The sequence below is a fragment of the uncultured Acidovorax sp. genome (assembly GCF_964021665.1).
GTDB classification, from domain to species: domain Bacteria; phylum Pseudomonadota; class Gammaproteobacteria; order Burkholderiales; family Burkholderiaceae_C; genus Acidovorax; species Acidovorax temperans.
The window spans coordinates 1-56,825 of record NZ_CAXIAK010000001.1 but is presented as its reverse complement, the minus strand read 5'-3'; the positions used below and the strand labels follow the sequence as shown (position 1 = coordinate 56,825).

At 60.9% G+C, this 56,825-nt stretch carries 52 protein-coding genes and 1 other RNA gene (1 of these 53 running past the window's edge); 27 read left to right on the top strand and 26 right to left on the bottom strand.

Translation table 11 applies throughout. The features are described from left to right. Window positions 1-23: the 3' end of a TRAP transporter large permease gene (locus AADJ04_RS00265; protein WP_341238356.1), read on the top strand. It extends 1,276 nt beyond the left edge of the window; only the last 23 of its 1,299 coding nucleotides appear in the window; its start codon lies off the left edge, out of view; its stop codon occupies window positions 21-23. Window positions 24-77: 54 nt separating this feature from the next. Here AADJ04_RS00265 and AADJ04_RS00260 read toward each other — a convergent pair whose 3' ends face one another. From AADJ04_RS00260 to AADJ04_RS00250, 3 genes are read right to left on the bottom strand one after another with little or no spacing between them, the layout of a single operon-like run. Then, window positions 78-1,436 (bottom strand): UDP-glucose/GDP-mannose dehydrogenase family protein, encoded by a 1,359-nt coding sequence (locus tag AADJ04_RS00260; protein WP_044395799.1) that lies wholly within the window; start codon window positions 1,434-1,436, stop codon window positions 78-80. Next, window positions 1,433-2,443 carry an NAD-dependent epimerase gene (locus tag AADJ04_RS00255; protein WP_341238355.1) on the bottom strand — a complete coding sequence of 337 codons (1,011 nt, stop codon included), beginning with the start codon at window positions 2,441-2,443 and terminating at the stop codon, window positions 1,433-1,435. Before AADJ04_RS00255 ends, AADJ04_RS00260 begins: the two co-directional genes overlap by 4 nt. Beyond that, complete coding sequence (locus tag AADJ04_RS00250) at window positions 2,440-3,993, bottom strand: glycosyltransferase family 39 protein (protein WP_341238354.1); 1,554 nt, start codon at window positions 3,991-3,993, stop codon at window positions 2,440-2,442. The genes AADJ04_RS00255 and AADJ04_RS00250 overlap by 4 nt, the downstream gene beginning before the upstream one ends. A 150-nt stretch (window positions 3,994-4,143) precedes the next feature. On the opposite strand from AADJ04_RS00250, the gene AADJ04_RS00245 reads away from it, so the two are divergent. The 7 genes from AADJ04_RS00245 to dld all read left to right on the top strand — a co-directional run bounded on the left by AADJ04_RS00245 (window position 4,144) and on the right by dld (window position 13,137). Next, complete coding sequence (locus AADJ04_RS00245; protein WP_341238353.1) at window positions 4,144-5,157, top strand: glycosyltransferase family 2 protein; 1,014 nt, start codon at window positions 4,144-4,146, stop codon at window positions 5,155-5,157. Continuing rightward, window positions 5,154-6,092, top strand: coding sequence for a lysylphosphatidylglycerol synthase transmembrane domain-containing protein (locus AADJ04_RS00240; protein WP_341238352.1), 939 nt, complete (start codon window positions 5,154-5,156; stop codon window positions 6,090-6,092). The genes AADJ04_RS00245 and AADJ04_RS00240 overlap by 4 nt, the downstream gene beginning before the upstream one ends. Window positions 6,093-6,251: 159 nt before the next feature. Beyond that, complete coding sequence (locus AADJ04_RS00235) at window positions 6,252-7,286, top strand: DctP family TRAP transporter solute-binding subunit (protein ID WP_341238351.1); 1,035 nt, start codon at window positions 6,252-6,254, stop codon at window positions 7,284-7,286. Between the two features lie 452 nt (window positions 7,287-7,738). Then, window positions 7,739-9,439 carry an L-lactate permease gene (gene lldP, locus AADJ04_RS00230; RefSeq protein WP_341238350.1) on the top strand — a complete coding sequence of 567 codons (1,701 nt, stop codon included), beginning with the start codon at window positions 7,739-7,741 and terminating at the stop codon, window positions 9,437-9,439. A gap of 22 nt (window positions 9,440-9,461) precedes the next feature. Continuing rightward, window positions 9,462-10,247, top strand: a complete 786-nt coding sequence (gene lldR / locus AADJ04_RS00225) for a transcriptional regulator LldR (RefSeq protein WP_341238349.1) — start codon at window positions 9,462-9,464, stop codon at window positions 10,245-10,247. Then, window positions 10,244-11,383: an FMN-dependent L-lactate dehydrogenase LldD gene (gene lldD, locus AADJ04_RS00220; RefSeq protein ID WP_341238348.1), complete on the top strand. Its 1,140-nt coding sequence runs from the start codon at window positions 10,244-10,246 to the stop codon at window positions 11,381-11,383. The genes lldR and lldD overlap by 4 nt, the downstream gene beginning before the upstream one ends. After that, window positions 11,380-13,137: a D-lactate dehydrogenase gene (gene dld / locus AADJ04_RS00215; protein ID WP_341238347.1), complete on the top strand. Its 1,758-nt coding sequence runs from the start codon at window positions 11,380-11,382 to the stop codon at window positions 13,135-13,137. The genes lldD and dld overlap by 4 nt, the downstream gene beginning before the upstream one ends. Window positions 13,138-13,152: 15 nt before the next feature. Here the strand turns inward: dld and AADJ04_RS00210 are convergent, their stop codons facing one another. The 3 genes from AADJ04_RS00210 to AADJ04_RS00200 form a co-directional block, all read right to left on the bottom strand. Continuing rightward, window positions 13,153-13,497, bottom strand: a complete 345-nt coding sequence (locus tag AADJ04_RS00210) for a nucleotide pyrophosphohydrolase (RefSeq protein WP_341238385.1) — start codon at window positions 13,495-13,497, stop codon at window positions 13,153-13,155. Between the two features lie 106 nt (window positions 13,498-13,603). Next, a complete protein-coding gene (locus AADJ04_RS00205; protein ID WP_341238346.1) occupies window positions 13,604-14,536 on the bottom strand; it encodes a 2-hydroxyacid dehydrogenase in 933 nt (310 codons plus the stop codon). A 27-nt stretch (window positions 14,537-14,563) separates the two neighbouring features. Further along, window positions 14,564-16,390 carry an ABC transporter ATP-binding protein/permease gene (locus tag AADJ04_RS00200; RefSeq protein WP_341238345.1) on the bottom strand — a complete coding sequence of 609 codons (1,827 nt, stop codon included), beginning with the start codon at window positions 16,388-16,390 and terminating at the stop codon, window positions 14,564-14,566. A gap of 40 nt (window positions 16,391-16,430) precedes the next feature. Between AADJ04_RS00200 and AADJ04_RS00195 the strand changes: the two genes are divergently transcribed. Continuing rightward, entirely contained in the window at window positions 16,431-16,859 is a 429-nt protein-coding gene (locus AADJ04_RS00195; RefSeq protein WP_044395885.1) for an acyl-CoA thioesterase, read from the top strand. A gap of 23 nt (window positions 16,860-16,882) precedes the next feature. Here the strand turns inward: AADJ04_RS00195 and AADJ04_RS00190 are convergent, their stop codons facing one another. The 17 genes from AADJ04_RS00190 to AADJ04_RS00110 form a co-directional block, all read right to left on the bottom strand. After that, entirely contained in the window at window positions 16,883-17,437 is a 555-nt protein-coding gene (locus AADJ04_RS00190) for a polymer-forming cytoskeletal protein (protein WP_288484211.1), read from the bottom strand. A gap of 148 nt (window positions 17,438-17,585) precedes the next feature. Next, complete coding sequence (locus AADJ04_RS00185; RefSeq protein ID WP_341238344.1) at window positions 17,586-18,074, bottom strand: thioesterase family protein; 489 nt, start codon at window positions 18,072-18,074, stop codon at window positions 17,586-17,588. Window positions 18,075-18,365: 291 nt separating this feature from the next. Further along, complete coding sequence (locus tag AADJ04_RS00180; protein ID WP_066697239.1) at window positions 18,366-19,142, bottom strand: enoyl-CoA hydratase; 777 nt, start codon at window positions 19,140-19,142, stop codon at window positions 18,366-18,368. 45 nt (window positions 19,143-19,187) lie between these two features. Beyond that, entirely contained in the window at window positions 19,188-20,018 is an 831-nt protein-coding gene (locus tag AADJ04_RS00175; RefSeq protein WP_198845600.1) for a thioesterase family protein, read from the bottom strand. A 183-nt stretch (window positions 20,019-20,201) separates the two neighbouring features. Further along, window positions 20,202-20,275: non-coding RNA, sX9 sRNA (locus tag AADJ04_RS00170), on the bottom strand. A 55-nt stretch (window positions 20,276-20,330) separates the two neighbouring features. Further along, a complete protein-coding gene (locus AADJ04_RS00165) occupies window positions 20,331-21,530 on the bottom strand; it encodes an acetyl-CoA C-acyltransferase (protein ID WP_288484205.1) in 1,200 nt (399 codons plus the stop codon). Window positions 21,531-21,542: 12 nt separating this feature from the next. Beyond that, window positions 21,543-22,055: a DUF4442 domain-containing protein gene (locus AADJ04_RS00160; protein WP_288484202.1), complete on the bottom strand. Its 513-nt coding sequence runs from the start codon at window positions 22,053-22,055 to the stop codon at window positions 21,543-21,545. Between the two features lie 154 nt (window positions 22,056-22,209). Continuing rightward, entirely contained in the window at window positions 22,210-24,612 is a 2,403-nt protein-coding gene (locus tag AADJ04_RS00155) for a 3-hydroxyacyl-CoA dehydrogenase NAD-binding domain-containing protein (protein ID WP_341238343.1), read from the bottom strand. A 66-nt stretch (window positions 24,613-24,678) separates the two neighbouring features. Continuing rightward, a complete protein-coding gene (locus AADJ04_RS00150) occupies window positions 24,679-25,116 on the bottom strand; it encodes a DUF2147 domain-containing protein (protein WP_066692984.1) in 438 nt (145 codons plus the stop codon). Between the two features lie 53 nt (window positions 25,117-25,169). Beyond that, window positions 25,170-26,966 carry an acyl-CoA dehydrogenase C-terminal domain-containing protein gene (locus tag AADJ04_RS00145; protein ID WP_044395765.1) on the bottom strand — a complete coding sequence of 599 codons (1,797 nt, stop codon included), beginning with the start codon at window positions 26,964-26,966 and terminating at the stop codon, window positions 25,170-25,172. A 4-nt stretch (window positions 26,967-26,970) separates the two neighbouring features. Next, complete coding sequence (locus AADJ04_RS00140; protein ID WP_198845596.1) at window positions 26,971-27,735, bottom strand: TetR/AcrR family transcriptional regulator; 765 nt, start codon at window positions 27,733-27,735, stop codon at window positions 26,971-26,973. A gap of 323 nt (window positions 27,736-28,058) precedes the next feature. Beyond that, window positions 28,059-28,718, bottom strand: coding sequence for a nucleoid occlusion factor SlmA (gene slmA / locus AADJ04_RS00135; protein WP_341238342.1), 660 nt, complete (start codon window positions 28,716-28,718; stop codon window positions 28,059-28,061). A 268-nt stretch (window positions 28,719-28,986) separates the two neighbouring features. Further along, a complete protein-coding gene (locus AADJ04_RS00130) occupies window positions 28,987-30,435 on the bottom strand; it encodes a sensor histidine kinase N-terminal domain-containing protein (protein WP_341238341.1) in 1,449 nt (482 codons plus the stop codon). Window positions 30,436-30,587: 152 nt separating this feature from the next. Next, entirely contained in the window at window positions 30,588-31,283 is a 696-nt protein-coding gene (locus AADJ04_RS00125; RefSeq protein ID WP_066690180.1) for a response regulator transcription factor, read from the bottom strand. Between the two features lie 13 nt (window positions 31,284-31,296). Further along, window positions 31,297-32,187: an acetylglutamate kinase gene (gene argB, locus AADJ04_RS00120; RefSeq protein WP_341238340.1), complete on the bottom strand. Its 891-nt coding sequence runs from the start codon at window positions 32,185-32,187 to the stop codon at window positions 31,297-31,299. Between the two features lie 164 nt (window positions 32,188-32,351). Further along, a complete protein-coding gene (locus AADJ04_RS00115) occupies window positions 32,352-32,624 on the bottom strand; it encodes a cytochrome C oxidase subunit IV family protein (RefSeq protein WP_240485268.1) in 273 nt (90 codons plus the stop codon). 22 nt (window positions 32,625-32,646) lie between these two features. After that, window positions 32,647-33,237 carry a cytochrome c oxidase subunit 3 family protein gene (locus AADJ04_RS00110; RefSeq protein ID WP_341238339.1) on the bottom strand — a complete coding sequence of 197 codons (591 nt, stop codon included), beginning with the start codon at window positions 33,235-33,237 and terminating at the stop codon, window positions 32,647-32,649. Window positions 33,238-33,469: 232 nt separating this feature from the next. Between AADJ04_RS00110 and AADJ04_RS00105 the strand changes: the two genes are divergently transcribed. The 5 genes from AADJ04_RS00105 to AADJ04_RS00085 all read left to right on the top strand — a co-directional run bounded on the left by AADJ04_RS00105 (window position 33,470) and on the right by AADJ04_RS00085 (window position 39,048). Further along, window positions 33,470-33,895, top strand: a complete 426-nt coding sequence (locus tag AADJ04_RS00105; protein ID WP_044395751.1) for a cytochrome c — start codon at window positions 33,470-33,472, stop codon at window positions 33,893-33,895. A gap of 48 nt (window positions 33,896-33,943) precedes the next feature. Then, on the top strand, window positions 33,944-35,374 hold the full coding sequence (locus tag AADJ04_RS00100; RefSeq protein ID WP_052520957.1) for a cbb3-type cytochrome c oxidase subunit I: 1,431 nt from the start codon (window positions 33,944-33,946) through the stop codon (window positions 35,372-35,374). Window positions 35,375-35,376: 2 nt separating this feature from the next. Then, window positions 35,377-36,219, top strand: a complete 843-nt coding sequence (locus AADJ04_RS00095) for a CbbQ/NirQ/NorQ/GpvN family protein (RefSeq protein ID WP_066783103.1) — start codon at window positions 35,377-35,379, stop codon at window positions 36,217-36,219. Between the two features lie 115 nt (window positions 36,220-36,334). Then, entirely contained in the window at window positions 36,335-37,216 is an 882-nt protein-coding gene (locus AADJ04_RS00090) for a 4Fe-4S binding protein (protein WP_341238338.1), read from the top strand. Continuing rightward, the gene (locus AADJ04_RS00085) at window positions 37,216-39,048 is read left to right on the top strand and encodes a VWA domain-containing protein (RefSeq protein ID WP_341238337.1); all 1,833 of its coding nucleotides are present in this window, start codon (window positions 37,216-37,218) and stop codon (window positions 39,046-39,048) included. The genes AADJ04_RS00090 and AADJ04_RS00085 overlap by 1 nt, the downstream gene beginning before the upstream one ends. A 25-nt stretch (window positions 39,049-39,073) precedes the next feature. On the opposite strand, the gene AADJ04_RS00080 is transcribed toward AADJ04_RS00085, so the two are convergent. Continuing rightward, window positions 39,074-40,177, bottom strand: a complete 1,104-nt coding sequence (locus AADJ04_RS00080) for a glycosyltransferase (protein WP_341238336.1) — start codon at window positions 40,175-40,177, stop codon at window positions 39,074-39,076. 5 nt (window positions 40,178-40,182) lie between these two features. Continuing rightward, on the bottom strand, window positions 40,183-40,827 hold the full coding sequence (locus tag AADJ04_RS00075; RefSeq protein ID WP_341238335.1) for a glycosyltransferase: 645 nt from the start codon (window positions 40,825-40,827) through the stop codon (window positions 40,183-40,185). A 646-nt stretch (window positions 40,828-41,473) separates the two neighbouring features. Here AADJ04_RS00075 and AADJ04_RS00070 point away from each other — a divergent pair. From AADJ04_RS00070 to AADJ04_RS00010, 13 genes are all read left to right on the top strand, one after another. Beyond that, on the top strand, window positions 41,474-41,980 hold the full coding sequence (locus AADJ04_RS00070) for a hypothetical protein (protein ID WP_341238334.1): 507 nt from the start codon (window positions 41,474-41,476) through the stop codon (window positions 41,978-41,980). Then, a complete protein-coding gene (locus AADJ04_RS00065) occupies window positions 41,977-43,686 on the top strand; it encodes a GspE/PulE family protein (RefSeq protein WP_341238333.1) in 1,710 nt (569 codons plus the stop codon). The genes AADJ04_RS00070 and AADJ04_RS00065 overlap by 4 nt, the downstream gene beginning before the upstream one ends. Before the next feature lie 8 nt (window positions 43,687-43,694). Continuing rightward, window positions 43,695-44,942, top strand: coding sequence for a type II secretion system F family protein (locus tag AADJ04_RS00060; RefSeq protein WP_341238332.1), 1,248 nt, complete (start codon window positions 43,695-43,697; stop codon window positions 44,940-44,942). A gap of 12 nt (window positions 44,943-44,954) precedes the next feature. Next, window positions 44,955-45,401: a type II secretion system major pseudopilin GspG gene (gspG, locus tag AADJ04_RS00055; protein WP_341238331.1), complete on the top strand. Its 447-nt coding sequence runs from the start codon at window positions 44,955-44,957 to the stop codon at window positions 45,399-45,401. A gap of 43 nt (window positions 45,402-45,444) precedes the next feature. Then, on the top strand, window positions 45,445-45,831 hold the full coding sequence (locus tag AADJ04_RS00050) for a hypothetical protein (protein WP_341238330.1): 387 nt from the start codon (window positions 45,445-45,447) through the stop codon (window positions 45,829-45,831). Then, entirely contained in the window at window positions 45,828-46,301 is a 474-nt protein-coding gene (locus AADJ04_RS00045) for a type II secretion system protein (RefSeq protein ID WP_341238329.1), read from the top strand. Before AADJ04_RS00050 ends, AADJ04_RS00045 begins: the two co-directional genes overlap by 4 nt. Next, window positions 46,298-46,939: a prepilin-type N-terminal cleavage/methylation domain-containing protein gene (locus AADJ04_RS00040; protein ID WP_341238328.1), complete on the top strand. Its 642-nt coding sequence runs from the start codon at window positions 46,298-46,300 to the stop codon at window positions 46,937-46,939. Before AADJ04_RS00045 ends, AADJ04_RS00040 begins: the two co-directional genes overlap by 4 nt. Then, window positions 46,936-47,964 (top strand): hypothetical protein, encoded by a 1,029-nt coding sequence (locus tag AADJ04_RS00035; RefSeq protein WP_341238327.1) that lies wholly within the window; start codon window positions 46,936-46,938, stop codon window positions 47,962-47,964. Before AADJ04_RS00040 ends, AADJ04_RS00035 begins: the two co-directional genes overlap by 4 nt. Beyond that, window positions 47,939-49,063 (top strand): hypothetical protein, encoded by a 1,125-nt coding sequence (locus AADJ04_RS00030; protein ID WP_341238326.1) that lies wholly within the window; start codon window positions 47,939-47,941, stop codon window positions 49,061-49,063. Before AADJ04_RS00035 ends, AADJ04_RS00030 begins: the two co-directional genes overlap by 26 nt. Window positions 49,064-49,071: 8 nt before the next feature. Next, entirely contained in the window at window positions 49,072-49,710 is a 639-nt protein-coding gene (locus AADJ04_RS00025) for a hypothetical protein (RefSeq protein ID WP_341238325.1), read from the top strand. A 3-nt stretch (window positions 49,711-49,713) separates the two neighbouring features. Next, window positions 49,714-50,283: a hypothetical protein gene (locus AADJ04_RS00020; protein ID WP_341238324.1), complete on the top strand. Its 570-nt coding sequence runs from the start codon at window positions 49,714-49,716 to the stop codon at window positions 50,281-50,283. 410 nt (window positions 50,284-50,693) lie between these two features. Next, complete coding sequence (locus tag AADJ04_RS00015; protein WP_341238323.1) at window positions 50,694-53,000, top strand: secretin N-terminal domain-containing protein; 2,307 nt, start codon at window positions 50,694-50,696, stop codon at window positions 52,998-53,000. Between the two features lie 25 nt (window positions 53,001-53,025). Further along, a complete protein-coding gene (locus AADJ04_RS00010; RefSeq protein WP_341238322.1) occupies window positions 53,026-54,165 on the top strand; it encodes an acyltransferase in 1,140 nt (379 codons plus the stop codon). 710 nt (window positions 54,166-54,875) lie between these two features. On the opposite strand, the gene AADJ04_RS00005 is transcribed toward AADJ04_RS00010, so the two are convergent. Continuing rightward, complete coding sequence (locus AADJ04_RS00005) at window positions 54,876-56,741, bottom strand: hypothetical protein (protein WP_341238321.1); 1,866 nt, start codon at window positions 56,739-56,741, stop codon at window positions 54,876-54,878. Window positions 56,742-56,825 lie beyond the last annotated feature (84 nt).

Genomic DNA, 56,825 nt, shown 5'->3' with positions numbered 1-56,825 from the left:
TGCCCGCAAGGCTGGGTTACTGACTTGAGGCAACGCTGAACAGGTCCCTCATGCGCCGCGAATCCCGGGAAATGTTTTCAGCGTCGCCCTGAGGGCAGGCCCTGCGCCGCAGGGACCGGCCGACCAATCGACACGTAGTGCAGCCCATAACGCGCAGGCAGCTCAGGCGGGTAGAGGTTGCGCCCGTCAAACACGGCACGGTCGCGCAGAAGCTCGGCCATGCGCGCAAAGTCCGGCACGCGAAAGGCTTTCCATTCGGTGACGATGGCCAGCGCATCCGCGCCCTCCAGCGCCTGCAGCGGGCTGGCGCACAGGCGCAGGTCGGGCCGCTCGCCGTACAGCCGACGGGCCTCCTCCATGGCCACCGGGTCGTGGGCCTGCACGCTGGCGCCCGCGACCCACAGCGCTTCCATCAGGGTGCGGCTGGGGGCTGCACGCATATCGTCGGTATTGGGCTTGAAGGCCAGGCCCCACAGTGCAATCACCTTGCCCTGCAGCTGCCCCTCGTAGTGGGCGCGGATGCGCTCGAACAGCACGCGCTGCTGCGCGGCGTTGCGCTGCTCGACAGCCTCCAGCACCACGGGGCGCAGGCCCACGCTGTGCGCCGTGTGGATCAGCGCCTGCACATCTTTGGGAAAGCAGCTGCCGCCGTAGCCAGCGCCCGGGTAAATGAAGTGGTAGCCGATGCGCGGGTCGCTGCCAATGCCCTGGCGCACCGCTTCAATGTCGGCGCCCAGCTGTTCGGCCAGGTTGGCCATCTCGTTCATGAAGCTGATCTTGGTCGCCAGCATGGCGTTGGCAGCGTATTTGGTGAGCTCTGCGCTGCGCACGTCCATCACCAGGAGCTTGTCGCGGTTGCGGTTGAACGGGGCGTAGAGCTCGCGCAACTGGCGCTCGGCACGGGCACTGTCGGTGCCTATCACAATCCGGTCGGGCCGCTGGCAGTCGGCCACGGCCGCGCCTTCCTTGAGGAATTCGGGGTTGGAGACGACGTTGAACTCCAGTTCCAGCCCCCGCGCCGCCAGACCTTCGCGCACGGTGGCGGCCACACGGTCGGCGGTGCCCACGGGCACGGTGGATTTGTTGACGATGCACAGCGGTTTGTCCATGTGCTGCGCCACCGTGCGCGCCACCGCCAGCACGTGGCGCAGGTCGGCGCTGCCATCCTCGCCCGGCGGCGTGCCCACAGCCAGGAACAGCACTTCGGCATGGCGCACGCCCTCGGCGGCATCGGTGGTAAAGCGCAAGCGACCCAGGGCGGCGTTGTCCGCCACAAGGGGCTGAAGCCCGGGTTCATAGATGGGAATGCGCCCGGCGCGCAAAGCCTGCACCTTGGCTTCGTCCACGTCCACGCACAGCACCTCGTGGCCCACATCGGCCAGTACAGCCCCTTGCACAAGGCCCACATAGCCTGTGCCAAATACGGTGACTTTCATGCTGCGTAAAACTCCTTGAACCACTGTACAAAGCGGGCCACCCCGTCGCTCACCGCGGTGTTGGGCGCAAACCCCACCCACTCGGCCAGCGCACGGGTGTCGGCGGCGGTGGCGGTCATGTCGCCGGGCTGCACGGGCAGCAGGCGCTTGCTGGCCTGCACGCCCAGCGCGGCCTCGATGGCGGCGATGTAGTCCATCAGCACCGTCGGCTGGTTGTTGCCGATGTTGAACACCCGGTAGGGTGCCTGGCCGCGGCCGGGGTGTGGCGCCTGCGGATTGAAGGCCGGATCGGGCGTGGCGGGCTTGTCCAGCACGCGCAGCACGCCCTCGACGATGTCGTCGATGTAGGTGAAATCGCGCACCAATTGGCCCTGGCCGTAGACGTCGATGGTCTGTCCCGCCAGGATGGCCTGGGTGAACTTGAACAGCGCCATGTCGGGCCGGCCCCAGGGGCCATACACCGTGAAGAAACGCAGCCCGGTGGTGGGCAGCTGGAACAGGTGGCTGTAGGTGTGCGCCATCAGCTCGTTGGACTTCTTGGTGGCCGCATACAGGCTGATGGGGTGGTCCACCGCGTCGGCCTCGCTGAAGGGCAGCCGGGTGTTGCCGCCATACACGCTGGAGCTGCTGGCATACACCAGGTGCTGCACCGGCCAGGCGCGGCAGGCCTCCAGCAGGTTCACAAAGCCCGCCAGGTTGGCATCCACGTAGGCGTGCGGCTGGTCGATGGAATAGCGCACCCCCGCCTGAGCCGCCAGATGCAGCACGCGGGCGGGGCGCACCCGCGCAAACAGCTCGGGCAACGCCTGGCGGTCAGCGATGTCCAGCCGCTCAAAGCGGAAGTTCGGGTGCGGCAACAGGCGCGCCAGCCGCGCTTCTTTCAGCGCCGGGTCGTAGTAGGCATTGAGGTTGTCGATGCCGACCACGGTGACGCCGCGCGCAAGCAGGCGGGCGCAGGCGTGCATTCCGATGAATCCGGCAGCGCCAGTGACAAGCACAGTGTTCATGGCGAAGGCAATGGGTTGGGGGATCGGGGTGAGGCAGCAGAGGGTACTGCCAGGGCTGGATGCCAGAGAAACTGGTAGCGCATGGGAGGCTGGCCCGCTTTCGCGTGCAGATAGGGCAGCTCCAGCGTGACCGGCGTTGTGGGCAGCGCGGGCGTGTGCCACCAGCCGGACGGCGGCTGTGGAGCGCCGCGCGCCACCTGCAGCCATCGCTGGTCTGCCCCGCCGCGCAACACCTCCACTGCGCATGCGCCTGCGAGCGGCTCCGTTGGGGGCGTGGCCTGCGGGGCGGGCACCTTGCACACGGATACCGGCGCCTGCACAAACTGCAGCCGCAGCTGCCCGGCCAGCACGGCATCACCGGCCCCGATGGGGCTGCGGCCGTCATAACCGGCTGCGCGCAGGGCGCCAGCCAGCGCGGCGACGGGCTCGTTCAGCTCGTCGGGCGCGCCCCGCTGGCCATTGCCCCAGACCCGCAGGCTCAGCGCCAGCCACACCAGCACCGCCATGCCCAGCAGCATCCCGCCAAACAGCCTGCCGCCCCGATGCCCTGCCAGCCCGGGCCGCCAGGCAAACGCCATCAGCGGCACCGTACACAGCAGCGGGTAGAGCCAGCGGCCCTTGATGTGCGTGACACCGCCCACAACGACCAGTGCCGCGAGCGCCAGCGCCAGCAGCAGCACATAGCGGCCAAACAGGGGCAAGACACTGTCGGAAAGACTTGGACCCGGGCTGGGCTCCGCCACCGCTGGCGGGGGCGTGGACCGCCACCAGCCGCTGCGAAACGCCACCAGCGCCAACAGGGCAAAAAGCAGCAGGTTGGCCAGCACCGCCTTGGCCAGGCTCAGCACGCCGCGCACCACCGGGTGCTGGTCGCCAACGGACTGCAGCTTGCCCACGGTGGGGGCACTGGCGGCCTGCCAGTGCTCCAGCAGCCACAGGCCATGCGGAAGCACAACGAGCAGTGCCAACACCGGCAGCCACCAGGCCCCACGCTCGCGCAGCAGTGCCCGGCCTGCCGGCAGCGACAACAGTGCGCCGCCCAGCACCGCGGCAAACAGCGCGAAACTGTATTTGGACAGCATGCCCAGCCCCAGCAGCAACCCCAGCAGCGCGAACCCCGCCGGGCGGGGCTGGCGCAGCTGGCGCAACAGCGCCCACCAGGTGGCGGCGACCAGACAGGTGAGCAGCACCGAGTGCGTCAAATCGCGCAGCGATTCCCACCCCATGGCGGGGATCAGCAGCAGGCTTGCCGCCGCCCACAGCGCCGCGCGCTCGGGCATCAGGGGCAGGGCCGTGCGCCACACCAGCACCAGCGTCAGGCCCAGCAGCATGAATTTCAGGCTCGACAGGGCCAGCACGCTCGGCCCCAGCAGGGCAAACCACCCCGCTTGCAGCCACGTGTACAGCGGCGGCTGGCTGCCATAACCCCAGGCGAGCGTCTGGCTCCACAGCGCCTGTTCGGCCTCATCCAGTTCCAGCGCTGGCGACACCGCCACGCGCGACGCCACATGGGCGAGCATCCAGAGCAGGCACCACGCAAGCGGGTGCATCCAGGGGGACCAACGGGGCGGCGGAGCAATAGACAAGGTAGGTAACCAGAAAATAAAGCCGCAGCGGCCCAGAGAGCAAGGCGGGCAGCGGCTTGGCGGGCCTTTGCCTTGGCACAATACCAAGTCCATTGACCACACCCGAACCAACCCATGCGCGATTCCAGCACCACACCGCCCGAAGTCTCGATTGTGGTGCCCATTTACAACGAACTCGAGAATCTTCCCGACTTGGTCGAGCGCATTCATGGGGCAATGGCCACCCAGCCCCTGAGCTTCGAGCTGATTGCGGTAGACGACGGCTCCAGCGACGGCAGTGCTGCCCGCCTGCGCGAGCTCGCCGAGGGCCGGCCCTGGCTGCGCGCGGTGTGCCTGGTACGCAACTACGGCCAGTCGGCCGCCCTGCAGGCGGGTTTTGACCGGGTCCGCGGCCGCTATGTGGTCACGCTGGATGCCGACCTGCAAAACGAGCCCCAGGACATCCCCCTGCTGCTGCAGCGCCTGGAGACCGACCCCGACGTGGACATGGTGTCGGGCTGGCGCCACCAGCGGCAGGACAAGGCCCTGTCGCGACGCCTGCCCTCCATGCTGGCCAACCGGCTCATTTCGCGCAGCACCGGCGTGCACCTGCACGACTACGGCTGCGCGCTCAAGGCCTACCGCCGCCCCATCATCGACCGCATCCGCCTGTATGGCGAGCTGCACCGGTTCATCCCCTCGCTGGCCAAAGAAGCCGGCGCACGCATCACCGAGGTGCCGGTGCGCCACCACGCCCGCACCCGGGGCGTTTCCAAATACGGCATCGACCGCACCTTCCGCGTGATCCTGGACCTGATGCTGATCGTGTTCTTCATGCGCTATCGCCACAGGCCGCTGCACGCCTTTGGCGGCATGGGCCTGTGGCTGGCCACGCCGGGCCTGCTGATGCTGGCCTGGCTCGCGGGGCTCAAGCTGCTGGGGCACGATGTGGGCGGGCGGCCGCTGCTGATCACGGGCGTGATGCTGCTGCTGATGGGGCTGCAGCTCATCGTGGCCGGTCTGGTGGGCGAGATGCTGATCCGCATCTACCACGAAGGCCGGGGGCAGCCCCAGTTTTACGCGCACGAGCACGACCCACTGGCCGACGCAGCCCCTGCAGCCGGCCCACCTGACGCCCCGCTGGCATGAGCCGCGCCCACAAGGCCCTGCTGCGCGGGCTGCTGGGTCTGGGCCTCTTGCTGGGCGTGGTGGTGCTGGCGGATCTTTCGCAGCTGTGGCAGCGGCTGCGACAGGCGCAGCCGTTGTGGCTTCTGGCGGGGCTGGCGCTGGCGCTGGCATCCAACATCGTGTCCGCCCTGCGCTGGCGGGCGCTGGTGCAGTGGCTGGGAGCCGCGATGCCCTGCCGGTCTGCGCTGCGCTGGTACTTCCAGGCCATGGGCCTGAACGCCCTGCTGCCCGGCGCCGTGGTGGGCGGCGACGTGTACCGGGCGGTGGCCTTGCGGCAAAGCGGGGAGAGTGCCATGGCGGCCAGTGCCTCGGTCGTGCTGGACCGGCTCAGCGGGGTGTGGATGCTGTGCGTGCTCGGGGCCCTGGGTGCGCTGGCCTCGGCCCCGGTGCTGGCGCCCTGGGCGGGGGTGCCTGCCTGGGCCCTGGCCGGCCTGGCAGGCTTGGCCGCCGGCCTGGGGCTGGTGCTGCCCTGGGCCGGCATGCGGCATTTGCGCCGCCGCAAAGCGCCCCCGCACCGCTGGCTGGCCGCGCTGCACACGCTGGCCAACCAGCCCGATACGGGGCAGCGGCTGCTGCGCCAGGCGCTGGCATCCATGGCGGTGCAGGTGCTGTCGGCCGCCGCACTGGCAGCGGGTGCATGGGCCCTGGGGGTGCAGGCAACCTGGTCGGCCTGGGTCTTTGCCATGGCGCCCATCTTTTTGCTGGCTGCGCTGCCCGTCAGCGTCGGGGGCTGGGGCACCCGCGAGGCCGCCGCCGTGCTGGCGCTGGCGCCCTTTGGCGTGGACGCCGCCGGCGCCGTGGGTGCGGCCCTCGTGTATGGCCTGTATGGACTGGTGCAGGGCGGCGCAGGGGCGCTGGCGTTCGGCCTCGGTGCCACGCGCGACAACCATCCGTAGCGCCGCACCATGGGCAACGCTGGCACGCTGCCCCCGCCCTCGCGGGCACGGCTGCCGCACCCGCCGCCACCAGCAAAACATCACTTTGATGGTAGAAAGTGGCCCTAACGCTTGTCAAAAAAGCGCTACCAGCTATTTATTTCATAGTAAGGAGACTCCATGAAACTGCGCACCTTCCTCACCACCGCCCTGGCCGCTGCCGCCGCCCTCGCCTTCACGGCGCCAGCCGCCATCGCACAGACGGCGTACAAGAGCGAATACCGCATGTCGCTGGTGCTGGGCACCGCCTTCCCCTGGGGCAAGGGCGGCGAGCTGTGGGCCAACAAAGTGCGCGAGCGCACCAATGGCCGCATCAACATCAAGCTGTACCCTGGCGTATCGCTGATCCAGGGCGACCAGACGCGCGAATTCAGCGCGCTGCGCCAGGGCGTGATCGACATGGCCGTGGGCTCCACCATCAACTGGTCGCCCCAGGTCAAGCAGCTCAACCTGTTCTCGCTGCCCTTCCTGTTCCCCGACTACGCAGCCGTGGACGCGGTGACGCAGGGCGACGTGGGCAAGCAAATCTTCGCCACACTGGACAAGGCAGGCGTGGTGCCGCTGGCCTGGGGCGAAAACGGCTACCGCGAAATCTCCAACTCCAAGCTCGCGATCAAGTCGCCCGCCGACCTCAAGGGCCTGAAGATCCGCGTGGTGGGCTCGCCCCTGTTCCTGGACACCTTCACCGCCCTGGGCGCCAATCCCACGCAGATGAGCTGGGCCGATGCCCAACCCGCATTCGCCAGCGGCGCGGTGGATGGCCAGGAGAACCCCATTGCGGTGTACCAGGCCGCCAAGCTGCACACCGTGGCGCAAAAGCACATCACCATGTGGGGCTACGTGAACGACCCGCTGATCTTTGTGGTGAACAAAGACATCTGGAACAGCTGGACACCCGCCGACCGCGAGATCGTGAAGCAGGCGGCCATTGACGCAGGCAAGGAAGAAATCGCCATCGCCCGCAAAGGCATGGTGGAAGCCGACAAGCCCCTGCTCAAGGAAATCGCTGCCAACGGCGTGACCGTGACCCAGCTGTCGGCCGCCGAGCGCGAAGCCTTCGTGAAGGCCACCCGCCCCGTGTACGACAAGTGGAAGAACCAGATCGGCGCCGAACTGGTGACCGCCGCTGAAAAGGCGATTGCTGCACGCAAGTAAACGCAACGCTCCTAAAACCATAGCTTCTAGCGCTTGTACAGCAAGCGCTAGAAGCTTTTTTTATGCCTAAAACCCTGACCCCAACTGGGCAGAAGCCCGACTAAGACAACGCAACCTACCGATTTAAAATTGGTAATACCAATAAAGAAAAATAAAGCTACAAAGACCATAAATCAGTATTAACCCTATCAGGCATACCTCCCGGAAAGACCCAGAATCTCGCCAATTCGCATGGATAAGCATTTTTTGGTCACACCAATTTAGGCCAATGTCTACCTGTGAAAGCAAGGCGCCGCCCGCCCCTTTCACGCAGGCCCGCAAGCACAGGTCGCCCGCCGACCTGCAATGTGAGCTAGCCCGGAGACCACGCCGCCTGGTCGGCGCGTCCACTGCGGTGAAGAAAGCCATGGGCCCTGGGCCCCTGTCTGCGTTTCAATGTCTTTGTCTTCGTTATGCAAACCCTCTGGCAACAAAACTACGACCCGGCCGGGAACATCTGGCTCTCCGCGCTCGTAGCCCTCATTCCCATCGTCTTCTTCTTTCTGGCCCTGACCAAGCTGCGGCTCAAGGGCTACCAGGCGGGCACCGTGACGGTGCTGCTGGCCCTGGGCGTGGCGCTGCTGTTCTACAAAATGCCCGTGAGCGCCGCGCTGGCCTCGGCCGTGTATGGCTTCTTCTATGGCCTGTGGCCCATCGCCTGGATCATTGTGGCGGCCGTGTTTCTGTACAAGCTGTCGGTCAAGACCGGGCAGTTTGATGTGATCCGCAGCTCCATCCTGTCCGTCACGCACGACCAGCGCCTGCAGCTCATCCTGGTGGGTTTCTGCTTTGGTGCGTTTTTGGAAGGCGCGGCTGGCTTTGGCGCCCCCGTGGCCATCACCGCTGCGCTGCTGGTGGGCCTGGGCTTCAAGCCGCTGTATGCCGCCGGTTTGTGCCTGATCGCCAACACCGCCCCCGTGGCCTTTGGCGCGATGGGCATTCCGGTCATCGTGGCGGGGCAGGTGTCGGGCATTGACCCCTTCCTCATCGGCCAGATGGCCGGGCGCCAGTTGCCCTTCATGACCATCCTGGTGCTGTTCTGGATCATGGCGATCATGGACGGCTGGCGCGGCGTGAAGGAGACCTGGCCTGCCGTGCTGGTGGGTGGCGGCTCGTTCGCCGTGGTGCAGTTCCTCACCGCCAACTACATCGGCCCCGAGCTGCCCGACATCACCTCCGCCATCGTCTCGCTGATTGCCCTGACGGCCTTCCTCAAGGTGTGGCAGCCCAAGCGCATCTTCCGTTTTGATACGGCAGAAAGCACGACCAGCCAGACCACCGGCACGAAAGCACCCGCTACAGCCAAGCCCCAAGCCGGTGCCACAGCGCCCCTTACCGCAGGCGCCATCCTCAAGGCCTGGTCGCCCTTCATCATCCTGACCGCGATGGTCACGCTGTGGAGCCTCAAGCCCTTCAAAGCACTGTTTGCTGCCGGTGGCCCGCTGGCTTCCACCATCATCAACATCCCCGTGCCCATGCTCGACAAGCTGGTCGCCAAGATGCCCCCGGTGGTCGCGCAGGCCACACCTTACGGCGCGGTGTACACCTTCAACTGGCTGGCCGCCACTGGCACGGCCATCCTGATTGCCGCCATCCTGACCATCGCCTTTGCCCGCTTCTCGCCCGCCAAGGCCGTGGCCACGCTGGGCGAGACGGTGCGCGAGCTGGTCATCCCCATCTACTCCATCGGCATGGTGCTGGCCTTTGCCTTCGTGGCCAACTACTCGGGCCTGTCGGCCACGCTGGCCCTGGCGCTGGCCCACACGGGCCAGGCGTTTGTGTTCTTCTCGCCCTTCCTGGGCTGGATTGGTGTGTTCCTCACGGGCTCGGACACCTCGGCCAACGCTTTGTTTGGCGCACTGCAGGCCACCACGGCCAACCAGCTGGGCCTGTCGCCCGTGCTCACCGTGGCGGCCAATACCACGGGCGGCGTCACCGGCAAGATGATTTCGCCTCAGTCCATCGCCATCGCCTGCGCGGCCGTGGGCCTGGCGGGCAAGGAATCGGACCTGTTCCGCTTCACCGTCAAGCACAGCCTGGTGTTCGCCGCCATCATCGGCATCATCTGCACGCTGCAGGCGTATGTGTTTACGTGGATGATTCCGGGTCATTGAAACCCTGAATCCGAGAGCCCCCATGCGCCTGGCCGATCACGTTGTCGAAAAACTGCTTGCCCTCGTGCAAGACCGCGGACTGCAGCCCGGACAAAAGCTGCCCGCAGAACGGCAACTGGCGGAGGAGCTGGGGGTGTCGCGCACCTCGGTGCGCGAAGCCATCCAGAAGCTCACCAGCCAGGGCGTGCTCTCGGCCCGGCGCGGCGACGGCACCTATGTGCAGCAGATCCACAAGCCCGCAGAGTGGCTGCAAGAAGCCATGGTGCCTTTGGCGGGCCTGATCGAATCAGACCCGCACTACCGCTACGACGTGCTGGAGACCCGCCACGCGCTCGAAACCAGCACCGCCTGGCTGGCCGCACAGCGCGCCACGGCGCAAGACAAAGCCCACATCCAGCGCTGCTTTGAAGTGATGCTGCAGCACCAGCAAAGCGGCCACGCCGAGCTGGCTGCGCGCGCCGATGCGCAGTTCCACCTGGCCATTGCCGAAGCCTCGCACAACCTGGTGCTGGTGCAGGTGATGCAGAGCCTGTTCACCGTGGTGCTCTCCACCGTGGAGCGCAACCGCCACGACATGTTCCGCCTGAGCGCGCCCGTCACGCTGCAAGCCCTCACGGCGCAGCACCAGGCGCTGATGCAGGCGATTCTGGACGGCGACCCGCAGCGCGCACGCGAATGCATTGGCGAGCACCTGGAGCATGTGCGCACCACCATCCAGCGCATGGACGAAGACCGCGCACGGCGCGAACGTTCCATGCGCCTGCCCCTGGATCTAGCCCCCCAAGACCTGAAACAGCCACCATCATGATCATCTCTTCCAGCGCCGACTACCGCGCAGCAGCGCAACAGTTTCTCCCCCCCTTCCTGTTCCACTACATCGACGGCGGCGCCTATGCCGAGCAAACGCTGCGCCGCAACGTGGACGACTTCGCCGCCGTGGCGCTGCGCCAGCGCGTGCTCAAGGACATGAGCCAGCTCGACACCAGCATCGAGCTGTTCGGCGAAAAGCTCAGCATCCCCGTGGCCCTGTCGCCCGTGGGCCTGACCGGCATGTACCGCCGCCGCGGCGAGGTGCAGGCCGCCCGCGCGGCTGACCGCCACGGCATTCCGTTCACCATGTCCAGCGTGTCGGTCTGCCCCATTGAAGAAGTGGCGCCCAAAATCAAACGCCCCATGTGGTTCCAGCTCTACGTGCTGAAAGACCGGGGCTTCATGCAGAACGCGCTGGAGCGCGCCCAGGCCGCAGGCTGCTCCACCCTGGTGTTCACGGTGGACATGCCCGTGCCCGGCGCCCGCTACCGCGACGCGCATTCGGGCATGAGCGGCCCCAACGCCCCGCTGCGCCGCTACTGGCAGGCCGTGACGCACCCGCGCTGGGCGGTGGACGTGGGCCTGCTGGGCCGCCCGCACGACCTGGGCAACATCTCCGCCTACCGGGGCAGCCCCACAGGCCTGGCGGACTACATGGGCTACCTGGGGGCCAACTTCGATCCGTCCATTTCGTGGAAAGACCTGGAGTGGATTCGCGCCTTCTGGAAGGGACCGATGGTCATCAAGGGCATCCTGGACCCTGAAGACGCCAAGGACGCCGTGCGCTTTGGCGCGGACGGCATCATCGTCTCCAACCACGGTGGCCGCCAGCTCGACGGCGTGCTGTCTTCCGCCCGCGCTCTGCCCGCCATTGCGGACGCAGTGAAGGGCCAGATCAAGATAATGGCCGACTCGGGCATCCGCAACGGGCTGGACGTGGTGCGCGCCCTGGCCCTGGGTGCCGACTGCGCCATGATCGGCCGCGCCTACATCTACGCGCTGGCCGCTGCGGGCGAGGCGGGCGTCAAGCACCTGCTGGAGCTGCTGGAAAAAGAGATGCGCGTCGCCATGACCCTGACCAGCGTGGCCAAGGTGGCCGACATCTCCGCTGATTTGCTTGCGCGCGAAGCATGAGCGTGGTCCCGCAAATCAGCCGCGAGGCTTTGCTGGCGCAATTGCGTGACGCCGTGGGTGCTGCCCATGTGCTGACCGACGACCAGGCCACGCGGCGCTTTCGCAAAGGCCACCGCACAGGCGAAGGCCCGGTGCTGGCCGTGGTGCGCCCCGGCACGCTGCTGGAGCAGTGGAAGGTGCTGCAGGCCGCTGTGGCGGCGGGCCGCATCGTCATCATGCAGGCGGCCAACACGGGCCTGACGGGTGGCTCCACCCCCGACGGTGCCAACTACGACCGCGAGATCGTGCTGGTGAACACGCTGCGCATCACCGGTGTGCAGGTGATTGCCGGGGGCGATCAGGTGGTGTGCCTGCCCGGTGCCACCCTGGACAAGCTGGAGCAGACGCTGGCCCCGCTGGGGCGCGAGCCGCACTCGGTCATCGGCTCGTCGTGCATCGGCGCGTCGGTGCTAGGCGGCATCTGCAACAACTCGGGCGGCGCGCTGGTGCGCCGCGGCCCGGCGTACACCGAACTGGCCCTGTATGCCCGCGTGAAGGACGACGGCACACTGGAGCTGGTGAACCACCTGGGCATCGCCCTGGGCAACACGCCCGAAGAAATCCTGACCCGCCTGCAGAACGGCGACTACGCCGAGGCTGACGTTGAGCGCGACACAGGCCGCGCGGCCTCTGATGCCCGCTACGCCCAGGACGTGCGTGCCGTGGATGCCGACACCCCCGCCCGCTTCAATGCCGACCCATCGCGCCTGTTCGAGGCCTCGGGTTCCGCAGGCAAGGTGTGCCTGTTTGCCGTGCGGCTGGACACCTTCCCCAAGGAACCCAGCACCGTGTTCTACATCGGCAGCAACACGCCCGATGACCTCACCGCGGTGCGCCGCCACCTGCTCACCGCCCTGCCCCGCCCACCCATTGCCGGTGAATACATCCACCGCACGGCGTTTGACATTGGCGAGAAGTACGGCAAGGACACCTTCCTGCTCATCAACCACTTTGGCACGGCCCGCGTGCCTGCGGCCTTTGCACTCAAGAGCCGGTTCGATGGGTTCTTTGAACGCCTGGGGATGCGCGGCTTTGTGGACCACGCCATCCAGGCGGTGACCCGTCTGCTGCCCAGCCACCTGCCTCGGCGCGTGCGCCAGTGGCGCGACCTGTACGAGCACCACCTGCTGGTGCGCGTATCGAACGACCAGGTGGAAGCCACGCGCGCTTTTCTGGCCGAACACTTTGCGCCTGCGCACACGGCGGGCGGCTGGTTCGAGTGCGATGCCGACGAAGGCCGCAAGGCCTTCCTGCACCGCTTTGCCATCGCAGGCGCAGCCATCCGCTACCGCGAGGTGCACCGCCGCGAGGTCGAAGACATCGTGGCGCTGGACATTGCCCTGCGCCGCAACGACCGCGAATGGGTGGAGCAACTGCCGCAGGACGTGGAGCGCGATGTGGTGCACAAGCTGTACTACGGCCACTTCTTCTGCCATGTGTTCCACCAGGACTACATCGTGAAGAAAGGCGTGGACCCGCTGGCCATGGAGCACCGTATGTGGGAGCTGCTGGACGCGCGCCGTGCTGAATACCCCGCCGAGCACAACGTGGGCCACCTCTACGTGGCCAAGCCTGCGCTGGCGGGCTTCTACCAATCGCTGGACCCAACCAACACCTTCAATCCCGGCATCGGCCACACGCCGCGCGGGCGCAACTGGCAGGAGTGCAACCACGCCATCGGCGGCTGGCCCAAGGGGTACTCCGAAAACGCCTGAGCGCGCGCAGCCCGGCTATGGTCCATCGGCCGCAGCCGGGTCAGCGGGCGGCGCCGGGTGCTTGATGGCGTTCTTCACCAGCTTGCGCTCCACCGCGTCGCGCAAGTCCACGCCGGTGTGGTCGGCCAGCTGCAGCAGGTAGAGCAGCACATCGGCCATCTCTTCACCCACACGCTCTTTCTGCGCGGGGTCGGCGGTGAGCTGTTGCGATTCCTCGGGCGTGAGCCACTGGAACAGCTCCTGCAACTCGGCCGCCTCCACCATCAGCGCCATGGCCAGGTTCTTGGGCGTGTGGTACGGCTGCCATTGCCGGGCAGCGGCAAAGGCGCGCAGGCGCTGCTGCAGGTCGGCCAGGTCCAGCGTCATGCGCCGCTCCTGCGCTGACCCACACACCACCCAGCGCAAACGCTACTGATTTCATAGCTGCTTGCGCTTATTGATAAAGCGCTAGAGGCCACTTTGATGCTCATAGCGGCGTCACGGGCGCTTCGCCCGCCAGGTGGCGGCGGGCGTTTTCCATGAAGCGGTCCACCGAGTTCTGCACCGCCTCGGGCGACCAGCCCGCCACATGGGGTGTGAGCACCACGTTGTCCAGGTCCAGCAGCTCGGCGGGGGGGGCGGGCTCGCTCTCGTACACATCCAGCCCCGCTGCGGAAATGCGGCCTTCGCGCAGCGCGGCAGCCAGGGCGGCGGTGTCGATCACGCTGCCGCGTGCGATGTTGACCACCACACCACGTGGGCCCAGCGCGTTCAGCACGGCAGCGTTGACCAGATGCCGGGTAGCAGCGCCGCCGGGCGTAGCGATGACGAGAAAGTCTGCCCACTCGGCCAGCGCCGCCACATCGGCAAAGTAGCGGTAAGGCACATCGGTGCGAGCGCTGCGGTTGTGGTAGCCCACCTCCATCTCGAAGCCCAGCGCGCGCTGCGCAATCTTCTTGCCGATGGTGCCCAGGCCGATTAGCCCCAAGCGCTTGTGCGACACGTTGGGCGGCAGCGGCAGCGCCGTGCGCCACACCCCGGCCCGCGTGGCCTTGTCCAGCGGCAGGATGCGGCGCTGCGCCGCAATCAGCAGGCCCCAGGTGTGGTCGGCCACGCAGTCGTCATTGGTGCCCGCACCGGTAGCCACCACGATGCCACGCGCCTTGGCGTGGTCTACCGCCACGTTTTCATAACCCGCGCCCAGCACGCAGATCAGCGTGAGCGCGGGCAGCGCGTCGATCTGCGCGGGCGACAGGCCGATGGCGCCGATGGTGAGCGCTACCCGCACGCGCGGGCCGTGTTCAGCAATCGCGGCCGCAGCCTGCGCTGCATCGGGCGCGTAGACCACTTCAAACACCTCGGCCATCTGGGCGCGGTGTTCTTCCGAGAGAAAAGTGAGGGCAAGCAGGACAGGCTTCATGGGTTCAAGGTTCCAAATACAAGGGGATCAGGCGGCGCCATCGCTTTGTTGCAAGGCCCACATGCTGGCGTAGCGGCCATTGAGGGCGAGCAGTTGCGCGTGCGTGCCGCGCTCGACGATGCGGCCCGCGTCCATCACCAGAATCTCGTGCGCGTCCACCACGGTGGAGAGGCGGTGCGCAATCAGCAGCGTGGTCTTGTTTTGCGCGGCGCTCTGCAGCTCGGCCTGGATGGCGCGCTCGTTGGCAGAGTCCAGCGCGCTGGTGGCCTCGTCGAAGATAAGGATGGGCGGGTTCTTGAGCAGCGTGCGGGCAATGGCCACGCGTTGCTTTTCACCGCCCGAGAGCTTGAGCCCGCGTTCGCCCACCATGGTGTCGTAGCCCTTGGGCGTGGCGGCGATGAAGTCGTGAATGCGCGCGGCGCGCGCGGCGGCCTCCACCTCTTGCTGCGTGGCACCCGTGCGGCCGTAGGCAATGTTGTAGGCCACGGTGTCGTTGAAGAGCACGGTGTCCTGCGGCACGATACCAATCGCCTGGCGCACGCTGGCCTGCGTCACGCTGCGAATCTCCTGCCCGGCGATGGTGATGCGGCCTTGCTGGATGTCGTAGAAGCGGAACAGCAGCCGCGCCAGCGTGGATTTTCCCGAGCCCGAGGGCCCGACCACCGCCACCGTCTTGCCCGCAGGGATTTCAAAGCTCACGCCTTGCAGAATGGGCCGCGCAGGGTCGTAGGCAAAGTGCACATCTTCAAACCGCACGGTGGGCTGCGCCAGGCCCTGCAGCGGCTGCGCGCCGGGCGCATCGGCCACCTCGCGCTCCTTGTCCATCAGGACGAACATCTTGTCCAGGTCCGTCAGGCTCTGCTTGATCTCGCGGTAGATCACGCCCAGGAAGTTGAGCGGGATGTAGAGCTGGATCATGAACGCGTTGATCATGACCAGATCGCCCAGCGTCAGGCGCCCATCGACCACGCCCTGCGTGGCGCGCCACAGCATGGCCACCAGCCCCACGGCAATGATGAGCTGCTGGCCCGCGTTGAGCATGGACAGCGTGGTCTGGCTCTTGAGCCGCGCGCGGCGCAGGCGCTCCAGGCTTTCGTCGTAGCGGCGGGCCTCGAAGCCTTCGTTGTTGAAGTACTTCACCGTCTCGTAGTTCAGCAGCGAATCCACCGCCTTGGTGTGCGCGGCCGAGTCGAACTCGTTGGCTTCGCGGCGGAACTTGGTACGCCACTCGGTCACCAGCACGGTGTAGACGATGTACAGCACCAGCGCCGTGAGCGTGATCCAGGCAAACCAGGCGTCAAACTTCACGGCCAGCACGCTGAGCACCAGCACCACCTCAATGAGCGTGGCAAACACATTGAACAGCGAGAAAGAGATCAGCGACTCGATGCCGCGCACGCCGCGCTCGATGTCGCGCGTCATGCCACCCGTTTGCCGCTCCAGGTGAAAGCGCAGGCTCAGCGCGTGCAGGTGCTCAAAGGTCTGCAGCGCAATCGAGCGCGCCGCCCCTTGCGTGGCCTTGGCAAAGACCAGCTCGCGCAACTCGTTGAACACGGAAGTGGACAGGCGCAGCGCGCCGTAGGCCACCAGCAGGCCCACGGGCACGACCAGCATGGCGGCCGGATCGCCCGGCTTGAAGCTCATGGCATCGACCAGGGTCTTGAGCAGCAGGGGCACGCCCACGTTGGCCAGCTTGGCAGCCACCATGAAGGCGATGGCAGCCACCACGCGCCACTTGTACTGCCACAGATAGGGCAACAGGCGCTGCAGGGTCAGCCAGTCGGTGCGGGATCGCTGCTCGGATGGAGGGGACGATGGGGAATGTGGAGGGCCGGATTCACCGCGTTGGCGCATGGGGGACAATCCTGATTGTTGTTATCTAGTGATTGTGCCCATGTCTGCCTCTTTCAGCCCGCCACCCGCCGCATTGCCCTCCGAGCACGAACTGGTGCTCAAAGTCATTCCCATGCCTGGCGACTGCAACGCCAACGGCGATATTTTTGGCGGCTGGGTGATGGCCCAGGTGGACCTGGCCGGATCGGTCCTGCCCGCGCGCTACGTGCAGGGCCGCATGGCCACGGTGGCCGTCAATGAGTTCATTTTCAAGCAGCCGGTGCGCGTGGGCGACATCCTGTCGTTCTTCTCGCACATCACGCGCGTGGGTAACACCTCGGTCACCGTGCAGGTCGAGGTGTATGCCGAGCGCTTTTCAGACCAGGGCCGCTATGTGAAGGTGACCGAGGCCACGCTGACCTATGTGGCCATAGACGCCAATGGGCGCCCGCGCCCGCTGCCCAAGCCGCAGGCGCCTGCCCAGGGCTGAGCCCCGGGCGGTTTTCTGAGCCCTCAGGCCGCCATGGCAGCGGGCTCTGCGCGCACCACCGCAGGCGCAGCCGATGCGCGCGCGCCAGCGCCAATACCGGCTTCGATCTCGCCCGCCAGCTGCCCGCCCTCTTCCACCACCAGCTTGCCGTAGCGGATCTTGCCGTTGACCTTGCCCGTGCTGTAGATCACCAGCTTCTGGCGCACGGTGAGCGTGCCGTTGAATTCGCCATGGATCTCGGCAATGTCGATCTCTGCCGAGCCCTTGAACGCGCCGTTTTCCGAGATATGGATCACGCGCGAATCCATGGTGGCTTCTACCGTGCCTTCCACTACCAGCGTGTCGCAGTCGGTGATCTCCACGCCCTTGAGCTTGATGTTGGGGCCCACCGTGAGCTTGCTGCCCGAGCTGTCGCCCACCGAAGAGGCCTGTGGCTTCTGCCCCGTGAGGCCGCCCGCTGGTGCGGCCACCGCGGGGGCGGAGCCCGAGGCGAGCGTGTTCAAACCGTTGGCAGGGGGAGTGTGGCGCTGGAAGGGTTCGGGTTCGCGTTTGCCAAAGAAGGGGTTTTGCACGGCCATCAGATCTCCTTGAAAAGGATGCATCCTAGGTTTTCATGCCTGCAAAAGTTGCCATCTTTCGCAAAAGCAGTAACCAAACGGTTCGTTCGTAGCATGCGCTTGCAAGGCTTGCAGGACCACACGCCCACCGCCTGCGGCGCAGCACAACTTACGAAACGATATAGGCCGCCGCCCCGGCCGACATGAGCTGCCCATCGGGGCCGAAGAATTCCATGCGCGTGGTGGCCACGCGCGAGCCCAGGCGCAGCACCTCGGCCCGCAGCTCAAAGTGGCTGCCAATGCCAGGGCGCAGGTAATCGATGCGCAGGTCGATGGTGCCCAGCTTGGCAAAGCGGTGCAGGCGCTGCTCGGGCGGCTCGCCCATGTGCTTGGCGCCAATGGCAGCCATCACGGCCAGGCCGCCCATGGCGTCCAGCCCGGCACTGATCACGCCCCCGTGAATGCGGTTGTAGGCATAGTGGCCCACCAGCTCCGGCCGCATGTCGATGCGCGCCACCACCTGCTGCGGGGCAATGCTGGTGACCTTGAGCCCCAGCAGCTGGTTGAAGACGATCTTCTCTTCAAAGATGGTGGTGAGCCCGGCGAGGAACTCGGGTTCGAACACGATGGCGGCAGCGGAAGCAGACGAAACGGACATAAAAACCCTTGAGGCTGCGGCGGGCCACCCGCCATCATTACTATGCTTTTGATAGCTGCCAGCGCTTGTCAATAAAGCGCCGGAAGCCAATTTCGCTTAAATCACTGACCTCAGCAACAAACTTCAGACCTTGCTGAAATCAGGATGTCTTTTGGCGAAACACTGCCGCACAGCTTCGCCGTGCGCGCTGGCTGCGCCAGCACCAGACTTCAGACTTTGCTGAAGTCTGGATGTCTCTTTTGATGGAAACACATCCTGCGACTGCGTCGCTGGTGCCTGCGGCACCTGATTTCAGACTTTGCTGAAATCAGGATGTCTTTTCTCCATAAACGCGCCAAATGCTTCGCGGGCGGCGGGCTCGCGCAGCATGCGGCCAAAGCTGGCGCCTTCTTCGGCCATCACGGCGGCGATCTGGGGCAGCTGGTGCTTCTTCATCAGGCGCTTGGTCTCGATCAGCGAAGACAGGGGCTTGGCTGCCAGCTTCTTGGCCTGGGCTTGCGCCACGCCGTTGCATTCGGTGGGCGGCAGCACGCGGTTGACCAGGCCCACTTCGAGGGCAGCTTCGGCAAAGAAGGGCTCGCCCAGCAGCAGTGCTTCGGCGGCGCGGTGGTAGCCCAGCATTTGCGGCACCAGCAGGCTGGACGCAGCCTCGGGGCACAGGCCCAGGTTGACGAAAGGCATGGAGAACGCTGCGTTATCGCCCGCGTACACCAGATCGCAGTGGAACAGCATGGTGGTGCCAATGCCCACCGCCGGGCCGCACACCGAGGCGATCACGGGCTTGGGGAAGGCGGCCAGGCGGTGCAGAAAGCGGAACACGGGCGAATCCTGCGTGGCAGGGGGCTGCTGCAGAAAGTCGCCAATGTCGTTGCCCGCGCTGAAGATGGCCACATCGCCCTGGAACACCACCACGCGCACGCTGGCGTCCTGCTCAGCAGCGGCCAGGGCGTCGGCCATGGCGGCATACATCGTGGTGGTGATGGAGTTTTTCTTGTCCACCCGGTTGAAGGTGATGGTGGTCACGCCGGCTTCGGTGTGAACGAGGATGTCTTTGGTGGTTTCGGTCATGGTCAAAGAGGTGAATGAGGAACGTAGCGGCGCACGGTGGTGCGCTCACTCCTTGTAGTAAACGATCTGGTGGCTGGTGGCCAGCATGGTGCCGGCTTCGTTCCACAACTGCACGGTCTGGTCGAAAAACCCGTTGCGGAACTCCTGCCCGCGCGCCTGGCCCAGCAGGTAGCCGGTGCCGGTCTGCGCCAGTTGCTCGGCGCTGGCATGGAAGTACACGGTGATGGACACGGTGCCTGCGGGCACGCGGTGCGCACGGCGCAACCACACACGGGGGAAGAACAGGTCAGCCAGTGCAGACAGCGCGCAAAAGTCCAGCGGCCGGGCGGGTGCGTCGCGCATCCACAACTGGGTCAGGCTGTGGTCGCCACTGCCATCCCAGGCGCGCGGCAATGCACCGGTGATGGGGCGCATTTCATAGCGGTTCAGCCACTCCATGGCTTCGGGCCCGTGTTCGATGGCCGGGTGGGCCGTGGGGCCGGGCACGGCGGGCATGGGCACATCGCCAGCGCTCCAGGTGTCGCGGCGCACGGCGGTCACGGCCGTGGCCGTGGTGGTCACCACGGGCGCGCCTTCGGCATCGGCCTGCAGGATGGTCAAAGTCCAGTGCTGGGTGGACCGGTTGGTGCGCACGGGCGTGGCCTGCACGGTAAAGGCCCCCGCCGTGAGCGCCCCCGCGTAATTGACGGTGAGCGACAAGGGGTCGCCCAGCCGGTCAGGGTGCTGCATCACGGCCTGCAGCAGCGTGGCCGCAGTCACGCCGCCGAAGGGCCCCACCATGTTCCAGTAGCCGGGGTGGGTCTGGCCCGTGAACTGCCCGGGCGCGGAAGACGTCAGCGCAAGCGCCTCGTCCAAGGGATGGATGGATGAAGTCATGCCGCTAGTGTGCCGCGAAACCAAACGCCAGGGCGTCGTCACGGAGACTGCAGCCGCCCCACACCATCACACACCGATTGGCCGGTTGAGCCATGCTTGTCTCCTCGTAGCAAAACCGGTCTGCGCCGGTTTGAATGGAAAACATGAACAGGCAGTGCACTTTCCCCCTGCCTTCACACCCCGCACTCAAAGGCGTAGCGAGCGGCCTTCAGGCGAGGCGGACGGAGCGCAGCAACCGGAACGTACTTGCGGTACGTGAGGATTGCGAGCACCGCCCAACGACGCATGAAAGCCGCGCAGTAGCCAGTCAACTCAAAGAGCTTCGATGATGCCGGCGGCGCCTTGTCCTGTTCCTACACACATCGTGACCATGCCGTACTTCAGCTTGTGGCGGCGCAGCGCATGCACCACCGTCGCAGCACGGATCGCACCGGTCGCCCCCAGCGGATGCCCCAGCGCAATGGCGCCGCCCATCGGGTTCACATTCGCAGGATTCAGCCCCAGCGTATTGATCACGGCGAGCGATTGCGCCGCAAACGCTTCGTTCAACTCATACCAGCCAATGTCATCACTCTTGAGCCCCGCATAACGCAAGGCTGCCGGAATGGCTTCGATAGGCCCAATGCCCATGATCTCGGGCGGCACGCCGCGCGCGGCGTAGCTCACAAATCGCGCCAGGGGCGTCAGGCCAAACTGCTTCACGGCCTTTTCGCTGGCCACGATGAGGGCACCCGCGCCATCGCTGGTCTGCGAGCTGTTGCCTGCCGTGACGCTGCCGCGTGCGGCAAACACGGGCTTGAGCTTGGCCAGGCCTTCGAGCGATGTGTCGGGGCGCGGGCCTTCGTCCAGGCTCACGGTGCGGCGCTTTTCCATCACTTCGCCGGTGGCGAGGTTGGGCGAGCGTTCCACGATTTCGATGGGCGTGATTTCGTCGGTGAACTCACCGGCCTTTTGCGCCTTGATGGCGCGCAGGTGGGATTCAAGAGCAAACGCATCCTGCATTTCGCGGCTCACCTTCCACTGCTGGGCGACCTTTTCTGCCGTCAGGCCCATGCCGTAGGCGATGCCCACGTTCTCGTCCTTCGCAAAAATCTCGGCGTTGAACGAGGGCTTGTTGCCGCCCATGGGCACCAGGCTCATGGACTCGGCGCCACCGGCGATCAGCACGTCAGCCTCGCCCACGCGGATGCGGTCGGCCGCCATCTGCAGCGCGGTGATGCCCGATGCGCAGAAACGGTTCACTGTCACGCCGCCCACAGGGTGGTCAAACGCCAGGCCCATCGCAATGCGGGCCATGTTCATGCCTTGCTCGCCTTCGGGGAAGGAGCAGCCGATGATGGCGTCTTCAATCGCCTTGGGGTCCAGCGTGGGCACCTGCAGCATGGCGCTCTTGACGGCGGCGACCAGCAGATCGTCAGGCCGGGTGTTCTTGAAATAGCCGCGGCCCGAGCGCCCGATGGGCGTGCGCGTGGCGGCGACGATGTAGGCGTCCTGAACTTGTTTTTGAGCCATGGTGAAACTCCTTCAATTCTTGAGGGGGCGGCTGGAAGGAACCCAGGCCCACGTAAATACACATTCGACCGGCTCCACACCGGCTTCGTCGGTCACCGTGACCGCTACCTGCACTTCGCCCTTGTCGCTGGCCTGCATGGCGGCGCGCTGCTCGGCGGTGAGCGTGGCCACGGCCTTGAGGCCACCCGTGGCGCGCCTCTTGAACGCCATGGAGAGCTCCTTGGCCAGCGGCAGGCAGTCATCGCGCACGTTCATGCCCACCACCATGCCCGTAGCCGTTTCAGCCAGCAGGTTCATGGCCGAGGCGTGCACGCCACCGATGTGGTTCTGCACGCGATGCTCGTTGGCCAGATCCACCTCGACCCGCTCAGGCGTGAGCGAAACGAACTTCACCCCGGCCGTGCCGGTGAAGGGCACGGCCCGGCGCAAGATGATGTTCTGCACAAAGCCCCGCATGAAGGCGGGTGCTTCGTCCAGGCGCATCAGCGAGCGCTGGAGTTTGTTAGGGGCTTGCAACGCGCTCATGCCAGATACCCATCGCACTGCACACAGCTCACATTGCCGAACACTGGCGCGGCCCAGCCCAGTGCACCCGTGGAGCTGGCTTTGCCAGGCCACAGGGTGCGTCCCCCTCCCGCAGGAGAGGGGGAAGGCGCGAAGCGACTCAGGGGGTGCATCATCAATTCCGGACAGGCTTGCCGGTGGACAGCATGCCCAGGATGCGCTCGTGCGTCTTGGGCTGTGCGATCAGGTGGCAGAACACCTTGCGCTCCAGCGTGAGCAGGTATTCCTCGCTCACCATCGAACCCGCATCCACATCGCCGCCACAGACCACCTCGGCGATCATCGCGCCGATCTTGAAGTCATAGGCGCTGATGAAGCCGCCGTCGCGCATGTTCACCAGCTGCGCCTTGATGGTGGCCAGGCCGCTGCGGCCCGCCACGGGGAACAGGCGCTTGTGCGGTGCACGCCAGCCACTGGCAGCCATGGACTTGGCTTCGTTGATGGCCACGAACAGCAGCTCGTCCTTGTGCGGAACGATGACGTCGCTGTCCAGCAGGTAGCCCAGCTTGCGCGATTCGAGCGCACTGGTGCCCACCTTGGCCATGGCAGCGGCGGTGAAGCCTTCGGTCAGGAAGGGCAGGATGTCCTTGCTCGTCGAGGCCGCCATGTTCTCGGCCGCGCGGCGGGCGATGTAGGTCAGGCCGCCGGCGCCGGGCACCAGGCCCACGCCCACTTCGACCAGGCCGATGTAGCTTTCCATGTGCGCCACGCGCTTGGCCGAATACACGGCCAGCTCGCAGCCGCCGCCCAGCGCCATGCCGTGGATGGCAGCCACCACGGGAACCTGCGCGTAGCGGATGCGCATCATCAGGTTCTGCAGCTCCTGCTCGATGCTTTCCACCGCGTCGGGGCCGCCCACGGCAAAGGCGGGCATGGTGGCTTCCAGGTCGGCGCCCACGCTGAACGGCGCATCGCCCGACCAGATGACCATGCCGTCGTATTCGCGCTCGGCCAGCTCCAGGGCTTCAGCCAGCCCTTCCATCACCTCGGGGCTGATGGCGTGCATCTTGTTCTTGATGCTGGCAATCAGAACCTTGCTATCAAGCGTCCAGGTGCGCAGGGCTTTCGATTCGGCAATGGTGGTGCCAGCGGTGCGCCAGTCGGGCAGGCTGGTTTCGCCCAGCAGCGCCTCGGGGAAGATCTGGCGTTCGTACACGGGCAGCTGGCGGCGGGGCACAAACTGGCCGCGCGATGCGCTCCACGAACCTTGCGCGGTGTGCACGCCACCGGCGTCGGCCACAGGGCCCTTGAACACCCACTCGGGCAGCGGTGCCTTGCACAGCGCTTTGCCCGCGTCGATGTCTTCCTGGATCATCTTCGCCACTTCGAGCCAGCCGGCTTCTTGCCACAGCTCGAAGGGGCCCTGCTTCATGCCAAAGCCCCAGCGCATGGCCTGGTCCACGTCGCGGGCGTTGTCGGCAATAGTGGCCAGGTGCACGGCAGCGTAATGGAAGCTGTTGCGCAAAATGGCCCAGAGGAACTGGCCGGGCGCGCCTTCGGCGTTGCGCAGCAGGCGCAGGCGTTCAGCGGCGGGCTTCTTGAGCATGCGAGCGTACACCTCGTCGGCCTTCTGGCCGGCGGGCACGTACTCTTCGCTTTCCAGCTCGAAGCGCATCACGTCGCGGCCGACCTTCTTGAAGAAACCGGCCTTGGTCTTCTGGCCCAGGTGGCCCAGCTCCAGCAGCTTTTTCAGCACGGCGGGCGTGCCAAAGCTTTCGTAGAAGGGATCGGTCTCCAGGCTCAGGTTGTCCTGCAGCGTCTTGATGACGTGGGCCATGGTGTCCAGGCCCACCACGTCGGCGGTGCGGAAGGTGCCGCTCGATGCTCGGCCCAGCTTCTTGCCCGTGAGGTCGTCCACCACGTCGTAGGTCAGGCCAAAGTTCTCCACCTCTTTCATCGTGGACAGCATGCCGGCAATGCCCACGCGGTTGGCCACGAAGTTAGGCGTGTCGTGCGCGCGCACCACGCCCTTGCCCAAGCCGCTGGTGACGAAGGCTTCGAGCTGGTCGAGCACTTCGGGCTGCGTGGTGGGGGTGTTGATCAGCTCCACCAGCGTCATATAGCGCGGGGGGTTGAAGAAGTGGATGCCGCAAAAGCGAGGCTTGATGCTCTCGGGCAGCACTTCAGACAGTTTGGTGATCGACAGGCCCGAGGTGTTGGACGCCAGGATGGCGTGCTTGGCCACGTGGGGAGCGATCTTGGTGTACAGGTCGAGCTTCCAGTCCATGCGCTCGGCAATGGCCTCGATCACGAGGTCGCATTCCTTGAGCAGGTGCATGTGCTCTTCGTAATTGGCCTGCTGGATCAGCGCTGCATCATCAGCCACACCCAGGGGCGAAGGCTTGAGCTTTTTCAGGCCTTCGACGGCCTTGGTGACGATGCCGTTCTTCGGGCCTTCCTTCGCAGGCAGGTCGAACAGCACCACGGGCACCTTCACGTTGACGAGGTGGGCGGCAATCTGCGCGCCCATCACGCCTGCGCCGAGCACGGCGACTTTTTTCACTTGGAATCGGGACATGGGTTGGGTTCCTTGTTGGGGCGCGGCGTCACCCCGCTGGGGTGCGCGCGGCCACGGGAATGGGGGTTACTGGATGCGGATCCAGGTCTGCGTGCGGCCGAAGGGGCCGATGGAGCCACGCACTTCCAGCTTCTTGCCGCCCTCGATGGGCGTGAGGCGCAGCGTGTAGTTGCGGCCATTCTCGGGGTCGAGAATCTTGCCGCCTTCCCACACGTCCTTGCCGTCGGCCTTCTTGGCGCCACGGATGATTTCCAGGCCCAGCACCGGCTTGTCCTTGCGGTCATCGGTGCATTCCTTGCACACATCGTCCGGCTTGGCGTCCTTGGACAGGCGCTTTTCCAGCACCCCCAGCAACCCACCCGCACCTGTGTCACGGATGCGGATTTCGGCCTTGGCTTCGCCCGTCTTGTCGTCCACGTTGCGCCACAGGCCCTCAGGGGTCATCTGGGCCCAGGCCGGAGCCCCAATTGCTACCAAAATAATAGCTGCTACCGCTTTATACATAAGCGCTCCAGGGCAAAAATGCTTGAAATTCACCGTGCATGCAGGGCGTCGGATCAGGCCAGGGCCAGGTCCGTGTCCATCAGCACCTTGCTGCCGGCACGGGCGGTGCGCATCAGCGTGGCGGTTTCAGGGAACAGCTTGGCAAAGTAGAAGCGTGCGGTTTGCAGCTTGGCACCGTAGAAGGGGTCGGTGTTGCCAGCGGCAATTTCGCGCAGGGCGACCTGGGCCATGCGGGCAAACAGGTAGCCGAACACCAGGTGGCCGGCCACGCGCAGGTAGTCCACAGCGGCAGCGCCCACTTCATCGGGGTTTTGCATGCCCTTGAAGCCGATTTCGGTGGTGAACTTGGTCATCTGGTCGCCCAGCATCGCGATCGGGTTGATGAACTCGGCCATCTTCTCGTTCACGCCCTCTTCTTCCACCAGCTTGCCAATCAGCTTGCCCAGCTTTTTCAGCGTGGCGCCGTTGTTGCCCAGGATCTTGCGGCCCAGCAGGTCCAGCGACTGCACGGTGTTCGTGCCTTCGTAGATCATGTTGATGCGGTTGTCGCGCACGTACTGCTCCATGCCCCATTCCTTGATGAAGCCGTGGCCACCAAAGACCTGCATGCAGTGGTTGGTAGCGATGTGCCCGTTGTCGGTGATGAAGGCCTTGACGATGGGGGTCAGCAGGGCCACGAGCTCTTCAGACTCGGCACGCACCTTTTCATCGGGGTGGCTGTGCACCTTGTCCAGCAGCAGCGTGCAGTAAATCTGCAGCGCGCGGGCGCCTTCGGCGTAGGCCTTGGCGGTGAGCAACATCTTGCGCACATCGGGGTGCACGATGATGGGGTCGGCTTCCTTGTCCTTGGCCTTGGTGCCGCTCAATGAGCGCATCTGGATGCGGTCCTTGGCGTAGGCCAGCGCGTTCTGGAAAGCCACTTCGGTCAGGCCCAGCGACTGGTTGCCCACGCCCAGGCGGGCGGCGTTCATCATCACGAACATGGCTGCCAGGCCCTTGTTGGGCTGGCCCACCAGGGTGCCGATGGCGCCGTCGATGGCGATCTGTGCCGTGGCGTTGCCGTGGATGCCCATCTTGTGCTCCAGGCCCGTGCAGTAAATGGGGTTGCGCTCGCCCAGGCTGCCATCAGCATTCACCTTGAACTTGGGCACCACAAACAGGCTGATGCCCTTGCTGCCCTTGGGCGCATCGGGCAAACGTGCCAGCACCAGGTGCACGATGTTGGAAGCCATGCTGTGCTCGCCAGCGCTGATGAAAATCTTGTTGCCGGTGAGCTTGTAGGTGCCATCAGCCTGGGGTTCGGCCTTGGTGCGCAGCAGGCCCAGGTCGGTACCGCAGTGGGGTTCGGTCAGGCACATGGTGCCAGTCCACTCGCCGCTGGTCAGCTTGGGCAGGTACAGCTTCTTTTGCTCATCGGTGCCATGCGCGTGCAGGGCTTCGTAGGCGCCGTGGCTCAGGCCGGGGTACATGGTCCAGGCCTGGTTGGCCGAGTTCATCATCTCGTACAGGCACTGGTTCAGCACAAAGGGCAGGCCCTGGCCGCCATAGGCGGGGTCGCAGCTCAGCGCCGCCCAGCCGCCTTCGACGTACTTGTCATAGGCTTCCTTGAAGCCCGTGGGGGTCTTGACCTCGTGGGTGGCCTTGTCCAGCACGCAGCCTTCGGTATCCCCGCTGATGTTCAACGGGAAGATCACCTCAGAGGCGAACTTGCCCGCCTCTTCGATGACGGCGTTGATGGTGTCCACATCCACCTCGGCATGCTGGGGCATGGCCTTGAATTCATCGGTGACCTTGAAGACTTCATGCATCACGAATTGCATGTCGCGCAGGGGCGGCGTGTAGGTAGGCATCGGTTTACTCCTTGGAGGGGGTGGTCGTTGAAACGGAAACTTTGCGCCGCGCAGCGGCAGGTCGGTGTGCCGCCGGGGCGGCTTTGGCGGACGGTGCCGCCCGCGCTGCTGCACCTTCGGTGCGGTAGCGCGCAAGAATGTTTTGAAAACCCATCACGGCACGCTCGATCGAGCCTGGGTTTTGCAGGAAACGGGCTTCGTAGTGCAGCGCCAGGATGAGGCCGTGGATCTCGAACAGCATCTGCTCTTCGTTGGTGTCCGCACGCAGTTCGCCGCAGTCCTTGCACTGCTCAATGGCGCGGCGCATGGCGGCGTGCCAGGTCATGACCGAGCTGGCCAGCGCATCGCGCACGGGGCCGGTGCGGTCGTCAAATTCCACAGCGCCGCTGATGTAGATGCAGCCCGAGTCGATCTCGATGGACGTGCGCTTCATCCAGTTGTCGAACATCGCGCTCAAACGCGCAATGCCGCGGGGCGACGACATGGCGGGGTAGAAAACTTCTTGCTCGAAGCGCGTGTGGTATTCGCGGATGACGGAAATCTGCAGCTCTTCACGCGAGCCAAAGTGGGCGAATACGCCCGATTTGCTCATGCCGGTGATGTCTGCCAGCGCGCCAATCGACAACCCCTCCAGCCCAATGTGCGTGGCCAGGCCCAGGGCGGCTTCAACGATGGCCGCCTTGGTCTGCGGGCCCTTTTGCATGGCCCGGCCAGTGGTGGCACGGGTGCGGGGGGCGCGTGGAGCGGAAGAATCAGATTTGGCGGGCATGCGTGCAAATAAAACGAACGTTCGTTCTATTTTGCAGCATTTTTGATCTTCGGGGAAAGCCCCCTCGAAAAAAAGAGGTAACACCCAAAGCCTGTTGTTCTGCAGCCACCTGCGTGACACCGGCGGACGAACAGGGCCGCGCGCTGGGGCGCGTGTCAACCGAGTGGCCAGTTTATGCCGCCCACCCGCCCGGTGCAGCAGGGAAAACGCCAGCACTCACCCACCCGCCCAGGTCTCGTCCAACAAAAAAGCCCCACACCGGTGGGTGTGGGGCTTGGAAGGAGAGGCAGACGGGGCGCTGCGCCCTATCTAACGCAAGCCCATCAATGCAGCATCAGCGCCAGGCTGGCGTCGAGGTGCTCGGTAGGGTTGCGGCGAAAGCCCGAGCGCGCAAACCGTTGCAGGCGCCCCAACGCAAACGAGGTGAGCACGCTGGCCTGTACCTGGGCGTGCACGGTGGGCGTTTCTGAACCGCTGGCGCGCAGGCATTGGCGCAGGGTGGACTCGATGCGGTCAAAGAACTGGTTCATGCGCTGCTGCAGGCGTTCATGCTCAAACACCAGCGCATCGCCCACCATCACCCGCACCATGCCGGGGTTGCGTTCACCAAACTGCAGCAGCAGCGCGATGATGCGGCTGGCCTGCCGCTGGCCGACTTCGGCCGGCTGGTCGGGGGCAGGCACGTCACGCCCGGTGATTTGCTGCACGAGCGTGAACACGGATTGCTCGATGAAGTCGATGAGCCCCTCGAACATCTGCGCCTTGCTGGCGAAGTGGCGGTACAGCGCCGCCTCGCTCACCGACAGGCGCGCAGCCAGTGCGGCTGTGGTGATGCGCTCGGCACCGGGTTGCTCCAGCATGGCCGCCAGCGCTTGCAGGATCTGCACGCGCCGCTCGCCCGGCTTGGGCCGCTTGCGGGCCGCTGGCGCGTCTTCAGCGTCAACGGAGTCGGCAGATTCAATCAGAGACGAGGTATCAGACATGCGCAAACAACAAAGAGAAAGACCCACAGGCCAAGTAGACGGAACCCCGGACTGGTGGAGTGCGACCGGTAGCACGGTAGGCTGGAAGAACACCCGGGCGCCTTCAAGCGCGCGGCAGGGCGTAAATCCTGTGTGCAAATGATTCTCGCACACCCGTTCGCCGTCGGTTTGCAAATGGTTTGCAAACGCAGCCCTTGACGGCGAGACTGCGCGCAGCCCCCACAGCCAGACGGTACACCACAGCCGCACTCCGGCTGGATCACGATGACTAGGGGAAAAGCACCGTCACGCGCAGGCCTCGGCCTTGCGCTCCCGTGTCCAGCGTGAGCGTTGCACGGTGCACCCGGCTGATTTCGTCGGCAATGGCCAAGCCCAAACCCGTGCCCTCGCCCACCGCGCCGGGCACGCGGTAAAACCGCTGCATGACGCGGGAGCGCTCACTCTCGGGCACACCGGGGCCGTCGTCTTCCACTTCCAGGTACACCCGCAATGCCCCCGAAGGCGCCAGACGCTGCCCGCAGCGCATGGTGACCACCCCACCTGCCGGGGTGTATTTAATGGCGTTGTCCACCAGGTTGGACATCAACTCCCGAAGCAGCCAGCCATGACCAGTGACGTGCACCGGCTGCACTTCCAGCCCCAGATCCAGGCCCTTGCCAGTGGCCGCGTCGAGGAAGTTCTCCAGCAGCGTCTCGCACAGGTCTTTCAGATCCACGCGCTGCAGCGGCTGCGCGTCCATGCTGCGCTCATCGGCCCGCGACAAGGCCAGCAGCTGGTGCGCCAGCTGCGAAGTGCGACGGGTGGCATTGCGCAGCTTCTCGATCTGCTCAACTCCTAAAACAATAGCACCTTGCGCTTTAGGGGTGGGCGCTAGAGGCTGTTTTCTCTCTAAATTAGCAGAATCACCCTGCACCGCCCCAGCCGCCTTGGCCATCATGGCCCAGGCTTCCACCTGTGCCTGCAGGCCTGCCAGCGGCGTTCGCAACTGGTGGGCTGCGTCGGCCACAAACCGGCGCTGCCCCTCCGCCTGCGCGTTGACCAGGGCAAACAAGCGGTTGAGCGAATGCACCAGCGGACGCACCTCGGTGGGCGAGGCGCTTTCGTCGATGGGACTGAGATCGCGCGGAGAACGATGCTCCACCGCCTCGGCCAGATCCACCAAAGGCTTGAAAGCCCGGCCCACGGCCCAGTGGATGGCCAGCGCGGCAGCAGCCACCAGCACCAGGTTGGGCAGCAGCACCCGCAAGAGCAGCTGCTGAGCCCATTGCTGGCGGGGGTCTGAGCCATCGGCAATCGCCATCACCAGCTCCCCAGCCCCGGTGCGCCCGCGCTGCACCGCCACCCGGTACGTCACGCCGCCATATTCCAGGCTGTGGAATTCAGGCTGCGCGGTGGTAGGCACCACGCCATCCACCCACTCATCCCCCAGCAGCAACTGGCCATCGGCGTCACGCACGCTGTAACCCGCGAACCCGGCGTTCTGGCGCAAAAAATCTTCCACCGGCGGGGCCAACAGCAACAGGGGCGCGCCATGTTCATGGATGGAAGGTGCCACCACCGAGTCGGCCAGCGCCGGGAGCAGGCGCAGCAGCCGCTGGTCATGCCGGCTCGCTGCGTCGTCGGCCGAGCGGTAGTCCATCCACACGTCCGCCAGGGCCAGCACGCACAGCGGCAGCACCAGCAGCAACAGCAGGCGGTTGCGCAAGTCAGAGGTCATACCGGTCAAACCAAGGAGAGGTGCGGGGCTTGGCCTGTGGGCATACATATGGCGACGTCCACTCAAGGAACGCAGCGGCCGTGAAGCGCTGCGCCACCATGCCGACACGAACAGGCTTCACGGTGTGCTGGCATGGGCAGTCCTCCTCGGCTTCAGGCCTGCTGCGCCAGTTCCAGCCGGTAGCCAAAGCCCCGGATGGAGCGCAGTGCCACGCCGTGCGGCTCCAGCTTGCCGCGCAGGCGCGAGACATACACCTCCACCGCGTTGGGCGTGATTTCCTTGTCCCAGCCCGTCAAGGCCTGCAAGAGCTTGTCTTTGCTGGCGGGCTTGGGGGCGTGGATGAGCAAGTACTCCAGCACCGTCCATTCGCGCGGCCCGAGCTCAATGACGTGCTCCACCCCGTCCACGCGGGCGCAGGCACGGCGGCCTGCGGTGTCCAGCTCCAGCGGTCCAAAGCTGAGCACCGCCGTGGTGGAGGCCTGTGAGCGCCGCAGCAGCGCACGCAGGCGTGCGAGCAGTTCGGGCAGCTCGAAGGGCTTGACCATGTAGTCGTCGGCCCCCAGGTCCAGCCCCTGCACCCGGTCATGCAGGGCATCGCGCGCGGTCAGGATAAGCACCGGCATGCTTCGGCTGGGCATGTCGGGGCGGCGCAGGCGCCGGGTCAGCTCCAGCCCATCCATGCCCGGCAGGCCAATGTCGATGATGGCGGCATCGAACGATTCGTTGCGCAGCACATCCTCAGCCCGCTCGCCGCTGCCCACCCAGTCCACGGCATAGCCCGCATCGGTGAGCCCCAGCTTGATGCCGCTGGCCACCATCACATCGTCTTCGACCAGAAGCAGGCGCATGGTGCGTGCGCGCTCAGTGCGACCGGATCATGGTGCCGTAGGCCTGCTCGGTCAGAATTTCGAGCAGCATGGCGTGCGGCACACGGCCGTCAATGATGTGCACGGCGTTCACACCGGCCTTCGCGGCGTCCAGCGCGCCCGCAATCTTGGGCAACATGCCGCCCGAGATGGTGCCGTCGGCAAACAGCTCGTCAATGCGGCGGGCTGTCAGGTCAGTCAGCAGGTTGCCGGCCTTGTCGAGCACGCCGGGCGTGTTTGTCAGCAGCATGAGCTTTTCGGCCTTGAGCACTTCGGCCAGCTTGCTGGCCACCACGTCGGCGTTGATGTTGTAGCTCTCGTTGTTTTCGCCAAAGCCAATGGGGCTGATGACGGGGATGAAGGCGTCGTCTTGCAGCGCCTTCACCACGCTGGGGTCGATGGAGACAATATCGCCCACCTGGCCCACATCGTGTTCAATGTTGGGGTCCTTGCTGTCCACCATCTTGAGCTTGCGCGCGCGGATCATGCCGCCGTCACGCCCGGTCAGGCCCACGGCCTTGCCGCCTGCCTGGTTGATCAGGCCCACGATGTCTTGCTGCACTTCACCGGCCAGCACCCATTCCACCACTTCCATGGTTTCGGCGTCCGTCACGCGCATGCCCTGGATGAAATGGCCCTTCTTGCCCAGGCGATTCAGCGCAGTTTCGATCTGCGGGCCGCCGCCGTGCACCACCACCGGATTCATGCCCACCAGCTTGAGCAGCACCACGTCTTCGGCAAAGTCGGCCTGCAGGGCGGGGTCGGTCATGGCGTTGCCGCCGTACTTGATGACCATGGTCTTGCCATGGAACTTGCGAATGTAGGGCAGCGCCTGGGCCAGAATTTCAGCCTTGTCGCGGGGGGCAATCGAAAGAAGGTCGGTCATGGAGGCGTGCCATCCGGTGAAAACAATGAGGCGCAAATTGTGCCGCATTCACGCCCGCCCGGAAGGCTGGCGCGCGCAAGCCCATCCACCCAGGGGCTGATCTGCCCAGCGCCCCAAAAATCGTCAGCAAATCTATGTGGCGGCAGGGGCTTCGTCCGAGAACCTCACGTCCGCCCCAACAGGTAGGCCAGCGCTACCAGCGCGATCACCAACGCCAGCCACCCCAGCAGCAGCCAGCGCCACAGCGCGGGGGCATGGCGCATCTCCAAAAACACCTGGATGACTACGACGCCCTTGACCACGGTCAAAACACCCAGACCTGCCAGGAACCAGCCTCCTGCTTGCGACACGAGGCCCATCTCCCCCAGAACATAGGTGATGGCGGTGGCGGCCAACAGTAGCACCCAGGCAGCATTCAACCAGCGGGTTTCGTGCACGGCTTTCTCCTTCGCAGCCATCTCAGCGCAATACATAGACCAGCGGAAACAGCACGATCCACAGCAAATCGACCATGTGCCAGAACGCAGCGCCGGTCTCCATGGCGTGGCTGTCGTGGCTGCCGTAGGCCCCGCGTTGCAAGCGCACCGCCAGGTAGCCCAGCGCCAGCATGGCCACCACCACGTGCAGGAAGTGGAATGCGGTGAGCATCAAATACAACGTGTAGAAGGTGTTGGAAGTCAGGTCGATGCCCTGGTTCAGCTTGGCCGCGTATTCAGCCAGCTTCACCACGCCAAAGCCTGCTCCGCAAGCCATCGCAGCCAGCAACCAGCGCAGGCCGGCGGTGCGCGCATCGCTGCGCACCGCCTGCACGGCACGGGCTACACACCAGCTGCCCGTGATCAGCAGCACGGTATTGAACGCGCCCGAATGCAAATCCAGCGTGGCCTGCGCAGCGTTGAAGCCCGCCACATCGCGGCTGCGCGCAAACGCGTACGACACAAAGAAGATGCCGAAGGTCAACAGCTCGGCCAGGATGATCAACCACACCCCCAGGTCGCCGCGCAAGCGCGGCGCGGACTCTGGAGCGTGCGGCAATGGAATGGATGGCACCGGGAACTCCCCATGGATGGGTCACGCTTCTGCGCAACAGAAGGTGCGTAACCCGCTTGGTGACACGCCAGCCAGCCACGTTGAAGAAGTAACAGAGGCTGGATTTGGCGTTCGAGTGTGGGTATGATAAACAAAGATTCACGCAAAATGAATCTTATTGAGAGAAATCAACCCCGGACCTGTGAGAGATCAGTACCGTATCCCTCGTCCCACTACAGAGAGGTAACCCACCATGAGCCAAGGCTTCACCAGCCAGATGGCGCGCAACATCTTCTACGGAGGCACCACGTTCTTCGTACTACTTTTTGCGGCGCTGATCTTTCACACCGAAACCAAGATTCCCGAGCGATCCAAATCCGCGGAATTGACCCCGGCCGTCGTGCGCGGCAAGCACCTCTGGGAAACGCGTAACTGCATCGGCTGCCACACGCTGCTGGGCGAAGGCGCCTACTTCGCACCAGAGCTGGGCAATGTGTATGAGCGCCGCGGCCCCGACTTCATCAAGGGATGGATCAAGGCCATGCCGACGAATACCCCCGGTCGCCGTCAGATGCCGCAGTTCAACTTCACCGACGATCAACTGAACGATCTCGTGGAGTTCCTGCGCTGGTCGAACGGCATCAACACCGAGAAGTGGCCTCCCAACATCGAAGGGTGAGCGCCTGCGCCTCACGCGATGTCATATCCAACCCTTCAGGATCATCCTATGCAACCCGCAACCATCAAATACCAGTCGCAGGCGGTAGCCAAGCTCTACTTCATTGCCGCACTGGGCCTGTTCACCGGCCAGATCGTCTTCGGTCTGTCGCTGGGCCTGCAATACGTCATCGGTGACTTCTTGTTCCCGGCGATCCCCTTCAACATCGCCCGCATGGTTCACACCAACCTGCTGATCGTGTGGCTGCTGTTCGGCTTCATGGGCGCTGCCTATTACATGGTGCCCGAAGAGAGCGAGACCGAGCTGTACAGCCCCTTGTTCGCCAAAGTGCTGTTCTGGGTCTTCCTGGCAGCTGGCGCGGCCACCATCCTCGGCTACCTGCTAGTGCCTTACGCCAAGCTGGCCGAAATGACGGGCAACGACCTGCTGGCCACCATGGGCCGGGAGTTCCTGGAGCAACCCCTGCCGACCAAGCTCGGCATTGTGGTGGTGGCGCTGGGCTTCCTCTTCAACATCAGCATGACCGTGCTCAAGGGCCGCAAGACCGCCATCTCCATGGTGCTGCTCATGGGCCTGTGGGGTTTGGCGCTGATGTTCCTGTTCAGCTTTGTGAACCCCAGCAACCTGGTGCGCGACAAGATGTACTGGTGGTTTGTGGTGCACCTCTGGGTGGAAGGCACCTGGGAGCTGATCATGGCCTCTTTGCTGGCCTTCGTGCTGGTCAAGACCACTGGCGTGGACCGTGAAGTGATCGACAAGTGGATGTACATGATCGTGGCCTTCGCGCTGATCACCGGCATTCTGGGCACAGGCCACCACTTCTACTTCATCGGTCTGCCAGGCTACTGGCACTGGGTGGGTAGCGTGTTCTCAGCCATGGAGCCCATCCCCTTCTTCATGATGACGTTGTTCGCCTTCAACATGGTGCAACGCCGCCGCCGTGAACACCCCAACCAGGCCGCTGTGCTGTGGGCAGTGGGCACTGCAGTGATCGGCTTCCTGGGCGCTGGCGTGTGGGGCTTCATCCACACCCTCAGCACCGTCAACTACTACACCCACGGCTCGCAAGTCACCGCAGCCCACGGGCACCTGGCCTTCTACGGCGCCTATGTTCTGGTGGTGCTTGCCATCATCAGTTACGCCATGCCCATTCTGCGTGGCCGTGAAGCCAACCCCCTGCGTGCACAGCGTGTGGAAATGTGGAGCTTCTGGATCATGAGCATTGGTATGGCTGTGATGGTGCTGGCCCTGAGCGGCGCTGGCATCTTGCAAGTGTGGCTGCAACGCATGCCCACCACCGGTGCCATGCCTTTCATGGCCACGCAAGACCAGCTGGTGTTCTTTTACTGGGTGCGTGTGGCGGGTGGCGTGATGTTCCTGCTGGGCCTGCTGGCCTACCTGAGCAGCTTCTTTATCGGCCCTGCCGCAGATGAAGAAAGCCTGTCCCTTGGCGTGAGCACACGCTTGCAACGGGCCTGACCATGACGACGACCCCCACCCTCCAGCGCGAAGCCGCCACGGCAGCCCAAGCTGCAAGCAGCAGCCTGCCGTTCTATGCGGAGCAAGGCGACGAGTGCGCCCTGTTTGCACAGTGCCACGCACAGCAGCTGCCTCTGCTCATCAAGGGCCCTACAGGCTGCGGTAAAACGCGGTTCGTCGAGCACATGGCGGCGCGCCTGGGGCGGCCTTTGATCACCGTGTCATGCCACGATGATCTGAGCGCCGCCGACCTGGTGGGGCGTCACCTGATTGGCAACGGCAGCACCGTGTGGGCGGATGGCCCGCTCACACGGGCTGTGCGCGAGGGCGCCATCGTCTATCTGGACGAGGTGGTGGAGGCCCGCAAGGACACCACGGTGGTGCTGCATCCGCTGGCAGACGACCGGCGCATTCTGCCCATCGAGCGTACAGGTGAGCAGCTCAAGGCGCCGCCAGAATTCATGCTGGTCATCTCCTACAACCCAGGCTATCAAAACCTGCTCAAGGGGCTGAAGCCCAGCACACGCCAGCGCTTCACCGCGCTGACGCTGAACTACCCTGCCCCCGCCGTGGAGCGCAGCATTCTTGAAAAAGAGGGACGCGCGTCACCCGCCGTGGCGGCGCGGCTGGTGCAACTGGCCCAAGCGCTGCGCAGGCTGACGGATCACGACCTGGAAGAGACTGCCAGCACCCGCCTGCTGGTCATGGCAGCCCGGCTGGCTTCTGCCGGAATGGGCTTGCGCCAGGCCTGCCGTGCCGCTGTCGTCGATGCGTTGAGCGATGACCTGGACACCGTCCTCGCACTGGATGAGGTGGTGCGTGCGGTGGTGGGTGATGAGGACTGATACCGAGCCTCCCGGCGGCACTCCCACGGAGTGCCACACAGCGCCTGCCGGACTGCATGCGCTGTGGAGCGGGATTCCCCTTCAGCGCCGCAGAAGGTGGCTGCAAGGCTCTTTCATGGCGCTTTTCTTGTTGGCTCCTGCGCTGAACCTTTTCCGCTTTGACCTCAACGAAACACAGTTGTGGGTTCTGGGGATGCGCTGGTCTTTGGGCATTGATGCCTTCCTGCGCGGTGAAGCCACGGCAGTGCAGACGGGCTGGGCCATTCTTTGGCGCGGCTTTCTGCCCGCCCTGGGTTTGATCGCCATCTTCCTGGGCATTGCCTACCGCTATGGTCGCTTGTATTGCGGCTGGCTGTGCCCCCACTTTTCGATGGTGGAAACTCTGAACGACCTGCTGCACCGCGCAACGGGCAAGTTCAGCATCTGGGACAACTCCCCCACCCCCCACGCTACACGCCAACCCAACGCACGCTGGTGGCCTCTTTTTCTGACCGCCTGTCTCGTCTGTGGCTTTGCCTGGGCGATCACCCTGCTCACTTACCTGCTGCCACCAGCCGAAATCTGGGGCAATCTCTGGCACGGCACGCTCACCGCCAACCAGATGCGGTTTCTGGCGATAGGCACGCTGGTCTTCACGCTGGAGTTCACCCTGGCGCGGCACCTGTTTTGCCGATTTGGCTGCGCGGTGGGCCTGTTTCAAAGCCTGGCCTGGATGGCCAACCCCAAGGGCATGGTCGTCTCGTTCGCCAGAGACCGGGCCCGTGAATGCCGTACTTGCGACAGCCCCCGTGGCAGCGCCTGCGACCACGGATGCCCGATGCGCCTGCATCCGCGCAATATCAAGCGCATGATGTTTTCTTGCGTGCAGTGTGGCCAGTGCCTCACTGCCTGCGATACCACCCAAGGGCAGCAAGGACGCACGCCCACCCTGGAGTGGAAGATTGGACTGGATGCCGTGAAAGAAACGCTGCGCCAACGGCGCGATGGAGCCTCTTGATGGAAGAGTGGATTGGCCAATGGTGGCACCGCGCCATCACCCACCTGGCAGAGCCGCAGCGAACGCATGTGCAGGTGGCCCTGAAAGACATGCAGCGCAGCATATCGCTGCTCTACCGTGCAGGCGGTGGCGACGCAGCCGTGCGGGTGACACCTGTGGCGGCCAGCCGTCACGGTGGCCCACGGCATTGGCTTCAAAAAGTGGCGGGCTCAGGCCTGCGCAGTGCGATGCCGGAACTGGATGCTCAGACGCTCGCGCTGCCCCCCGTCATCAGCGTATTCGACTCTGTAGATCTGAACCGCGACCTGTACCTCTGGCTTGCTGCACTGGCCTCTGTTTTTGAACCTACGGGCGACTGGATTGCCGATAACCGTGCCGCTACCGCACGCGCACTGCAGCGGTTCGCAGGGCTACGTGAACGCCACCACCGCTTGACGGTAGCGCACTTGGCGCAGCGCCCTCTGCTCAGCAGCCTGCGCGCCAAGGATGTCCCCTGGGAAGCAGCAGTACAGGCTGCCCTGCGCGGGGAAGAACACACGGCCTTGTTCGTGACTCCGCGCGAAGTCGCGCCCGTGTGGCTGTGGCTGAACGCCTGCGAAACGGGGGAAGGAGCAGAGCCAGCCGCCACGCCCACACCATCCAACGGCACATCGGAAGAAGAGCCCGCCCCCTCCCCTCTGGATGCGCACCGCCGCCGCGCTCGCAATGTCAAGCACCAGCCATCGCGCAACGCCATGCTTCTGGCCGCCAAGACGGACTCTCTGACGAGCTGGAGTGAACTGGTACGCCTGGATCGCGGCACGGACGACTCTGCGGATGACAACGCTTCGGCCGCAGCCAACGACATGGACACCTTGTCACTGGCCCGGTCGGAACAAACCACTGCATCTCGCGTACGCTTTGACCTGGATTTGCCCAGCGCCAGCGCGGACGATCTGCCCTTGGGGCCGGGGACCAAAACCCCAGAATGGGACTGGCGCCGCAACGAACTGCGGCCCGACTACTGCGCGCTGCAGTGCGTGGTGGCCCGCACCGGAGAACCCTATCGCCCCCCAGCGCATCTGCAAGCCACGGCACGCCGCGTGCGCCGACGTCTGGAGATATTGCAAGCAGCACCACGCTGGCATAAAGCCCAGGTCAGTGGAGACGAGATCGATATCGATGCATGGGTACGCTTCCAAAGCGAAGCCTGCGGCGGCAACATCCACAGCGACACGCCTCCGGTGTACGCCCATCGTCAACGAACGGAACGGAGCTTGGCGACCCTGCTGCTGGCGGATCTTTCGCTGTCCACGGACGCTTACGCAACGTCAAACGCCCGAGTGATCGACGTCATCCGCGAAGCTCTGTACGTTTTTGGCTCAGCACTGTCAGGCACGGGCGACGCTTTTGAGATTTTGGGGTTCAGCTCCGTGCGCAGACAGCATGTGCGCATCCAGCACATCAAGGGCTTCCATGAACCTTGGAGCGACGCGATACACACCCGCATTGGCGCCTTGAAACCCGGCTTCTACACCCGCATGGGCGCAGCGGTGCGCGATGCAACCCAACGGCTATCGGCCCGCCCTGAACGCCAGCGCCTGCTGCTGGTACTGACGGACGGCAAGCCCAACGACATTGATGTGTACGAAGGACGTTACGGCCTTGAAGACACCCGCCACGCCATTCAAGAAGCACGGGCCGCAGGGCTGATTCCGTTTTGCGTCACCATTGACCACGAAGCCCACCAGTACCTGCCCATGTTGTTTGGGGCACAAGGCTATGCGCTGGTGCACCGCCCTCAGGATCTGGTCAAACACCTCACGCAGGCCTGGACCACACTCACTAGATAACCAACGGTGGCACCGTAAAACGCTTTCAATGGCGTAGCCAAGAGGGTACCTTGAAGCGCACGATGGCCAGGTACGCGGATACATAGCTGATCACGAACAGGCAGCAAAAGCCCATCAACAGCCACGTGTTGTTCCAGAACAGCACCGCAGGCACCACGGTCAACAGCGTGAACCCCCAGAGGTACGGCGAGGTTCGGTTGTTGCGCATCAACACCCGGCGGGACTCGTCATCGTGAAAAATGCCTCGGACAATGCGGCGATAGATGAGTTGATGGAAGTGCAAAGCATCAGCCACGCCGGGAGATACGCCACGCACCGCCTTGCGGTAAATGGAAAAAATCGTTTCCCATACCGGGTAAATCAGCAGCAGCATGGGGAACCACGGTGACACCTCAGCGTTGCGCTGCACTAGGGAGATGCTGGCCAACGCAATCACCACACCCCAGATATAAGCGCCGCCGTCCCCCGCAAACAGCATGCCGCGTGGATAGTTCCATACCAGAAAGCCCGCTGTAGCCGCTGCAGTGGATACCAACAGCGCCGCCAGTGCCCGGTCTCCCACTTGTAGGGCCACGTGCGCCAAAGCCAAGCAGACAATAACAGCCACCATGCCGGCCAAGCCGTTGTAGCCATCGATAATATTGAAAGCATGCGGAAGACCTGCCACTGCCAATAGAACAATCACCAAGCCCAGCCAAGGCACCCACACCAAAATTACGTCAAGCCAAGGTAATCCGAGCCGTGGCAAGGTAAGTCCAAGCCCCCACACTGCAACAGAACTAGACAGAGCAGTTAGAAAAAGGCGATACCGAACTGCCAAGCGCTGAGTCATGTCTTCGGCAATCCCCCCCAGTGCAGCGGGTAGCAATATAGCCAGCCACCAGAAAATCAATGAAGAGCCTAGCTTCAGTGAGCCTGGGTCCCCCCACTCTGCCTGCACCCAACCCAGTAACCAGCTACTGCTCAGCCCAAGCAAAACCGCTAAGCCCCCCAAGCGAGGCACGTTACCCAGGTGAAAACGCTGAGGCATCCCAGCACCATAATTCAGTGCATGGGCGCGCGCCCAGCGCACCACAGCCGCAGCTGTGATCATTGAAACAAAGAAAGCGATCAGAGATATCCAGATCATTACGGTTAGATCCTATGCCGGCCATCAGGAATAGGCTGTAACAATCGGCTGGCCTTGTAAAAAACTGGAGAGCCCCACAGTCGAAGCAGACTAGCGACATGCCACCGAAAATGTTTCAAACTTTTGCGGCTATCTCTTTGCCCCGCGTGACACACCTTGACTTCCGCACGTTGTATCGTCAGGCCCGCCAAACGCACACGCAAAGATAAGTCCACATCTTCACAGTACATGAAATAACCTTCATCAAAGCCAGCGAGCTGCTCCCATACGTTACGACGGAGCACAAGACATGCTGCATTGACCCAATCTACCTGTTCCACACGTTTTGAAGCCGTATAACGCAGAAAAAGCGCCCATGGTGTGGGTATGGCCCTCTCGCAATCCTGGAGGACACCCGCCTCATCCACTTGCATTGGATAGGCAATACCCACCTCTTGCCTCCCTGCAGCGTCAATGAGCGTATCAAGCACACGCTCGCCTGGAAAAAACCGAATGTCTGGGTTCAACACACACAGAAATGACTCGCTGGATGCTGCCAACGCCCTGTTGTGGTTCGCACCAAATCCTCGTGGCTTTTTGTTATGTACCAATTCGACCTTAAATGGCCAACCAGTCAGTCGCGGCAAGGGCTCGGGGATGTTGAGTGTCACCACGACCCTAGTGATTGAACAATCTTGAACAGCGCACTGCGAAGCGAGATCTGACAGCAGATGCGCAATCATTCGGCCATGGCCATGGCTGACTATGGAAATAACGACATCGTTCTGAGGACGCGCCGCTTCAGAGGCCCGAGAGTCACAAATCATAGTCCGGCCTTGACATCAACAACAAACTTACAGGCGCCCAAGGACGCCCCTTCACTAGGAACCTTTGTGGATAAGACCAATCGCAGAGCCAATAGGGGAAAATATATGAACTTCGGCATTGAGTCCAAGGCAAACACTGGATCACAACGCGATGAGCCACAGACAACCGTCCATTGCCGCAGCCGCGCGGTCATCTTGATGCGGGGCTATTCTCCGGCCACTCCACATGATGCACTCATCAATCCTCACGCAAGAGCACTGGCCAATCCATGAGCCAGTGATCTTGAGCAAGGCCCAACAGCACCAACACCACGCACTTGCCAAGGCAAATGACGTCTATTACGTTCACGGCACACTCTTCAATTGATGCGGATGAGGGTTCATAGGTTAGCAGAAGCTGGAAAATGTGCACGCCAAACGATGATCAGCAGACAATCAAGCCCCACTCCACTACTAAGACCATCAAAACTGCTAGCGCCACAATATCAAAATGACTAAATTAAATCACAAAAACTGGTGCTCATTCATTTTGTTTTTTGCACTAACAATCAACATTAGTGCGCACGCACAAAATCAATCTGCTGCGCAGCCCCAAAAGTCCAACATCACGCTTCCCAGCGGGGCTTCAGCAAAAAAAGTTGATGAATTTTTATCCACATTGCGCCCACCCACCAATTTCAACACACTTGAAAGCGGCAACGATATATTGCTAGAATTTCCAGACATAGCAGCACCAGGGGCAATTCGCATAAAAGTTACAAGCACCATGCCAAATACTGATGGCATTTGGCTCCTCAGCCTCAGCCAACAACCCGAGGCGGGTAACAGCTTGCTTGCGTCAGTATCCCTTACACAAAATAGCCTCCCCGAAATAACACTGCTCTTAAATCTCATAAAAACCCAATCTATTCTATTGGTAGTTCGCTCCAATGGGAAATACTACGGGCTTCAACGAGAAATAAAAATCGGCACGCCGACAGGAGTGGCAAAAAAATGAATCCCCAGCCCCCACAAAAGCAACGGTTTATTGATTTTCTTCAAGCCAGAGGACTGGTTGACGAAAAAGGAGCACAACAATTACATAGCCTCACATACCAGAAACAAGAATCGGCTGCAGCAATTGCCAGCAGGACTGGAATGGTTGCTGAGCAGGCACTTACCGATGCTCTGGCCGCATATACCGGGTGGCCACTTGTCAGGTTTGAGGAGCTTTCAGCGCTCGAGCAAGACATATCAAAAACCGCTGAGTACCTACGCATTAAAACAAGCTGGCTTGAGTCCCAAAGAATCGTTACATGGACATCAGAAAAAGATATCCACTGCTGTACATGTGACATGCCTAGCAGAAGCACCAAAGAGCTCTTTCAAAGCAAATCAAGTGAATTGAGCAAAGAACTAATCTGGAGTATTGCAAGACCCACAGATATAGAAAATATTCTCTCGGCAGTTAAGGCGCATGGCAACAAAAACCTTAATTCCAACGGAGATCTTGCTCACTTGAGAGAATTGGCAGAGGAAGGCCCAATTGTTGAGCTAGTGAACAGCCTCCTCAGTCAAGCTGTCACGCGCAGAGCATCAGATATTCACATTGAGCCAGGAGAATATTATTTTGCTGCCAGAGTCAGAGTTGATGGAGTTATGCGGGAACTTCAAAAATTTAGCGATGAAAAATTTGATGCAACCATCTGCCGAATAAAAATACTTGCTCAGTTAGACATTTCCGAAAGGCGCCTGCCACAAGATGGAAGATTGACAGCCAGAATACACGGAGAAGTTTTTGATGTCCGAGTCTCTATATTGCCCGGCACAAACGGCGAGTCAGTTGTAATGCGCCTACTAAGACAAGACCGCCCCAACTATGACTTGGGCGATCTTGGCATGCTCCCCGATCACAGCATAAAATTTCAAAAATGGATTGAAACCCCTAATGGAATTATTCTTGTGACTGGCCCAACCGGCTCAGGAAAAACAACGACACTCTACACGGCCCTAGACCTAGGAAACGATGGTTTAAAAAAGATAATAACCATCGAAGACCCCGTTGAGTACAAATTGGTAGGAATTACACAACTCCAAGTCAATTCCGAAATTGGATATACGTTTGCCTCCGCACTAAGATCCATATTGAGACACGATCCTGACGTTATCTTGATCGGCGAGATTCGCGACCAAGAAACAGCTGCAATTGCTGTGCAATCAGCACTTACAGGGCACCTTGTATTTTCCACACTTCACACGAACAGTGCAGCTGGCGCAATCACTAGATTAAGCGACATGGGAGTTGAACGCTTCCTTCTCGCATCCAGTTTGAGAGGCATCATGGCACAACGACTGGTTAGGCGCATTTGCCCTCACTGCAGTCAACCGCACGATGACATAGATATCGCACAAAAAACTCTTTTAGAGGATACGCTCAACGAGTGGAATAGTCAAAAAATCAATCAACAAAATCCACTCAGCTTACATCCACGAAAGCCAATAGGCTGCGAATCCTGTCTCCATACTGGCTATCTGGGGCGAATTGCCGTGTACGAACTCTTCGATATCGACGACACAATAAGACAAGAGATTCTTGCAAAAACAAGTGAAACAGAAATTATTCAAAAACTAAGAAAAAAAGGCATTCGCTCAATGAACCAAGATGGCTTGCTGAAAGTGTGCAGCGGAATTACAACCATGCATGAAGTGATGTCTATTGGATAAGTTGAGCAATGCCACTATTTAAGTATCAAGCTCTTAGCACCGAAGGAAAGCAAAGCCGGGGAACTTTAGAAGCTCCAACAACAGATAATGCACTACAAGTTCTCTCAAAAAAAGGCTTGACTGTTTTCTCACTCGAGGCAATTACCTCCAATTCAGCAACAGGAGCTGCAAATTCTTCAAAAACTTCTTTCACCCCAAGCGGAAGCCAAGAGCAAAATCATAAAAATATCTCTCAAGAAGAGCTTTTAATTTGTGTTCAAGAATTATCAACACTGTTAAACGCGGGCATTCCACTAGCCGACGCATTACTCAACATTGCCCAAGGACACGAGACTCGTCCAATTGGAGCCTCCCTGCATGCGACTTATAAGAACCTCCGCTCTGGCTTGAGCCTAGCGTCTTCCCTGAAAGAAAGCGGGCTCAAATTACCAGCCTACGTTCACGAACTAGTTCGTGCCGGGGAAGAAACAGGGAAATTAGGAGCTTCGATTCAATCAGCATCGCAACAAATGGAAGCAGACGCATCCTTTCGCAGAGAGACACGGAACGCCCTAACCTATCCAATGGTGCTGATCGCTAGCGGCCTTCTGGCTACGCTTGTTGTTTTCATTTTTGTAGTGCCAAAATTTGCCAATATTCTCACCAACCCGAAAGCCGATATACCTATATTCTCTCGCTGGGTTTTGCAAAGCGGATTATGGCTGGTGAACAACAAAATTTTGGCGACCGTCAGCTTTGCCTTGGCAGCTGGTGGATTTTTTTTCATCATCTCCAAGCAAAAAGTAAGAGATCAAATATGGGAGATATCAAGCAATCTTCCCATCCTGGGAAAATGGATCAGCCATGTTGAACTTGCCCGCTGGGGAAGTATGTTTGCAGTACTCCTGGAGCATCATGTCCCGTTGCTAGAAGCACTGCGGCACTCTGAAAACTCTTTATCTGGCAAAAGCTGGAGACATAAAGCCGAGCTTATTTGTAGAGATGTTAAGGCGGGGCAATCTTTAGCGGGATCCATGCAGGCACACCACTTTTTGGATGCTGTAGGCCTTAATCTCATACGCGTCGGAGAACAATCGGGCAAGCTCGCGCACACCACGGCATCACTAGCACAGATGCATAGAACTTATGCGCAGCAAAGTATGAAACAGTTCCTCATTCTCTTGGAGCCTGTCACGATTCTTCTGGTATCTGTTCTGCTTGGCGGAATTATGATTAGCGTAATGCTAGCCATCACCAGCTTAACCAATGTAATTTAATCAAACACTGATATGTCACACCCTACACGCACTCCTACCACATCTAAAAATCTCGGATTTACCCTACTGGAGATGCTGGTAGTCATGGTAATTATTGGCCTTCTTGCCGGGTTGGTAGGCCCAAGAATTTTTGGAAAAGTCGACTCCAGCAAAGTACAGACGGCTCAAGTTCAAATCAAAATGATTGAGAGCGCACTTCAAATCATGCGCCTCGACATTGGAACATTACCAGAAGGCGAAACCGCTCTTCAGTGGCTCACAAAAGAACCCGAAGACACAAACGTCAAAGCAACCTGGAAAGGTCCCTATTTGGAAGGTCAAATTCCAGTTGACCCCTGGAATAACCCCTACAAAATAGTTACACCCGGCCCCAACGGGAAGGCCTTTGCCGTCATCTCACTCGGAGCAGATGGAAAACCAGACGGCGAGGGTTTGAATGCCGATATCATGGCAAAATAAAACGCGCAACCCTATCCTCAGAGGGTTTACTTTAATAGAAATGATGGCAGTCCTTGTACTGCTTGCACTTCTATCGGCAGTGGTTTTACCCAATTTCGAACGTTGGTTTAACAACACTGAAGAGCGGGCCAAAGCTGCAGAGTTGGCAACAATATTGCAAAAACTGTACGCACGCTCCGCTCTGATGGGTATCAACGTAGACATTGATAACAGTACGCTCAATCAAACACTTCCCGATGGAAAGCCTGCAATCGAATTGCCCACAGGATGGCGGCTAGCAGAGAACCAAGTTTTAAGGGTGAGAGCTTTTGGTTCATGTGAGCGAGGAGTTATCAAATTCGAATCATCGAAAAAAACAACAATCTCTCTTTTCATCAATTCAGAAAACTGCGAAATCTCAGTACAGGCAACCGAGCGCGCACCTTCATGAATGTTTTATCCACTTCAACCTTTTCAAAAAAAAATAAACAGAAAGGAATCAGTCTTCTTGAGGTACTAGCCGCGCTAGTCATACTTAGTATCGGAGCCTCGGTTGCATTCACCTGGCTAGACCAGAGCCTGATCGCGCTGAACAAAATTAAAACCGAAGAATCCTTCCTCATAGCACAGAACGAGGCCATGGATTATCTAAGATCAATAAATCCACAAGAGAGGCCTATTGATACTGTGGATATGAGGGGTTACAAAATTTCCTGGACTTCTTCACTCATCAAGGGCCCCTCAAGAACCATGACAGCACTCGGCAACCCCGCAAAGTACGAGGTGTCGTTGTATGAACTAGATGTTCAGTTAACTCGTGAATCAGAGAGCCAAAAATGGGGGCAATTCAAAATGCAGCTTGCAGGATATCGCCAAGTCAGTGGTGGCAGCACAAGCATCTTTGGCGCACCTGTGCAATGAAAAAGCCTCAATCCAAGCAAAAATCAAAGGGGCTCACTCTGATCGAGTTGCTAGTGACGGTAGTTATCTTAAGCTTTACTGTCGCGATTCTTTCCGGGGCTTTCAATCAGATTTCCCAAATACTCAGAATCAGCTCCGAGCAAAGCAATGGATTTCCTGCACGATGGTCTCAATCGAGGGCACTCTACGATTTAGTTGGGAACATGGTTATTGACCCGACGAGAGAAAAGGCATTCAAAGGCAGCCATGAAAGCATAGAAGCGGTGTCTTTAGCCGTGCCAGAAAACCAACCTGGAATAGCACATCCATTCAAGCTGGTCCTCAAGCCATCCAAAGATTCCGAGCAGTTCAGCGATTTATTACTTGTCCCCCCAACCCCCCTGGGAAACGAGCAAATACAGCCCCTTAGATTGGCACGTTTTGAGGGTCGAGTGGAGTTCCGCTTTGTAGATCACCTTGCAGCAGAACACACTCACTGGCCACCAGACGGCACAAACAGCCTCCGTCCTATGCCATCTGCTGTAGCCGTGAAATCGACAGACGGGCGGCGCAATTTAATGCGAATGGCTGCGTATGAAGGCCCCCTCAGTCCAGCCAACCGATCTCTTACCCAAGCATTCGGATTGGAATCACAGTGACCAAGAGCCTCCCCAAAAAAAATACATCGCATGGGTTTGCCCTTGCCGCTGTATTGTGGCTAATGGCTGGACTTTCCATAGTCGTTGCCTTGATAGCAGATACAACGCAAGCGTCTGCGGAGAGAGTGGCACAATTGAGAGAGCGTACCGATTTTTTCCAAAGCGCGCTTTCTGCGCGGGCCAATGCACAGTACTGGCTATCAGCCAGCAGGCTAAGGTCTTCTGATTTTTTTGACGGAGCTTATTCAGTCAGGGCAGATAACACTCCATACAAAATCGACACCAAAACTATAATCTCGCTACAAGACAACGGAGGACTTATCAACCTCAATCGCGTCAATAGAGATATATTAAGTAACTTTCTAACAGGGTGCGGGGTGCCTGCTGAAACAACACCTTATCTCATTGATGCCCTCTTAGATTATGTAGACACTGACAATCTACAGCGCCTCAACGGCGCAGAGCAAGATATTTACTCTGCAAAACGGCTGCCCCTTCCACGTAATAGCCCGCTTCTCTCGGAAGATGAAATATGGAATGTCTATGGCTGGAGTCAGTATCGTCGGCTACTTGAGCAAAACTCTTGTGACAAAAGCTGGACGATATATGGAGAATCGTCGATGTTCGGTAGCAATCTTAATCTGGCAACGGCGCCTGCTCCGGTACTCAAGGCAGCCGGTTTAAATGAAGAAATGGTCCGTGACATCGTCACGCAGAGAGCAGATACCGAGAACTTGGCCGCACGAGTGTCAAATGCCAACGAGCTTCTAGGAACGAGCGGACCTTTTGGTGCATCTGCACAGGTCCAAAACATACTCAAAGTGACGCACAGACACGTGCGAGGTCCATGGATATTGAGATACACATTGGCTCTCAGCGCAGACGGAGAAGATCGGCCATGGAGCGTGCTCAATCCAGTCTTCAGCGCAGAACTACAGCCGGTTGATAAAATTCAGCCCCTCTCTTGGCCACTACAGCCAGTCAACCAACAGCCAAGCGATGCTTCACGAAGTCTACCTTTTTAATCCCGACGGCCCTGATCTGCTACTTGGCAGGCAAGCGCCGCGCTGGCTCCCAGCCACGCTGCAAAGCGTGCACATGGTAGTTCCAAGGAAGCTGTGCGTTTATCACAGAATCAGCTGCAAGGGTATTCCACGCCTCAAACTGTCCAACTTTGCGAGGCTTCAAGCCCAAGCACTTAGCCCGTTCACCCAGCATGGCATTTGTGCCATCAAGCAAGGGACATGGCTTCATCTTTGGACATGGGATGCAGAGTTGGAGCGCGTTTTTCAAGAAAAGCACCCCGAAAAACAGCTTACGAACACATTTGCCCACAGTATCTACAGTGGCAACGTCTCGCACCTAGCCTGGCTCAGGCAATCTGCATCTGGTGGGGTAGAGGCGCAACTGCGCCAGGGTTCCCATTTGATCCACACTCTGTGGTTTGCAGAAGTGCCAACTCCCGAGATCTGGGAGAACTTGTTGGCAGAGTCTCCCGAGCTTGCAACTTATGGCTGGCCTCCAACGTTGGCCTCCACACCTACCACCAGCGAATACAGTCCAACGCGTTGGGCGAGCAACCTGACCCCTCCCGCGCACAAAGCCCCCGGTGTGGCCCTTGCCAAAGCCGTTCCAGTATTGCTCACAGCCTCTAGCGCCGTGTTAGCAGGCTGGGGCAGCTTTCATTATTTCCAGAAGGAATCCCAGCAGGCTGCTATACAAACAGGCATCGAGTCCCAAGATCGGATGCTGGCGGAACTCGAGCCTTTGCGCCTGGCCAAACAAAACGCAATGCAGACACTGCGTTGGATTGATGCTGCGCAACAGCTCTCACCTCCTCTGACCACTCACGGCATCTTGGCAGAGTTGGCGGAAATACTTGCCCCCCAAGGTCTGGTAGTGAGGGAGTTGGAACTGTCCCCCGCCACTTTACAAATGACTGTGGTATCCACTACCGGTAACGCACCCCGCCTCACGTACATCATCTCCAGCATCGAATCGCACCCATGGTTTTATGATGTGCGTTTTGTGGATGTCGTCGGCGGTAACGGGTTCAAATTCGCGCTGCGCCTGGATGCCAAGGCGTCGCTGTTAACAGACAAGACAGAAAGAGATGCGCAATGACAGCCTCTATGCGTAATCTTTTGTGGATCGCCGCGCTCATTGGTTTTTGGTCAGTTGCACTAGACTGGAGAGACGCATCTGAGAAGCTTCGGCCCGAAAGGGAGCGACTGGAGCAGCTGAAATCTCGCGAACAAAGTGCCATGACATCTGTGAACTGGCAGCGGGTTGCGGAGGAGGCTCTTATTGCGCAGATCACCTGGCTGGACAGGTTACCGGAAGTTACCCGGCCAGGTGTATTTCGCGCAGAGGCCATGGAAAGCCTTGCTGACTTGTGTCAGCAAGTTGAAGCGCCATGTCAAGTCGCGGCGATGGGGGAAACCGCTACCGCGACCAGTGGCAACACAAGCCCGGCACAGCCCACACCAGCGATTCGCGGCGGGGGTGGGTTGAGCACACCGCAGGATGCAAAAGATGTACCCGGCTTGGTCACGACCAGCGTAAAAATTTCCACCAACTTAGGTCCCCGGCTCATGCCACTACTTACTGCGCTGGAAGAAGGCTCAGCTCTCCGAAGAGTTGATCGCCTTACCGTTCGCAGTGGTCGCGCCGAGATACTCGTCAAGGTTTACGGAATCGATGCGGGAGTCTCACAGGCTCTGCGGCAAGCAGCCCAGCGCAGAGTTTCAGACACACCAGCAGCACGATAGAGCATGATGAAACTCACAGGAAATTCTGTCATCGCTGCGGCCTTGGTAGGGATAGCCATCGTCTTAGGATATTGGCTAGGGTCTGCTGCACCTTCGGTTTCAGCAGATGCAGTTGTGGCAAAACAGGGCTCTGACGGTACTGAAAATAAGGGGCCCCAAATACCCTTGCCACGCGCCATCCGAAGCATGAGCCCACCGCTATCGCAGCAAGATGTCGCGGCTGCCGCTGCCAGGGGAGCATCACAGCAGCAGGGCTCCAGCTCCCCAGAGGTCGTACCCGGTGGTCCTCCCCCTGCCAGTGCGATCGAGCGGTTGTGGGAGACGAACGCCAACCAAGGGTGGAAAGTCAGAGCTACGCCGCTGACACGGCCGAATTGGTACATCACCGGCGTTGTCCAAAGAGGCGACAAAACGCAGGTTATCGTTCAATTCGATGGAGAAAAACAACCCAGATTCCTTAAAATTGGCGATACCTTGCCTGGAGGGGGGAAGCTTGCCTGGGTACGAGACAATGCCATTGGTGTTGTCACACCTGACAAAAAAATCGTAGGGGTGTCCGTGCGGCAAGATTAACAAAAGCCGTCACACAGAGAGACCAAAGCGGTGTGAAACCGCGTTCTTCCCACACGCCAGCGGCATCGCCCGCTGAACAGCATGGGCTGCATTGGCGGCTCGTACAGCCGATTTTAGTGTTCACCAAGATGATTCAAAACCCCTCCCTCCACGTCGTAGCTCTGGCCTGCCTTACCTTGGTAGGTTGTGGCACTAAGCCACCATCGGTACCTGCACCCATTGTGTTTGACCGTAGCAGCGAAAACCGTACGTCTGGAGTACTTGGAGCACAAGCACCCAGCGTACCAAAGCAGACACAAATCACAACGGGACCACAAATACCAGCCCCGATTGCAGGCAACCTGCGACCCGCCCCCCCAAAAACCAAAGCCAGTGAAGAGGGGGGCGATCTCACTGTGTCTATTGAGCAGATGAGCATCCCTGCCTTCATTCAGGCCATTTACGGGGGCATCCTGCAAGTGAATTACTCCATGGATGCGACGGTAGCCAGCCGCACAGACCTGATCACATTCCGCACACCCAAGCCAATGACAGCCGCTCGGCTGACAGACGTATCCGCCGAACTGCTCAAAAGTTACGGAATAGCGGTCCAGGACTTCGGCGGTGTGCTGCGCATCGTGCCATCGACATCCACGGCCAGCACGTTGCCTCTGGTACGGCGCGGACGCGCGCAATCCAGCGTCCCCCTGCCACTGCGCCCTGTTTTCCACTACGTTGAAACAGAAGCAGTCAAGCCGCAGGTGTTTTTGCCTACCCTGAAGAACGTCCTGGGCGACAAGGTCAAGCTGGATGCAGACAACAACGGTGGCCTCCTGGTGAGCGGCCAACCCGATGACGTACAGGTTGCCCTGGAATTGATCCAGGTGTTTGACCAGCCAGGGCTTCGTGGGCAAAACAGCGCCCGCGTGGTGCCACGTTTTTGGGGTGCTGACGAGTTTGTGCGACGCCTTGCTGAAGTGCTGAAGGCGGAAGGCTATAACGTATCAACGCAAGCGGGCGCGGGAGGAGACCCCATCACACTGATCTCGCTCCCTCCTATCAACAGCGTTTTGGTGTTCTCCACCTCTCAACAGGTGATGAACCATGCCCTGGAATGGGTCAAAGAGCTCGATCAAATCAACGCAGTGCAGGCTGGCAGCGCATTTTTCACGTACCCCGTGCGCAATGCTGACGCGCAGGAATTGGCTAAAGCGCTTAATGACTTGATCGGCGGTGGTGGTGCAAGCACCGCCGCTTCTGCCACAACCACAGGCACGGCATCTGCAGCGCCAGCAGTTGCTAGCACGGCAGGCAGACAACGAAGAGTTGTGGTGAACAACGCCACCAACTCCTTGATTTTCCAAGGCGGCAGTCAAGAAGATTACCGGCAATGGTTATCGTTGCTTTCCGAGCTGGACCGCCCCGTCAAATCTGCGCTGATTGACGTACTGGTGGCCGAAGTCGCACTTGGGGACGACAACAGCCTGGGCTTTACCTGGCAGCTTGAGCAACTAGGCTCAGGGGCCAGGGCTGTCAGGCTGTCAGGCACTACGTACAACGCAACAGCCAGCTCCACAGGGTTGAACATTACCGCTGCACTGGGTGGTAACCCATTGAGGCAGCTCGCAATCTCCGCCCTTGCCAGCAACAGCGACTCCAGGGTGATATCCAACCCCAAGATCATGACCCGCAATGGTGAGGCGGCCAGCATCAACGTCGGTCAAGAGGTGCCTACCGTTACCAGCCAAGGCGTAACCACCAACAACAACACCAACAATAACAACACCACAAACGTGGTGCCCCAAACCATTCAGTACCGCAACACCGGTGTTTTATTGCGCGTGCGTCCCGTTATTCACGCAGGCGATCGCATCGACCTTGAAGTCAGCCAAGAAGTCAGCAGCGCAGAGCCAACAACTACAGGCGTAACGACCTCGCCCACCATTCGCAAGCGCTCCGTCGAAACCAAACTGAGCCTGCGCGATGGTGCCACCGTCATGCTGGGCGGGCTGATTTCAGAGACTGCCACAGACAGCGATAGCGGTGTACCTGGCCTCAAAGACATTCCGGGGGTTGGTAATCTCTTCAAGCGTTCGACCCAAACACGCAGCAGAACCGAATTGGTCATTCTCATTACGCCATATATTCTCAATGACGCCGCTGAGGCAGAAAATGCAACCGATGCGTATCAGGCCACTCTGGGCGCTTGGGCGCAAAGCGTTCGTGAACGAGTCAAGGCCAGCCGAGAAGCGCACAAGCTCAATACATCTCTTCAGCCTGCGCAGGGCAGTTCAGCGCCAGCCCCTGGCTCCATGACTGGTGACAACACCGCGCCGAAGACGACACCGCCAACTGCCCCCCCCTTGGATGGAACACCAGGCGCCACAGAGATGCAACTGAAACAGCCCGAACAGCCGAGCCCAATGAACAGCACAACCAGTGTTACGCCCAGCGCGGCGGCTCAACCGGCACCAGCATCAACACGTGAGCGCATGATCAATCTGAGTGATCGAAATGCTACCGTGCTCAGCCCGGTTGACAGTGGAGCACCAGCAGCCAATGGCAGTGGCTCACCCACTCATGGATCAGCTACCCAGCAGAGCAGTGGCGCGCCAGCCACTCCCACAGGCAAAGCAGCGCCTTCGACGATCAATGGAGTCAACGTTCCTGCGGGCGCCACCTTGGTAGAAGATCCGGATTTGCTTCGCGAAATTCTCGACGCCACAAAAAAGCGTTGACAGGCGCAGCGCCCAGGTAACGCTTGTGCTGAGATATTGGGCCGCACTTGATGGCTTGCGCGGGTTGGCCGTGCTGGCGGTAATGCTGTTTCACGCTCACGTCCCCTTTTCAAGGGGAGGTTTCTTAGGGGTGGACGTCTTTTTTGTACTAAGCGGGTTCCTCATAACGAGCCAGTTGCTGCGAGAGATAGAACAGCATGGCAAAGTTAGTTGGCCCAGCTTTTTCAAAAGACGACTGGTGCGATTGCAGCCCGCATTAATGCTACTTCTTCTTGCATATGCAATTGCTTGGGCGTCAGGTCTCATACCCACTTCTGGAGTTACCACAGCCCGGGATATTGTTACGGTGCTATTGGCTTGGGCACATTGGGCTCGAGCGTTTGACTGGCACCCCCCAGACTACTTAGGGCATACGTGGTCCTTGGGTATTGAAGAGCAGTTTTATTTGTTATGGGCTGCACTATTTGCAGCAGCAGGCGTCAAACTTACCAGGCCATGGAGGCTCGCCCTGCTGTCAATGATTGGTGCACTTGTCAGCACGGGTTGGATGCATTGGCTACAGGCTAATGACGCTTCACCTGCTCGACTTTATAACGGCTTGGATACAAGAGCCATGGGGCTTTTGTGGGGGTGCGCGCTAGCAGCCTTTCTGCATGCCCTGCGCCCAGGGTTGCTGAAGCCCATAGGTCACAATCCGGTAAACACTGAGACAAGACGCGTGGGATCGCGCTACATACGCTTGATAGCAAACAACGCAGCATGGATATGCTTGGGTCTGCTGGTAGTAGCCATAGTGGTCGCTGATTGGCGCGCCCCTTTCATGTTTAAGTGGGGCTATTCAAGCATTGCAATCCTGACCTGCATTTTATTGGCGGCGCTTGTTGTTACACCTGATAGTACTTGCAGTCATTTCCTTGGCTTCGCGCCATTGGCAAGCCTTGGGAAAATTTCGTACGGCTTGTATCTGTGGCATTACCCTATGCTGCGTATTTTTGAAACGCAGGCCCCAGTGCTTGGCCTAGAACAACCTACAGCTCTGACCATAGCCCTGTTTTTATCTGTACTGGCGGCATTTGCAAGCTATTTTTGGCTTGAGTTACCCTTAAAACGGAAGCTGCTCGGCAAGAAGGCCAACCCTTCGGTGCCCATGCCGCAGCAGCCTTAAAGTGAAGCCTCAGAGAGACGAAAATCTTTCAAAGCAAAAATCTTGGCATGGCGGGTCTAACTCATGGCTCCCATTTGGTTCACAGTCGTAGGGGAAACAAACGGGCTGTGGAACTCTCTATCACCCCGAGCAGCTTGGTGATCTTGATCACACAGGGTTTGTGTCTGGAAGGCATCAGCAATCGCAAGCCCTGAGTTGCTTGAGGGCATGGAGACTGATCGCCCCATTACAGAGCAGGCACTCGTTCATACCCACGAGCGGGACATCAGACCAATGATCTCGCGTGTGACACGCCAGTAGATCATCCGGGGACAGCAGAAGGGCGCGGCCTCAGATGACGCCATCACGCATAAACAGCCGCAGCAGCGAGCACAAAACGCAGGGCCTTGAGGGGCCTGCTGGCCGCCTCTTTGCCAGCAGCAATCACCGCACGAGTCCACAGCAATGGTGGCCGGGTTGTTCTTGTGTGAATAGCAATAGACTCCCCAAGGGGAGCTTGTCAGGGCACTAGCGCCCCTTGCGAAAGGGCTCTCGATTTTTTCAATGGCAGAAGCGTTTCAAGCCTCTGCCATCGCACGTAAAGCGAGACTGCGCTACCGACCGCCAGAAAGTGAGCAAAACACAACCCTGCTTTTCAGTGTGTCCGTTTTTGATCTGCAAAAACAAAAAAGGGAGCCGAAGCTCCCTTTCAAATAAGCTGATGAGGCTTATTACTTGCTCAGACCATTGATAGCGTCTTGAGAAATTGGCTGTGCATCGTTTTGACTTGCGGGCACTGCATCACGTGTGTTCTCGAAGTCCACGCCTTGGGCGTTGGAGGTATCGATCACAGTGCCGCCAACCACCATGTAACTCTGCACGCGCAGTGTAGAACCGGTGTTAGACACAATACGCAGACGGTCGCTGATGCCAGCCTTCGTGCCGCCAATCACAGCATTTCCACCTCGAGCGGCGTAACCCACGGCAGCAGCGCCGAATGGGTTAGTAGCGGCTGCTGCGTTGATCAGCTTAGCTTCCACGTCCTTGTTGGACATGTTCATCACTTCACGTGGCTTCAGGCTGCCCAGCTGACCCCATGCGCCGTAGGTGCCGTCAGCATAGATCATCTGGCCGTACACGTCCGCTGTTGTGGTTTCGCTGTTGTTGATCACACGAATCGTGGTAGCAGGGCCGGTAGCACCGAAGGTGGCGTACGAAGCGTAGTTACGCACGTCGATCTTGATACCGCCACCGATACCGGAGAAGGTGCCAGCGCAAGAGTTATTCTGCTCAGCAAAACCTTCGCCAGGCGCTGCCTTTGTGATGGTTGCGTTACCAACAACGCTAGAAGTTTGCGGAATGGCGTTAGCGCCATCAAATTCAGCGAACAAGTAAGCACCATTGGCAAGCAAAACAGCGCCAGCTTCGGTCTCAGCATTCACAGTAGCTTGCGTACGCGCTGCGTTGAGGGTGACAGTAACGTCAGTAGCAGAGAACACACTACCTGCACCGTCCGTAGCGAAGATCTTGCTGTTAGCAGGCCATGCTACGGGCAAATCCAACGTCACGGCAAACTTAGCGAACTCAATTTCACCGATGTTCTTAGCAGCCGTGGTCCGCTTCTTGAAATCATCAATGTTGAATGCTGTAGTGGCTGGAGTATTGGCTTCGCTGTAAACATTAGCGTAGTTAGTATCCAAACCTGAAGCGCGACGAGTCAGCTTCATGAAGCCCATGTAGTACTGCGATGCATTGGCACCCAGTGTGAGACCCGGAGCAGTAATAGCAGTGGTGGTGCCGTTCAGGAACTGGCCTGTCCAATTCTGACCCAGCAACTTCTTGTTCATGCTGGCTGCATCAGTTTGAGCGACCTTAGAAGAAGGCACAAAGTCGAACTTCAAATTCTGCGTGAAGTTCAACAGACGAGCGTCGTTGGTGGAACCAGCACGCTGGTGTTCGGAGTCAGGCGAGGGTTCTGTCAACACATTCACGCCACCGGTGTGGTTGGTGAAGTGCTTGAAGTTGATGTTCAAGCTTGCATCTGGAGCCACGCAAGCGGTAGCACCCGCCACGTCGAACAGGTTGGTCACGCCAACGTTGTTAGTACCCAACGTGCCGTCAGTGTTGACGGAGAAAATGGGCGTCTTCAGCAGGTTGGCAGCAGCGCCAGCGCCGGCAGGGATAGTGACGTTGAAGACCAATGTCTTTGCGTCACCAGTCAGAAACGCGCTGACAACTGAACCAGTTGGCAGTGCCGTTTGGTTGGCGTTGGTGCCGTCACTGTAAGCGACCTTCAGCAAAGTCGTAGCAGACACGTCCACTGCTGTGTTCACAGCGGTGAAGCGTTGTCCCGCGCCGACAGCCCAAGTACCCTTGGCCAAGGTGTATTGCAATTGCAGGCGCTGTTCGTTGGTACGGGCGTCGATGTCGCCAGCGAACGAGTAGCTCTTGGAAGGAGCGCGCACCACTTGTGCGTTGGAGTAGATAACTTCAGTAGCCAGGGTAGCGGACGAAGAATCGATCTGACCTGCGTTGGCCGAGCCGGCTGCAACGGCCAGGACGCTGGCGATTGCAAAAGCGACTTTGGTAAGTTTCATGAAAAAACCTCGTTAAAAAGTAAGAACTATATATGGACGCCCCGAATAAGCCAAGCCCTCACTCACTGCTGCCAAGAAGGTAAA

What these genes read in the sequence shown, in the direction of transcription:
- AADJ04_RS00260 (WP_044395799.1), bottom strand. Translation starts at nt 1,436, where the DNA reads ATGAAAGTCACCGTATTTGGCACAGGCTATGTGGGCCTTGTGCAAGGG.
- AADJ04_RS00255 (WP_341238355.1), bottom strand. Translation starts at nt 2,443, where the DNA reads ATGAACACTGTGCTTGTCACTGGCGCTGCCGGATTCATCGGAATGCAC.
- AADJ04_RS00250 (WP_341238354.1), bottom strand. Translation starts at nt 3,993, where the DNA reads ATGCACCCGCTTGCGTGGTGCCTGCTCTGGATGCTCGCCCATGTGGCG.
- AADJ04_RS00245 (WP_341238353.1), top strand. Translation starts at nt 4,144, where the DNA reads ATGCGCGATTCCAGCACCACACCGCCCGAAGTCTCGATTGTGGTGCCC.
- AADJ04_RS00240 (WP_341238352.1), top strand. Translation starts at nt 5,154, where the DNA reads ATGAGCCGCGCCCACAAGGCCCTGCTGCGCGGGCTGCTGGGTCTGGGC.
- AADJ04_RS00235 (WP_341238351.1), top strand. Translation starts at nt 6,252, where the DNA reads ATGAAACTGCGCACCTTCCTCACCACCGCCCTGGCCGCTGCCGCCGCC.
- lldP (WP_341238350.1), top strand. Translation starts at nt 7,739, where the DNA reads ATGCAAACCCTCTGGCAACAAAACTACGACCCGGCCGGGAACATCTGG.
- lldR (WP_341238349.1), top strand. Translation starts at nt 9,462, where the DNA reads ATGCGCCTGGCCGATCACGTTGTCGAAAAACTGCTTGCCCTCGTGCAA.
- lldD (WP_341238348.1), top strand. Translation starts at nt 10,244, where the DNA reads ATGATCATCTCTTCCAGCGCCGACTACCGCGCAGCAGCGCAACAGTTT.
- dld (WP_341238347.1), top strand. Translation starts at nt 11,380, where the DNA reads ATGAGCGTGGTCCCGCAAATCAGCCGCGAGGCTTTGCTGGCGCAATTG.
- AADJ04_RS00205 (WP_341238346.1), bottom strand. Translation starts at nt 14,536, where the DNA reads ATGAAGCCTGTCCTGCTTGCCCTCACTTTTCTCTCGGAAGAACACCGC.
- AADJ04_RS00200 (WP_341238345.1), bottom strand. Translation starts at nt 16,390, where the DNA reads ATGCGCCAACGCGGTGAATCCGGCCCTCCACATTCCCCATCGTCCCCT.
- AADJ04_RS00195 (WP_044395885.1), top strand. Translation starts at nt 16,431, where the DNA reads ATGTCTGCCTCTTTCAGCCCGCCACCCGCCGCATTGCCCTCCGAGCAC.
- AADJ04_RS00190 (WP_288484211.1), bottom strand. Translation starts at nt 17,437, where the DNA reads ATGGCCGTGCAAAACCCCTTCTTTGGCAAACGCGAACCCGAACCCTTC.
- AADJ04_RS00185 (WP_341238344.1), bottom strand. Translation starts at nt 18,074, where the DNA reads ATGTCCGTTTCGTCTGCTTCCGCTGCCGCCATCGTGTTCGAACCCGAG.
- AADJ04_RS00180 (WP_066697239.1), bottom strand. Translation starts at nt 19,142, where the DNA reads ATGACCGAAACCACCAAAGACATCCTCGTTCACACCGAAGCCGGCGTG.
- AADJ04_RS00175 (WP_198845600.1), bottom strand. Translation starts at nt 20,018, where the DNA reads ATGACTTCATCCATCCATCCCTTGGACGAGGCGCTTGCGCTGACGTCT.
- AADJ04_RS00165 (WP_288484205.1), bottom strand. Translation starts at nt 21,530, where the DNA reads ATGGCTCAAAAACAAGTTCAGGACGCCTACATCGTCGCCGCCACGCGC.
- AADJ04_RS00160 (WP_288484202.1), bottom strand. Translation starts at nt 22,055, where the DNA reads ATGAGCGCGTTGCAAGCCCCTAACAAACTCCAGCGCTCGCTGATGCGC.
- AADJ04_RS00155 (WP_341238343.1), bottom strand. Translation starts at nt 24,612, where the DNA reads ATGTCCCGATTCCAAGTGAAAAAAGTCGCCGTGCTCGGCGCAGGCGTG.
- AADJ04_RS00150 (WP_066692984.1), bottom strand. Translation starts at nt 25,116, where the DNA reads ATGTATAAAGCGGTAGCAGCTATTATTTTGGTAGCAATTGGGGCTCCG.
- AADJ04_RS00145 (WP_044395765.1), bottom strand. Translation starts at nt 26,966, where the DNA reads ATGCCTACCTACACGCCGCCCCTGCGCGACATGCAATTCGTGATGCAT.
- AADJ04_RS00140 (WP_198845596.1), bottom strand. Translation starts at nt 27,735, where the DNA reads ATGCCCGCCAAATCTGATTCTTCCGCTCCACGCGCCCCCCGCACCCGT.
- slmA (WP_341238342.1), bottom strand. Translation starts at nt 28,718, where the DNA reads ATGTCTGATACCTCGTCTCTGATTGAATCTGCCGACTCCGTTGACGCT.
- AADJ04_RS00130 (WP_341238341.1), bottom strand. Translation starts at nt 30,435, where the DNA reads ATGACCTCTGACTTGCGCAACCGCCTGCTGTTGCTGCTGGTGCTGCCG.
- AADJ04_RS00125 (WP_066690180.1), bottom strand. Translation starts at nt 31,283, where the DNA reads ATGCGCCTGCTTCTGGTCGAAGACGATGTGATGGTGGCCAGCGGCATC.
- argB (WP_341238340.1), bottom strand. Translation starts at nt 32,187, where the DNA reads ATGACCGACCTTCTTTCGATTGCCCCCCGCGACAAGGCTGAAATTCTG.
- AADJ04_RS00105 (WP_044395751.1), top strand. Translation starts at nt 33,470, where the DNA reads ATGAGCCAAGGCTTCACCAGCCAGATGGCGCGCAACATCTTCTACGGA.
- AADJ04_RS00100 (WP_052520957.1), top strand. Translation starts at nt 33,944, where the DNA reads ATGCAACCCGCAACCATCAAATACCAGTCGCAGGCGGTAGCCAAGCTC.
- AADJ04_RS00095 (WP_066783103.1), top strand. Translation starts at nt 35,377, where the DNA reads ATGACGACGACCCCCACCCTCCAGCGCGAAGCCGCCACGGCAGCCCAA.
- AADJ04_RS00090 (WP_341238338.1), top strand. Translation starts at nt 36,335, where the DNA reads ATGGCGCTTTTCTTGTTGGCTCCTGCGCTGAACCTTTTCCGCTTTGAC.
- AADJ04_RS00085 (WP_341238337.1), top strand. Translation starts at nt 37,216, where the DNA reads ATGGAAGAGTGGATTGGCCAATGGTGGCACCGCGCCATCACCCACCTG.
- AADJ04_RS00080 (WP_341238336.1), bottom strand. Translation starts at nt 40,177, where the DNA reads ATGATCTGGATATCTCTGATCGCTTTCTTTGTTTCAATGATCACAGCT.
- AADJ04_RS00070 (WP_341238334.1), top strand. Translation starts at nt 41,474, where the DNA reads ATGACTAAATTAAATCACAAAAACTGGTGCTCATTCATTTTGTTTTTT.
- AADJ04_RS00065 (WP_341238333.1), top strand. Translation starts at nt 41,977, where the DNA reads ATGAATCCCCAGCCCCCACAAAAGCAACGGTTTATTGATTTTCTTCAA.
- AADJ04_RS00060 (WP_341238332.1), top strand. Translation starts at nt 43,695, where the DNA reads ATGCCACTATTTAAGTATCAAGCTCTTAGCACCGAAGGAAAGCAAAGC.
- gspG (WP_341238331.1), top strand. Translation starts at nt 44,955, where the DNA reads ATGTCACACCCTACACGCACTCCTACCACATCTAAAAATCTCGGATTT.
- AADJ04_RS00050 (WP_341238330.1), top strand. Translation starts at nt 45,445, where the DNA reads ATGGCAGTCCTTGTACTGCTTGCACTTCTATCGGCAGTGGTTTTACCC.
- AADJ04_RS00045 (WP_341238329.1), top strand. Translation starts at nt 45,828, where the DNA reads ATGAATGTTTTATCCACTTCAACCTTTTCAAAAAAAAATAAACAGAAA.
- AADJ04_RS00040 (WP_341238328.1), top strand. Translation starts at nt 46,298, where the DNA reads ATGAAAAAGCCTCAATCCAAGCAAAAATCAAAGGGGCTCACTCTGATC.
- AADJ04_RS00030 (WP_341238326.1), top strand. Translation starts at nt 47,939, where the DNA reads ATGCTTCACGAAGTCTACCTTTTTAATCCCGACGGCCCTGATCTGCTA.
- AADJ04_RS00025 (WP_341238325.1), top strand. Translation starts at nt 49,072, where the DNA reads ATGCGTAATCTTTTGTGGATCGCCGCGCTCATTGGTTTTTGGTCAGTT.
- AADJ04_RS00020 (WP_341238324.1), top strand. Translation starts at nt 49,714, where the DNA reads ATGATGAAACTCACAGGAAATTCTGTCATCGCTGCGGCCTTGGTAGGG.
- AADJ04_RS00015 (WP_341238323.1), top strand. Translation starts at nt 50,694, where the DNA reads ATGAGCATCCCTGCCTTCATTCAGGCCATTTACGGGGGCATCCTGCAA.
- AADJ04_RS00005 (WP_341238321.1), bottom strand. Translation starts at nt 56,741, where the DNA reads ATGAAACTTACCAAAGTCGCTTTTGCAATCGCCAGCGTCCTGGCCGTT.